Consider the following 57,671-nt stretch of genomic DNA (forward strand, 5'->3'; position numbering starts at 1 on the left):
TTTAAATTATTGTAATTTTACGCTCGTCGGGACGGGTGGTCCCGCCCCTTGGCGCGGGCCGTTCCCCGACCGATGAGTTTTCTAGAGATAAATAATGCGTGACACAGTTTATTTTACACTACCGACTTTTTGAGCTGTTTTAACTCCAAAAGTATCCCGGTAATAGTATATAATCTGATCAAAATCGTTTGATGCAAACGGATGCCATATAATTTCCATACTATTATATAATATCTTTCATTCGCTGTTCCATCTCTTCACCGCTGATACCTATTCCGGCAATAGCATCCTTACCAGTGATAGCCAATCGCTGACGAACCTCTTCGAGGGTATATTCACAAGGACTTGCCTCTTCTTTGTTACTCCGGAGCTTACTTAGATATTTGCGAAGTTTTCCGATGGTTTCACTATTTTCGATATTTAATATCTCACGAACCAATTCCGCTTTGCTGGCTTCAAGTTCTATTGTTGTCATAAGTGACTCCTTTCTATTAATTTACGTGCAAATATAAGTATTTAAACCGTTATCCCCATCTTCTTCATCAGGAAACATGCATTCATATTTTGTGCTACCCCTTCACGAAGCAGATAGGAGAAGGTTAGTTCTTCATTTGTAATATCGGCTTCAAAGCGGTAGTTCTTTATCTGGTTGGGAAATTCGTTTTCCAGTTCGCCCAGTGCCAGGTCGTGTGTGGCGATGATGCCGCAAGTCTGGTAAGCTACCAACTGTTTCATCAGGGCGATCGAACCTTTTTGCTTGTCGATCGAGTTAGTTCCTTTCAGGATTTCATCCAGTATGATAAATAGTTTTTCTCCCTGTTGCAGACGGTCGATAATCATTTTCAGCCGTTTCAATTCTGCGAAGAAATAAGATTCATTGCTGACCAGCGAATCGGAAGTACGCAGGCTAGTCACCATCTTTGCCGGATAGACAGTCAGGGAGTCAGCATAGACCGGAGCACCGATACAGGCCAACAAATAGTTGACTCCGACTGTGCGGAGGTAGGTGCTTTTCCCTGCCATATTTGCCCCAGTGATAATCAGGAACCACGGACTTTTCTCTATCGAAATATCATTCCGTACGCAAGCATCACGGCGGAGTAGGGGATGTCCTAGTGCTTTACCACTCATCTTGAAATAAGAGTCGGCTATTTCCGGATAGATATAGCCGGTATGGTTGAATGCAAATCCTCCCAACGAACTGTAGGCATCAAACTCGGCAAGGGCATCGAACCATCGGGGAATATCCTCGGCGTGTATCTGTATCCAACGTTCCAGGCGGATGGCTGTCCGGGTGTCGCGGAGAATAAATATGTTCATAATGAATCCCATCATACTGCCCCGCTGGTCTAGCGCACCGATGCTGCGGGATAACTTTTTCAGTGCCTTTGAGGCTGTTCCGTCTGTCCCGTTAAACTGGTTGCTGATCGCTGCCAGTTCGGTTGACTTGAAAAGGTCGCCTTCTATGCTTTTGATCAGTGAAGAATAAGTATACAGGATTTTCTCCATCTTGTTCACTGAGTTATGAAGTTCTGTGATTTGTTTTCCCCGTATGTAGGAAATCAGGAACGAGATGGCGAAGAATATGCTTATGCCGGTGAAACTGATTATTCCGCTTGATGCTCCTGCGATCAGTATCACCCATATGGCAGGAATGAGCCATATCAGTATTTTCCAGAGCAGGCTGTTAATGAAGGCCGGTTTATGATCTGTTAGTGCGCTTAAGGTATTTACATCTCCTTTATTTCCCGGACTTAATACACCGGTTACATAGAAGTGTTGCCTTAATTGCGTCATTTCGCTCAGTTCACGGATGGCTTCCTGGCGTTTGAGTATCTTTTCTTTATCGGTAAGCGGGTTGATGAACCAGTCGGCAAGCCTTTCTTTTCCCATCGAAGTAACTGTCCGGTTGATGGACTGGAAGATGGAGCGGTTTCCGAAAAGATCCAGATCCAGGCTGAATGAATGGTCGGCAGAACTTTTCTCTGGTGCCCCGTCGAAAGCGCTGAAATCGTAATCCAGCCCTTTCAGTTCGTTGTTGCATAGGGCGGATAGTGCATCGGCATATGACTTTTGCGATGACAAAAATGTATGATAAACCATTAACCCGATGAAAGGAATGATGAATAAGAGGATTGCCCCGCCCAACACCATCCAGTTTTCGGCTTTCAGAAACCATATCGCAGCAATAAGCCCGGCGACCAGCAGCAGGCGTATTGTTCCTATCAAATGCATTTTTTTTCTCAGACCGTCCGAGCGGCGTGTGTAAGCAGCTATTGTATCCCTGTAATATTGATATACTTTTTCCATGCGGGCAAAGATATAAAAAATGAACATACCAGTTAAGATTTGGTTATTAATAAAGAAGAGGTAACTGAATTGACCATAATTCATGAAATCGGGGAGAATTGTTAAACCTTGATGGATATTACCTTTGTTTTGTTTTTATAAGGTTTATATATTCATATTTTATGAAAAGGACAGCAGTATTTCTATACGTTTTATTCATTTCCTGTTTTGTTTCAGTATCTGCCCAGGTTCTGGTGCAGGATCCGAAGTTGGAATATAACGCGGACAGTGTGCGTGCGGTATTGGACAAAGCGCCTTATTTCACTTTATTCAAAGATAATTATTTCATCGGCGGGACGACGATCGGGCATAAACCGACCGCTGCCAATTCGGATGTGAAGTTCCAGTTGAGTATTGCCCAGCGCCTGACGAAAAGCAAGCTGCCTTTCGACACTTATCTTTTTATCCAGTACACCCAGAAAGCCTTTTGGAATGTTTTCCAGAAATCTCTGCCCATGCGCGACCTGAACTTCAATCCGGGGATCGGACTGGGGCATCTGATTATCCATCATAATAAATTCATCGGAAAAGGCTATCTGATGCTCGAACATGAATCGAACGGAAAAGACAGTACGGCTTCGCGCAGTTGGAACAAGGTGACATTTGCAACAGCCATTGTTTTAAACAAAAACTGGGAGGCTCAATTCAAGACCTGGATACCGATCGTTGATGGGAAGTACAACAAAGATTTGCTGAAATATAATGGAATCTTCCAGTTAGCTACTAATTTTCGTACTGACAACAGGCGCTTTAACTGTGGAGTGATCCTAACCAAACGCAAAACATGGCTGAGTTTTAATACGCAGGTCGAGTTGAGTTACAAATTCAATAATAATGAGAATCAGTATTTTTTCCTGCAATACTATAATGGTTACGGTGAGAACCTGCTGGAATACAATCAGTTTAAAAGCATGCTGAGGATCGGGTTTGTGATAAAGCCGCAGGATTTTAGCATCTATTGAGAGTCAGTTTCATATAATCCTTAATATTCTTCTTGTGAAGGTAACAGGTATTCTGTTGTGTCTTTTTCCCCACAATTTTTATCTATGTGGGGAATTATCCCCACTGCTATGGGGAATACTGCCCACTTGTGTGGGGAATATCACCCATTTAAGTGGGGATTATAAGTAATAAAGGCCTAAAAAGTATACAATTTCTTACCAATCGTATTGCTCTACATATTGGTCGAAAAGCGGATCGGCATGGATACCTTGTCGCATAAAGATCATACGAATGATCTTTTGTTCGTCAGGGGTAATCAATCGTTCTTTTTTCTGGATGCGGTAAAGGGTTCCTTTACTGAATTGGGTATTCATTGCCCGTTTGATGGCAACAGCTTTGTTATGAGGCAGATCATCTAATAATTGAGTGATCCCCAATGCGTACCTGTCCTTTTGATCTGCTTTGAAAAAGGGACAGCTATCTGCTTGAGGCGTTGTGCAATCGGGGTTTACGATCGAAAAAACAGTCCGTTCCGGTGTAAGTTGTTTCGAAACAAGATAACGCAGGCACTTCGTAGAGTTTTTGCATTGTTTATTCAGACAGTAAGCAAAACCTTGGGGGACGGATTCGTATTTAGATTCAGGTTCCATATGTTGATTTTTATGATTTGACAAAGTTACGATTAAAATTTTAATAACAATATGAGATTGGAGAATCTTCAGTAGTCTGTATTTGACTTTTACTAAAAAATCTTTTGAATGCAGGGTAAGGTGCAGGAACAATTCAGGGTATTGATTTTAATCTTTTATTATTCCTGCAAATTCCCCAATGATTCTAAACTCTTCGGCATCTTCTTCATTAATGATGATAGGATTGTAATCCGGATTTTTGGGGGTTAAAACAATTTCTTCATGTTCCCAATTTCCTAGCTCATCAAACTTTTTCTTGCTACTATATGTTTTAATAGAATAACCTCCTGCATAATCAGCGTCATAGAAATTATGATGTTGGATTAAAACGATCTTTCCTTGTCGGCTTCCTGCCGGGTTTGCTCTGAATACACAATAATCATTATGGTATATGGCTGGTTCCATCGATCGACCTACGGCTTGTACTACGTACATGTTTCTATTTAATTTTCCTAATCCTTCTACTTTTATCCAGCCAAGTTCATCAACTATATCCCCTTCTCCAAAGTATCCACAAGCAGCTTTGATAGAGTATAGTGGAAGAAAGTCAATGTATTTGACGTTGTCGTTGACTTCAGGTTCGATACGAATCTCTTTTTTCTCTTCTTGTTGAGGCTGTAATTGACTCATGAAATGTTGAGCTAAAGCTTGATCGCAGAAATAAACATAACAGCCTTTCATCCCTCTGGTCATTAAGGTCCTGTAAGTGTTTTTTATTATCTCATCAGCATCTTGTAAAGCTTGCTCTTTGTCTTTTTTTAATAATGATTTAAAACCTTTTACGGATTGATCGTGTTTGGAACGTTGAGTGACATCTGTGATTATTTTATTGTTTTCATATCTCATATCTTTTCCAACTATGATACCCACATAATCAAGTTCTAAACCTTGACAAGTATGGATGCATCCAATCTGATCGACAGACGTTTCTCCGATAATCCAAGGTGTTTTTTCTGAATTTAGATTCCATTTTTTTTCAAAATTGAATTCTGGTATAATAATATCAAAACTATCAGTATTTTTTTTACTATTCCAATCCCAGCAATAACCTGCCACAACCCGGGAACGATTGTTCCTTTTGTTTTTGGTTTTTATTGTTTCAAATAGTTCATTCGGATCTGAGAATATCTTGAAATCGTAATCTTCGGCAGAAAGGTGTATGTTGGCGGTATTCTTGATTTGTAATGTATTATCTAACCAACTGAGATAACCATCAGAACCGTTACAACGAAACTGAGAACTTAACTTGGTTGTGTGCACGATAGCTCCGAGTGATTCTGCGTACTTTTCAATAGATCTTTTAGAGCCTATATCTTTAATATGGATTCTTTGCCTGTCGTCGACAAAAAACACAGAAAACTTTGCTGCACGTATGATTTCGAGTATCTGGTTTTCTCCTTCGGTACCATAAAAACCGCTTTTTAAGTTTAGTCGATGTGCTTCATCGACTATTAAAGTATCGAATATGTCAGCTTGAATATCATAAAATCGGCCACTTCCAACAAAGAGGTCTTTGATACGTTCTTTATGACAATCACCGCTAAGTTTGATTGTATAAACTTCTCGCGGAGCTGCATTTTTTGAGACATATTGAGTTAAAAAATTTTCTTTTGTTAATTGTACCAAAAGGTTGACAGCTACGACACTTTTTCCAGTACCTGGACCTCCTTCCACTATCAAAACGTGTTTTTTGCCAGTTGATGTGGAGTTTCGGGCAAGTTCTAATGCAGTTTCGTATACAATCTTTTGATCATCCAGTAATACAAATTCCTGATTACCATGTAACATAGAAGATAAAGCTTCTGCTAATTGTTTAGATGGTCTTAGTTTTCCTTTGTCTATCATCCAGACAATATCATCTTTTGCACCATATCTGATATGTTTTTTGATAAAGTCTTGTAACTGTTGGGCATCAGACTTTAAGAAAACGGGAGCTTTTTGAACAAATTCCTTATAGCATGGGTTTGTTATGACATTATCTGGTTTATAGTTATGTAAAAAAGCACATGGGGAAAGAATAATATCTCGTTCCCTAACTAATTCATTATAGTTGATTAGCATATAAGCATATGACCATGCTTGGTATGATGGGTGTGCAGTTTCACTTTCTCCGTGCTGGAACCGTGTTTTTACAATTCCAGACTTGTTAGATAATTTTGCCTGTTCCCATTGCTTTAATTCAATAATGACAATATTCTCTTTTTTGTTTTCATCAAGTCCGGCTATGATGAAATCAATACGTTTTGAAGTCAATGGTATCTGATATTCGATAGCTATATTGGAGGTATCAGGTATGTTGGGGGTGTTGATCACTTTATACATATGCATCATGGAGTTTTTCCATGATTGTACCTCATTAGGAGATGTATGTCTGCCCAAGTGCGTAACAAATGCGTGATCTATATCATCCGCAATAGTTCCATTAAAAACATCTTTTAGGAATCCTTGTTTAGAAGCATGATAGACTATCATAATTCATTGTATTTTTTTGCGTTGCCTTTTGATTTATTTACCGGATATTTTTCTGCATTCTTTGCTAATTTAGTAAGAATGATATCCTTAATATCTAGGTTATATTTGTAAGCAATCAGAAATGCATAATTCATGATGTCTGCTAATTCTTCTTTTACCTTGTCGATATTAACACTATTGGCCTCTTTCCATAGAAAAACTTCATTAAGTTCTGAGGCTTCGATAGATAGGGCTAAAGCCAGATCTTTTCCATTGTGGAATTGATCCCAGTCTCTGTCCTGTGTGAACTTAACAATTTGTTCCATAATCTCTTGTATATCTGATTGATTATTTTTCATTTCTTTTGTTTTAACAAGATTGATTAAAAGACAAATATATAAAACTATCAGAAATAATAGAGAGAAAGTTAATAGGGAAATTGTATTGCGAGTTATTCTTTTTCTTTTATGTAAATCATTTCTAATGTCTTATTTATACTCTTTTGACCTCATTATTTGTGTGATTACATAATCTGGGATTTATTTAAAATTGTAACTTCTTGTTTAAGTAAGCAGCGAACACTTCCTCCTTAATACCCACCCTACGCCGAATTTTTGTATCTTTGTCCGGCATATTAAAGCATAAAAGGCAGTATGATCAGTTATTTACAGATAGACGGACTTACCAAGAGCTTCGGCGATTTGGTTCTTTTTGAAGATATTACGTTTGGAATTGTACAGGGGCAGAAAGTGGGCCTTATCGCAAAGAACGGTACAGGTAAAACAACATTACTGAATATCATTGCCGGGAAGGAGGATTATGATAGCGGGGCGGTTGTGTTCCGTAACGACCTGCGTGTCGGTTATCTGGAGCAGACACCGGTTTATCCCGAAGGATTAACCGTTCTTCAGGCCTGTTTTTATTCCCCGAATGAGACGGTTCGACTGATCGCTGAGTATGAAGAAGCTATGGCCAGTGACGATCATTCCAACTTGCAGGATATCCTGATGCGTATGGATAACCTGAAAGCTTGGGACTATGAACAACGGGCCAAGCAAATCCTTTCGCAGTTGAAGATTACGAATTTCGATCAGAAGGTGGAACATCTGTCCGGCGGACAGTTGAAACGTGTAGCGCTAGCCAATGTCCTGATCACTGATCCTGAACTGATCATCCTCGATGAGCCGACCAACCACCTCGACCTGGAAATGACCGAATGGCTGGAAGGATACCTGAGCCGTGCCAATATCAGTATTCTAATGGTGACGCACGATCGTTATTTCCTGGATCGGGTTTGTAGTGAGATTATCGAAATAGATCGTCAGCAAATCTATCAGTATAAAGGTAATTACAGCTACTATCTGGAAAAACGTCAGGAACGTATGGAGGCGATGAATACGGAAGTGGAACGAGCTAACAACCTGTTACGTAAGGAACTGGAATGGATGCGCCGGCAGCCGCAAGCCCGTGGAACGAAGGCTAAATATCGTATCGATGCTTTTTATGAACTGGAGAAGAAAGCTAAACAACAGCATGATAACGGAAACGTGAATCTGGATGTCAAGGCTTCCTATATCGGTTCGAAGATATTCGAGGCCGAACATGTGACGAAAAGTTTTGGCAGCCTCAAGATTGTAGAAGATTTCAACTATATATTTGCCCGTTACGAAAAGATGGGGATTGTCGGTAATAACGGTACCGGGAAATCTACTTTTATTAAAATGTTGATGGGAGAGGTGGAGCCCGACAGTGGCCGGTTCGATGTCGGTGAAACGGTTCGTTTCGGTTATTATAGCCAGGACGGATTGCAGTTTGACGAACAGATGAAAGTGATTGATGTCGTACAGGATATAGCCGAATATGTTGACTTGGGAGACGGAAAGAAAATGGGTGTTTCCCAATTTCTGAATTATTTCCTGTTCGCACCGGAAAAGCAACATAGTTATGTTTATAAACTGAGTGGAGGCGAGAAACGGCGTCTTTATCTATGTACGGTCCTGATGCGCAATCCGAACTTCCTGGTGTTGGATGAGCCGACAAACGATCTGGATATTGTGACTCTGAACGTACTGGAGGAATATCTGCGCAGTTTTAAAGGCTGTGCGATTGTGGTTTCTCACGACCGTTATTTTATGGATAAGGTAGTGGATCATTTGCTGGTATTTCGGGGAAATGCCGATATCAAGGATTTCCCGGGTAACTATACGCAATATCGCGATTGGAAAGAGGTACAGGATCAGTTGGAGAAGGAAGCCGAAGCTGCCCGCCAGCCCAAACAAGCTCCTGCTCCTGAAAAGAACAACCGCCCTCAGAATGAACAGAAAAAGAAACTATCTTTCAAGGAACGGAAGGAGTTTGAGGCGCTGGAAGAAGAAATACCTGCGCTTGAAGCTGAAAAAACTGAACTTGAAGCGGCTATGAGCAGCGGAACATTGAGCAACGATGAGTTGATGGCAAAGTCGGAACGCATTGCAAAAGTGATTGAAGAAATTGATGAAAAGACAATGCGCTGGCTGGAGTTAAGTGAGCTGGCTTAAAGATATGAACGAAACGAAACCTGTGCTTTGGAACCGGAATTTCATCCAGTGTTGTATCTCTTATTTCCTGATGAATTTCTCTTTTTACATGCTGATGCCGACTATGCCGGTTTATTTGGTGGAGGTATTGAAGATTAATCCGTCGGAGGTGGGGGTAGCATTATCCAGTTATTCGATAGGGTTGCTGTGTGTCCGTCCTTTTTCCGGATACTTGGTGGATTGCTTTTCACGCAAACCGTTATATCTCTTTGCCTTTACGGTTTTTGCCTGTATGTTTACCGGTTATTTGTTTGCAACTACGGTCCTGACGATTATGGCTGTCCGTTTCATTCAGGGTGGCTTTATGGGGATGACTTCCGTTTCCGGTAATACCATTGCGATAGATGTGATTCCTTCCAGGCGAAGAGGCGAAGGAATGGGGTTTTATGGCTTGACGATTAATCTGGCGATGTCGCTTGCTCCGTTGGTGGCGGTTGCTGTTTATGATAGGTATGGTTTTCATCCGCTGGTGCTGGTTGGTCTGGCGATAGCGTTGGTCGGTGTCGGCTCTGTCTGCCTGATTCGTTATCCGAAACGGGAGAAGGTGGAACGGCCTCCTTTTTCGCTGGATCGTTTTATTCTGGTGAAAGCGTTACCAACGGCATTGGCTTATTTGCTGAGTGCAATACCTTATGGGATGGTTGTTTCTTTCGTCGTGCTGTACGGAAAAGAAATTAATGTGTCGAATCCCGGTTATTTCTTTATTTTTATGGCGATAGGGGTTGGTACGGCAAGGCTTATATCCGGACGGTTGGTCGATCACGGGAAGATACATCTGGTATCGATTAGTGCGTTGGTGTTTCTGACACTTTCGTTTGCTGTATTTGCTTTGTTTCATAATGAAATTGTCTTTTTTGCTTCTGCGCTGGCGATTGGTATCGGATTCGGTGTTTGTGTCCCAGCTATCCAGTGTCTTTTCGTAAATGTCGCTCCGCATCATTTGCGTGGAACGGCAACTTCCACTTATCTGACTTCTTTTGATTTCGGAGTGGGAATCGGAATGCTGGCAGCCGGCTTTATCGCTTCGCATGCTGATCTGGCAACGGCCTATCTGGTAGGTTCCGGATGCTGTTTGGTGTCGCTCCTGGTTTATTTGCGGTGGGTGAGACCGTCGTATGAGAAATATAAATTGGTCGATTGAATTTAATACTTGCCTGATTAGATTTGTTTCTTTTGTTTATATTTGCGCTGTGGTCTTGTTTTTGGGGCTGCAATGATAATTAAAAATGTCGGGTACATGAAAAACATTCTGTTAACCATCTTTTTACTGACATATACCTGTTTGCCGTGTTTTTGCCAGCAAACAGTCGATGAAGCCTGGGTTGCTTCTATTAATAAAGAATATGCAGCCTTTCCTTCCGAACTTATCTATCTCCAAACCAGCAAGGGTATTTATGAGACTGGAGAAGACCTTTGGTTTAAAGCATATCAGTTGAATTCCCAATCTTTTGCATTCTCCAATCAAAGTCAGACATTGTATCTGCAAATGATAAATAATAAGGATAGTATCGTTTGGCAAGAGAAATATCCGGTAGAAAACGGTATGGTGTTCGGTCATGTTTATGTCAGTGAGAAGCTGGCGGATGGTGATTATTTTCTGGAAGCCTATACCCGTCACTCTTTTCATAACGACACAACAGGAATTATCTCTTCATGTAAAGTAAGGATTGTCAAAAATATAGCTCATGATAATCAACAATCGGAGGGTGTGGAAAAAGATTGTTTACGATTTAATGTTTTTCCGGAGGGAGGGAATCTGGTTTCGGGTTTGCCTTCACGTGTGGCGTTTAAGGCTACAAATGGCAAAGGATATCCGGTAGAGGTAAAAGGTACTTTATATCAAGATGATACTCCGGTTACCCTATTTGAAAGTAGTCATGACGGAATGGGATTTTTCTTTTTTACTCCTGATGCTGAAAAGAAATACCGGATAGAGTTAGAGGATGGTGCTTGTTATTCTTTACCAAAGATTTGCCCACAAGGAATGACTTTAAGCCTATCCAAACAAGACAAGAAAAATCTGGAGTTTTTTATCTCACAAACCGAAGGTTCTCCTGCTCAGGAAGTTTCTCTGGTAGGACAAATTCGTGGGATGATTTGCTGTGTGGCAAAGGGAGTGTTGAAGGACCGGCTTAAAATAAAAATGCCGCTTAGTGAGTTCTTTTATCAGGGAATCGCAGAGTTCACCTTGTTTAATGGCAATATGCAACCGGTTGCAGAAAGGCTGGTTTATGTGCATCCGGAAAAGAAGTTACAGATCAATATTGAACCGGATAAGAAAACATATGCTCTTCGTGAAAAAGCTACATTGAAAATAAAGGTGACGGATGGGAATGGAGTACCAGTGAAAACGAATCTGGGTCTCAGTGTATTTGATAAGGCATATATTAATCCGGCAGATCCTGTAAATATATTGACGCATTGTTATCTATCCTCTCAGATACGCGGAAAGATTTATAATCCGCTTTATTATTTTGATGAAAAGAATAAAGACCGTATGCAGGCAATGGATTTATTGTTGCTGACTCAGGGGTGGAGGCGGTATGTCTGGAATATAGAATATGCCCCCGATAATGAAAATCTGTTTTTGTCTGATGAAATAATAGGCATACAATCTATTAATAGTAAGAAAAAGAGGAAAGAGGCGCAGGGGACGGAACAACTTATTCAGATATCCGGTGCTGAGGGAAATTCATTGTATGTATGGGCTGACTCAACCGGCTCTTTTATTGTCGGTACGGATATATTGAAGGAACTTCGAGGTGGTTATGTGTATTTGAAACCGATGTTGTCGAATGAACATAAGCCTCAACTTGAAATAGAAGATTATTTTCCGCAAATCGATAGTCTAAGGAAAAAGAAACAGAGATATTACCCTACGATGGATATTTCTCAGTCTGTAAAAGAACAGATTCTCGATATGCCGGTCGTTAGTAATGATAGTACAATTTTACTGGATGAGGTAGTTGTTACCCGTAAAGCAAGTAGACCTTTCAGGGATAAGTTTATGGGACGTTTAGATAGTTTGGCACAGATGGATGTTGGTATGCCTTGGGTGTGTCCGGAAGGACATTTGGAAAATTATAAAGACGGATATACGGTACATCATGACCCCCGTTATTGTCCCAATGCAAATATTGTTCCGTTTGAAAAACGAAGTAAACCGGTAGAGGGTAAAACGTATCGAATTATTAAACCTAAATATTTCGATGGAGGAAAATGGTTTATTGTGGAAGACGAACAATATGTCGTTTATCACGGTCCTATTTATTCGGAAGAAGAGCTTCTCCGTCGTAACAACCTTTGGCGTGCCAAAGGCTACTACGTAGCCCGTGAATTTTACCAACCGGACGAAATAGATATACAATTGTCAACTCCCGATGCCCGTAATACTTTGTTATGGCAACCTTCCGTCATAACGGATGAAAAAGGGGAGGCGGAAGTTTCTTTCTATTGCTCCGATATCAATACTGGTTTTACCGGAGTGGTGGAAGGGGTTGACGGTGCTGGATTGTTAGGTTCCGGTACATGCGAATTCAGAGTGATAAGAAAATAGAATGAAGAGAACGCTACAATTATTCAAAATAGATATGGTAAATCGTTTGTTATTACTGGTAATGATAGTTTTGGGTAGTCCGGTTATGACTGAGTTGAATGCACAGTCGGATACAATTCCCCTGATAAAAATGAATAGTGGGCATTTATCGGCCCATGTGAGATTGCAAAATGTTATTGACGCAAAAGCTATGCTGGAGTCTGGAATACCCTTTCCTATATTAGACAGTATGTTTGTTGTACAGAATCAAAAGAAACTGAATGTTCAACTTGTACCGTCTGAAATATCCATGGACCTCAATGGAAGAAAAATGCGTTGCTACTACCAAACGCAGATACTATATCTGTAAACAGTCAGATTCATACGGGAATAACTTTAATTGGTAATTTGGCTTCAAGAGGCATTGATATGATGTATCCTATACAATCTTTTATCAATCCGGCTGATTCGGGTTCGTGTATTGTCGAGTTGGATATTCAGAATTTATTTATGCGGCATATCACAAACAAAGAACTTGCTGGAATTAAGAATAAATATCGTGAACTCGACATAAAAAAGGATGAATTAGGGAATATGTATAGCCTTGATACAGAATTGTCGGTGAGAGATATAACGGGAAGAAATACCATATTGAATGGTTCTTTTATTCCTGATTTAGGAAATGTGATGTTTTTGGCACTTTTTGAGAGCCATCCGGATGTGAAAAGTTTCATTCATAATACAAACATTCAACTGCAAAAGGGATATAACCCAAAAGGACAACCTTTACCAGTAAAGGTCATGTCTGTATATGAGTGTACATTTGAGAAGGAAGAGAAGTTCTCAAATGTGACTCTTATAACAACTCCTTTTTATACCCAATTGAAGAGTGACGGTTTTTTAGGATTAGATTTCTTGCGCCATTTCAATGTCATTTTTGATTTTCAGAATGATAAATTTTATTTGAAAAGGACTCATAAAGGGAACTGATGTTAAACTTTATATAGAAAAAGGAATGTTAAATCGTCTGTTATTATTACTAATGGTGATTTTGGGGAGTCTGGTTGCAACAGCTCAAAACAATATAGACAGCTTGTTTGCCTCGGTGAGCAGACAGTTGTCGGGGTATCCTTGTGAGTGTGTGTATCTGCAAACGAGTAAAGGAATTTATGAAACGGGAGAAGATATGTGGTTCAAAGCCTACCAGTTGGACGCACAGTCTTTCGGGCTTTCAGACCGGAGTAAGACGCTTTATCTTCAAATGGTAGATAGCAAGGATAGCGTGGTATGGCGTGAGAAATATCCTATCGGGAACGGAATAGCGGACGGGCATGTGTATGTGGATGAAAAATTACCGGAGGGGGATTATTCATTAGAAGGCTATACCCGGTATTCGTTCCATAATGATACGACCGGGATACTATCGGCCCATAAAATAAGAGTAGTAAAGAACATCGCACAGAATAACCAACGAACAGACAAGGGAGAGGAAAGTAATTTGCGTTTCGACCTTTTTCCCGAAGGCGGTAATCTGATTTCAGGTTTATCTTCCCGGTTGGCTTTCAAGGCTACAGGTGGCAAAGGCTATCCGGTAGATGTGGAAGGTACATTGTACGAGGATGACAACCCTGCAACAACGTTCAAGAGTTTTCATGACGGAATGGGATTTTTCTTTTTTACGCCTTCCGCCGGAAAGAAATACCATATTGAACTGAAAGACGGGAAGATTTATTCATTGCCGGAAATTTACCCGCAAGGAATGACATTGAGATTGTCCCGCCAGGATAAGGATGGGTTGGAGTTCGTGATATCGCAGACGGACGGATTACCTAAACAAGAAATCTATTTGTTGGGGCAAATGCGTGGAATGGTTTGTTGTGTAGCTAAAGGGAAATTGAAAGATAATCTGAAAATAAAGATTCTGTTCACGGAATTTGCTTATCAGGGAATAGTTGAATTTACCTTGTTTGACAAAACAATGCAACCTGTGGCAGAACGGCTGGTGTATGTTCACCCGGAAAAGAAACTGAATATCAGCATTGAACCGGAAAAGGATAACTATGCATTAAGAGAAAAGGCTACGCTGAATATAAAGGTGACGGATGGTAATGGAAAACCGGTACAGGCAAATCTGGGTATCAGCGTGTTCGATAAGGCGTATCTAAATCCGGCTGCCCCGATGAATATCCTTACTCATTGTTACCTGTCCTCTCAGATACGGGGTAAAATCCATAATCCTGTATATTATTTTGATGAAGGAAACAAAGACCGGATACAGGCAATGGATATTCTTCTATTGACGCAAGGCTGGCGACGATATATTCGGAGCGTATATAATCCGGTTTGCCAGGGTGACATATTTTTGTCAGATGAAATATCCGGTATTCAGACGATAGGAAGCAAGAAGAAAAGTAAGGAGACGCAAAGTACGGAACAACTGATTCAGGTATCAGGTGCGGAAGATAATTCAGCATTTGTGTGGGCGGATTCGGTGGGATATTTTACAATCGGCACGGATGTGATGAAAGAGCTTCGAGGCGGTTATGTGTATGTAAAACCAATGTTGTCGAAGGAGTTCAAGCCGAGACTGGAACTCATGGACTATTTTCCGCAGATAGACAGTATCAGGAAAAATAAGCCGTCCTGTTATCCGATAATGGATTTGTCGCAAACGATGAAAGAGCAGGTTCTCGATATGCCGATAGTGAGCAATGACAGTACGATACTTCTTGATGAAGTGGTTGTAACCCGCAAAGCTCGCAAACCGTTCCGGGATAAATTGATGGGGCGGTTGGATAGTTTGGCTCATAAAGATTTAGGCGGTCCTTGGGTTTGTGAATGTGCTACGGCAGAAGATTATTTGAATGATTATGATGGTTATTCACATCATCCGGCAGGTAGCCCGGGCGATAATTACAAAGGAAAAAGGTTGGCTCCTGTAAATGGAAAGCAATATACGCTTATTAAATATGAACCAAAGGGACGAAATGGTATCTGGATTGTCACGGATATAAAATATAAAATTTATCAGGGGCCTGAGTTTACAGAGGAGGAGCTTCTTAAAATGAATAATCTCTACCGTACCAAAGGCTACTATGCCTCCCGTGAGTTTTACCAGCCGGACGAAGTGGATATGTCATTATCCACACCGGATGCCCGAAATACCTTGCTGTGGCAACCTTCCGTCATTACGGACGAAAAAGGCGAAGCGACAGTTTCGTTTTATTGCTCGGATATTAATACCGGATTTGTGGGAATAGCGGAAGGTGTCGATGGAACGGGACTGCTAGGTACAGGGAAATGTGAGTTCAGGGTAGTTAGGAATTTGACTATCCAATGAATTGTGGCAATAAATCGTTCACCATTCACCTCTGTGTTTGTAATTGGCTCATATATTGATTGTTATTGCATTTTGATGGAGGTGGACGGTTGGTGAAAAAGGTGAACGGTTTATTTCAACCTTTCACCTGATTCGATTTGGCTGGTAGTATTTTAATTATCGCCCTACAGGATATTTGCTAACAAGTCATTTCTTTTTAATACAAAAGATACTGTCCGGTAATTGCTTATCAAGAGTCGTTAAGCTTGCTGACGTAGGTCGTTAAGCTTTTCGACGTATATCATCAAGCTTAACGACCTACGTCGAAAAGGCTATGACTATAAGCTTTGACCTTAGTATATAATTATTGGAAGATTAGTTTACAACCGGATACGCCTTACTTTGAAAAGGTGAACGATTGAGAGAAAGCATTCACCTTTAAGCCGAATCGTTCACCTGATTTTATTTGCATAACTGGTTAATTGATAGTCTGTTGCTTTTGTAAGGTGAACGGTGAAGGATAAAACAGCTTAATTGTCATATGATGATTAGAAAGTGTTTTGAATTTATTGTTTAGTTCGTTTCTTATCAGATGTGAACTATCCTGTCATCAACCTCACTTGACTATTACAGGTCTATTTGCCGTCTGCTTTAGCTGACGGACTAGTAAAGAATGTATCTCTTTGGACTTTAGTCCCATTTCTTAAAGCTTTCTATCTGAGAGAAATGTGGCTAAAGCCCAAAAAAGAACCAGCTTATAAACCGTCAGCTAAAGCAGACGGCAAATGAACCTGTAACAGATGAGTCACTTTGACAGTTGGATAACTCAATTATTTCTAAATTGGCACATTGGCATATTGCCACATTGGCTCATATTCTATAATGGAACCTAGGAATAAATTCATAACAATTTTTTAAAATCGGGCTGATAATGTTTAGACGGATTAAAATGAATAACAAGGAATGTTTTACAGACGTTTTTCTTTTTACTTTTGTGCCGAGGCCATAAAAAGCCTCTTTAGTAATAACGAATCATTTCATCCATGGAAATAAACCGCAAAGATTTAGTTGAGCATTATGGCACAATGGTCGCAACCATTGCCCACCGGATGATTCAGAACAGGGAGATTGCGAAGGAGGCGGCTCAGGAAGTCTGGTATGAGGTGTTTAAGAGTCTGCCTTCATTCAATGCAGATTCTGAATTATCGACCTGGATTTATACGATTGCGAAGCGGACTATTTCGCGGTATGCTCAAAATGAAAAGGTGGCGACATTGGTGAAGCTGGAACAATTCAGGGCCTTGCAGGAAATCGAATATTCCGGTTCTGATGAGGAACGGAAGGAGTGGGTCAAGGAAAGATGTGACTGGTGCTTGACGGCTTTGAATCATTGCCTGAATAATGATGCCCGGCTGATTTTTATTTTTAAGGAGAATATAGGGCTTTCTCATAAAGAGATCGGAGCGATTATGGAAATGTCGGTAGAGAATGTCCGTAAGATATACTCCCGTTCCATTGATAAGATCAGCCATTTCCTGACCGATACCTGCCCGCTCTATAATCCTGCGGGAACCTGTAAATGCAGGATTTGTAAACAGGTCTTTTTTATTGACCTGGATAAAGAATATACCACAGTCGCCAAAATGATACGGTTGGCCGACCTGTATCAGAAGTTTGAAAAAGATTTGCCCCGGAAGAATTATTGGGAAAAATTTCTGGACTGAGTTGTCACAATCTCTACGATGTTACTCACTAATTATAATGTATAACTTAAAAAGTAACATTATGATGAGTAAAATTGAATTTTTGAGAGAGCAAATCATTGAAGCACGGAATTTTGTAAATCGTCTGATTTCAGAAATGCCAGAAGAGCTCTGGTACACAATTCCGGAAGGTACGGATTCAAACTTTGCCTGGCAGATCGGGCATCTGTTGGTTTCACAGAATTTTCATGCTATTACAACGATAACCGGGGTAAATGAAGATGTTAAACGGCAGATACCTATCGCCCGTTATAATAAAATATTTAATGGCATGGGAACTTTGCACCGTTCTGTTGAAAGGAATTTTATCCCATCTTCGGAATTAAAGGAACAATTGGGTTTTGTGCACGATATTTGCCTTGCAAACCTACTGACTCTTAACGATGAAATCCTGAAAGAACCCCTTGAACCAATCCCGTTTAAGCATCCCGTTGCCAATATAAAGTACGAAGCCTTGTCCTGGTGTTTCAAGCATGAGATGTGGCATAGTGCCGAGATGGAGGCAATAAAAAGGGCTTTGGGATATCCGATCGTCTGGATGAAGTAATAAACCTGTTCGTGAACAATGTTATAAAACATCTTGTTATATATACAAAGGCAAAAAGAGAGATAGATTCGGAGGCAGCGGCCTCCATGTTTAGGTTTATTAATTTAATGTTTAGGTATTATGAGACGTTTAGGTATGGCTGTAGCAGCCATTTTATTATGTGCAACGGTAGGTTTTGCACGCGAGAACCGGAACAATGTGAGTAAAGAACCGTTTGCTATTAACTTTGAGAAACTGAGTTATTATTTACAATTAACCCCGTCTCAGACGGGTGAAGTAGCAAATATAAATGAATTTTTCCTGGATAAACAACGTGAAAGTCTACGTGCCAGCGAAAGCCAGCAACAAAAAAAGATGCATCAGGCTGTTTATGGAAATCTGAAGTTGATGAAAAAGGTTCTGACGCCCGATCAGTATCGCAAATATGTAACATTGTTGAATGTGACAAATAATAATAATCGTGCACTGAACCTTTAATATAAAAGGTGAGGGGGGATTTGTTCCCCGGATCGCGATTGTTGAAAACAGGTGGAAGAGATTACGCAATTTGTTTGTGTAGTCTCTTCTTTTTTTATCTATCTTTGTGGCACTGAAAACAAATAATGATTGAATCTAAATTATGAAACAACTTGGTTTTCCTTCTAATGCTACATTGAAGAGTAATGCAGTCGATTATTCTCTGATTGTGGTTGGGGCTTTTTTGCAGGCATTGAGTTATGTACTTTTCCTGGCTCCCTATAAAATTGTGCCGGGGGGCGTTTATGGTATTTCCATCGTTTTGCATTATGTGACGAAAGGTGTTTTCTCCATTTTTCCGGACGGTTTGCCGATGGGTGCTACTGCCTTATGCTTTAACGTTCCATTGTTGTTGCTGGCAATGAAAAAAATCGGTCTTTCTTCGGGACCGAAAACGATCGTGACGTTTGTGCTTATTTCCGTCTTTACGGATACGTTGTCTTATTTTTGCGGAACGGAACCGCTGGTGGAAAATGATACGTTTATCGCCTGTTTCTATGGAGGGGCGATATTGGGTATCGGGGTGACTTGTGTGTTTAAGGCGCAAAGTACCAGTGCGGGAACAGATGTGCTGGCCCGTGTTATTGCCAATAATTCCAATTTGAAAGTAAGTAATATGATTATAATACTGGATTCTGCGATCGTGATGTTAGGCTTGATCGTATTCCAGGACTGGGCGGTTCCATTGTATTCCTGGTTCGCTATTTTTGTGTATGGTAAGGTTGTTGAAATGTTCCAGACGGAAAATCCGAATCGTGCTGTCTTTATCGTATCGAAGAAGACACAGGAGATAAAAGACCTGATTGTCGGAAAGATGGGGATGCGGGGTACTTTCCTGCACGGACGGGGCATGTATGAAGGAAAGGAAAAAGAGATCATCTTTACCATTGCCGAACGTAAGGATATGCCGCGCCTGAAAGATGAAATTAAGGAGATCGATCCGAATGCTTTTATTTCTACTATGCATGCGAGCAAGGATTCGCCTCGTCCGGGAATCTGATAAATTGATAATTAATAATTTAAAATTGAAAATTAAATGGAGGGATTAACTGCAAACCGATATTAATTTTCGATTTTCAACTTTCAATTTTCAATTATTTCCTATCTTTGCCGAACTTTAAACTAACATATAGAAAAAGTAATGCCTAATATCTCACAGCGGGGTGTCAATATGCCGGCTTCCCCCATTAGAAAACTCGTTCCGCTAGCCAATAAGGCTAAAGCAAAGGGTACCAAGGTGTACCATCTGAATATCGGTCAACCGGATTTACCTACTCCCGAGGTCGCGATGGAGGCTATGCGCCGTATTGACCGTAAAGTATTGGAATATTCTCCGAGTGAGGGAATTCGTAGTTTCCGTGAGAAATTGGTTAAATACTATGCGAAATTCAATATCAATGTCGATGTTGAAGATATAATCATCACTACCGGAGGCTCGGAAGCTGTATTCTTTTCGTTTATGGCTTGTCTGGATCCGGGGGATGAAATTATTGTTCCCGAACCTGCGTATGCAAACTATATGGCGTTTGCCATTTCCTGTGGAGCTGTGATCAAAACAGTTCCGTCTACTATCGATGAAGGTTTTGCTCTTCCTTCGGTGGAACGGTTTGAGGAACTGATTACTCCGCGTACCAAAGCGATCCTGATCTGTAACCCGAATAATCCGACCGGTTATCTGTACACACAGAAGGAAATGGATCAGATTCGTGATATTGTCAAGAAATATGATCTGTTCCTGTTCTCGGATGAGGTATATCGTGAATTCTGTTATACGGGTGCTCCTTATATCTCGGCATTCCATTTGAAAGGTATCGAGAATAATGTGGTACTGGTGGATTCGGTTTCCAAACGTTACAGCGAATGCGGTATCCGTATCGGTGCGCTGATTACGAAGAACCAGATGGTGAAGGAAAATGTTATGAAATGGTGTCAGGCACGTTTGAGTCCTCCTTTGGTCGGACAGATCATTGCTGAGGCTTCACTGGATACGCCTGAAGATTATATGTTGGATGTCTACAACGAATATGTGGAACGCCGTAAATTCCTGATCGACGGGCTGAACCGTATTCCGGGTTGTTATTCTCCGATCCCTATGGGGGCCTTCTATACGGTTGCCAAATTGCCGGTGGATGATGCCGATAAGTTCTGTGCCTGGTGTTTGGACGAGTTCGAATATGAAGGACAGACGGTTATGATGGCTCCGGCATCCGGTTTCTATACAACACCCGGCTTAGGGAAAAATGAAGTGCGTATTGCCTATGTCCTGAAAAAGGAAGATTTGGCAAAAGCACTGGTGGTTCTGGCAAAGGCGTTGGAGGCTTATCCGGGAAGAGTCATTTAATCAACTGAATCGAATTGAACTTAGAACTATTTATAGCACGAAGAATTCATTTCAGTAAGGAGGGGAATCGTCAGGTTACTCCTCCTGCTGTTCGTATTGCCATAGTCGGTGTAGCGCTAGGGTTGGCGGTGATGATTCTTTCGGTCGCTATTGTGATTGGTTTTAAGAAAGAGGTTCGTAATAAGGTGATTGGTTTTGGTTCTCACATTCAGATCACCAATTTTGATAATAACAGTTCGTATGAAACGACGCCGATTGCGGTGAGCGATTCTTTGCTTCAGGCACTCCAGGAGTTTCCTGGTATCAAGCATATAGAAGGATATGCCACTAAAATGGGTATTTTGAAAACGGATAGTGATTTTCAAGGTGTCGTATTGAAAGGGATCGATACGGATTATGACTGGAGTTTTTTCCGGAACAACCTGAAAGAAGGTGAGTTGCTGACGATAGACCCCAAAAAGACTTCGACTGATGTAATCATTTCCAGATATTTATCCGACTTGCTGGGATTGAAGCTGGGCGACAGTATTCTGACTTATTTTGTCCAGGAAGATGTCCGTGCCCGTAAATTCAATATCGTCGGGATTTACGAGACCGGCTTTATGGATTATGACAAGCTATTTGTTTTGGCTGACATTAAGCAGATCCGCCGGTTGAACGGTTGGGAGAAGGATGAGGTCAGTGGGCTGGAATTGCTTGTAGATGATTACGATAAGCTGGACCAGATTGCAGAAGACCTGTATTTCAATCTGGTGGAGAAACAGGATCGTCATGGGAACACCTATTTTACCCGTTCGATAAAGGAGATGAATCCTATGATATTTAACTGGCTCGATGTGCTGGATGTGAATGTGGTAGTTATTCTTATCCTGATCTTTGCGGTTGCAGGGTTTACCATGATTTCCGGTTTGCTTATTATTATTCTGGAGCGGACGAATATGATCGGTATCCTGAAAGCGTTGGGTGAGAACAATGTCAGTATCCGCAAGATATTTCTTTATATCTCTTTCTTCCTGATCGGGAAGGGGATGCTTTGGGGGAATGTGGTTGGTATCGCTATTTGTTTGATCCAGTCTCATTTTCGTATAATAAAACTGGATCCTTCCATCTATTATCTGGATGCGGTGCCTATTGATTTAAGTATAGTCTCCTTGATTCTCCTGAATATCGGGACCTTATGTGCATCGATGCTAATGATGCTCGGTCCGTCTTACCTTATCACAAAGATCGATCCAGCCAAGAGCATACGATTTGAGTAATTTTCAATTCATTTATTTCCCAGGCGGAATGTATAATCGTTTTTTCCTCTGAATATCCTGTAAATTCTTACGTATAGATTGAACAGGGGCAGCAGCAGTTCCAGGAGGAACAGCCAGCCGGTTACAGGTTTCTGTTGCAGGAGTTTGGCTGATTTGTGCAGGATTGCCGCTTTGGTTGAAAAACGTATGATGTATAATAATCCTGCCAGTATGGATATCAGCCAGTTGCCTAAAATGCCCATGACGATACTGGCGATTACCGCGATAAAGAAAAGGAAATAACTCAGGCTTTCTATTCTGAAAAAGGTCAGGTTCCAGCCTTTGTAATAACGTTGGGTGGCGGCACGTGATACTTTCATCTCTTTCCACATGCTGAAACGGTCTATCTTTGCCATTTCCGTGATGCTTTCCGGAGAATATTCCACCCAGGTATTCTGAGCGTTTGCAGATTCGTTGATAAATAAATCGTCATCGCCGGCATGCAGGCTGAGCGATTTGTAATATCCTTTGTGTGCAAAGAATAAATCTTTCCGGTATGAGAGGTTACGGCCGTTGCCGGTATAGGGATTTCCGGTGAGGGCGGACGAGATATATTGCAATCCGGTTATCAGGTTATCATAAGCGACCAGCTTATGGAAAAATCCTTTGTGATGCCCATATGCACAAAAGCCTAAAATGATGTTTGTCCTGGAAGCATAGTTGCGTGCCATGGCTGATATCCAGTTTTTACCCATAGGTTCGCAATTGGCTTCCGTAAAAAGGAGGATGTCGTGTTTGGCGGCTTTGATACCGACAGTGAGTGCCAGTTTTTTACGGCTCAGATATTTTACGTCTTCCGGGATATAGGTGTGATAAAGATGGTCGTATTCGTTCTTGAATGTTTTTAAAACTTCGTCACTCTCATCGGTGGAACCGTCGTTGACAACAACGATTTCGTATTCCGGATAGTCTTGGTTCAACAAAGCCGGAAGGTGTTTCTTTAGGTTCTCTGATTCGTTCTTGGCATAGACAATCACGGAAACGGCAGGCTTTGCCTGTCCCTGTTGCATTTGTCTTCTTTTAGCCTGTCTCAACGGGCGGGCATAGGTGACAAGATAATATAAGAGCTGGATGACGAATAGACCGGCAGTCGTGCCTGCCAGTATCATTTCTATATGATTGAAAATAAGTAAGTCGTTCATTCTTGAAGATGTAAATTAAAAAACGTACAAATGTACATGTTTCCTTCCTAATTACCACATTCAAAAAGAAATATCCTGAAGTTCCTGTTTATACCAGTAAATGTGCAATTAATGTAAAAGGCGGGCGGAAAGAAGGAAGTACTTTTGCTGCGGTAATTTTAATAGGAATAATGTGATGAATAGAAAAATGGGAATCGTGGTTCTGGTCCTTTCTTTATTAGCGGCTCTGGAACCTTTAAGCATAGATCTTTATCTCCCTGCTTTTACAGATATTGCTGAAAGCCTGCAAGTTTCTTTGAGTGAAGTACAAATATCCTTATCCATCTTCCTGGCAGGTTTTGCTATCGGACAACTGTTTTGGGGGACGCTTTCCGATTATTACGGACGGAAGAATCCGATCCTGGCAGCTACGGCTTTGTATACGGTCAGTTCGTTTGCTTCCATCTATGTGACTTCGATCGAACAGTTGTGGGTAATCCGCTTTCTGCAAGCCTTTGGCGGTTGTGCCGGGGTGGTGGTAGGACGTGCTGCTGTGAATGATTTGTTTGTAAATGAACAGCGGACGAAGGTATTCTCCCTGTTGGTGATCATCTCCGGAATTGCACCGGTTATTGCGCCGACTATCGGGAATTTGTTATTGAAACAGTGGCATTGGCACGGGGTGTTTAATACAATGGCTCTGTTAGGAGCCTTTACTATTCTGCTGACCTGGTTGTTTCTTCCGAAAAGTAAACCGGTGGTATTATCCGGAGAGATGAATGCGAAGAAGCCTTCGGTGAAAGAGATGGTAAAAGGATATGTCAGGGTGATGAAAGTATGGCCGTTCATGGTTTACACTATTATTGGCTGTATGGCTTATGGAGGTTTGATGGTCTATGTGTCTAATGCACCTTTTCTGATTATGGAGAAGGGGGACATGTCGGGTGATACGTTTGCAATTATTTTTGCGATCAATTCGTTGGGATTGATGTTCGGGACTTATATTATTAATTTTATGCTGAAATATATGACGTTGAAGAAGCTGGTACGATATACGCTTGCTGTGCAGCTGTTGATCGGGACATTACTGATTATTACCGCTTTTGCTTCGACCTCTGTTATTCCTTTGTTGGTACTGGTATTTCTGAATCTGATCCCAATCGGATTATTGTTACCGGCTACGACATCGCTCGGTTTGGCTTATTTTAAAGAAGACAGCGGATCTGCTTCGGCATTGATGGGATTTTTGCAATTGTTCTTTACCGGTGTCCTTTCGGCAGTAGTCAGTTTCTTACAAAATGATTCGGTTGTACCGATGATGTGCGGATTATTTGTTTGCGGGTTGACTTCTTTTGTGCTGCTGTTTGTCGATACGCGTCGTCGCCTGGCGGTGATCAAGGTCCGTTCATGACAGGTCTTTCTTTAGCAGCGACCGGAATTGCTCGGGCGTGTATCCGCTTTGTTCCTTGAAAAAACGGGTGAAATAAGACGCTTCGCTGAATCCGAGATCGAACGCTATTTCTTTGAAACTCGAAGCACCATGGCTTATCATGCGTTTGGCTTCCAATAGCAGCCGTTGGTCGATCAGTTGTTTAACTGTGTGACCGACGGCTTTTTTTGTCAGTTCGTTCATCCGTTTGTTGCTGAGGTTTACTTCGCGGGCATAAAAATCGGTTGTGCGTTCACTGATAAAATGGGTGTCGATCAGGGAAAGCACTCTGTTGACGCGGATGTCCTGGTTGCCTGGGGTGTCGGTATGTAGCAGTAATAAGTGGGTGATAAAGGCATGCATATAAGAATTTAGCAGGCTTTTGCGGTGCAACCCTTCGTGTTCGGCATAGATCAGGTTGGCTATCCGGCGGATGGCAGGAGCCTCGCTGCCGGGAAGGGTGAGAATGTCCGGGAATGAATAATCGGCATAGCTCTCGATATGCAGGCAGAGCCGTTCGAAATAATCGCGGTTGATGGCAAACAGAAAACCTTTTTGTTCTTTCAGTTTCATGGTGTGTACCTGTCCCGGGCGGATCAGGAAAATCTGGTTGGATTGTAGCGGATGCTCGGTGAAGTCGATGCTGTGACTTTCTTCCGGCCCGGTTTCCATGAAAAATAAAAGTTCGTAAAAGTTGTGACAGTGTGATCCCCGGAAATTCAATGGTGCGCAGTTTTCGATGCGTTCGGCGACGAAGAAATCACTTTCATCCAGATTATGTACGGGAATATTATCTAAGAACATTTCACTCTATTTTATCGCAAAGATAGTTTTTAATTCCTTATTTTTGTGTTGTATATCCCCGTGAAATATGAATGAAAATGTACTCGAAAAACTGAAAGTATTAGCAGAATCAGCTAAATATGATGTATCCTGCGCGTCAAGCGGCACATCCCGTTCCGGAAAGAAAGGAATGATAGGCAGTGCGGCTGGCTGGGGTATTTGCCATAGTTTTGCGGAGGACGGGCGGTGTATTTCCTTGTTGAAGATTATGCTGACCAACAATTGCATGTACGACTGTGCTTATTGCATTAACCGCCGGAGCAATGATTTGCCGCGGGCAACGCTTTCGGTGACGGAGCTGGTCAATCTGACGATCGAGTTTTACCGGCGTAATTATATAGAAGGGCTTTTCCTCAGTTCGGGCGTGGTACGCAGTCCGGATTATACGATGGAACGGTTGGTACGCGTGATAAAAGATTTGCGCCTGGTTCATCGTTTCAACGGGTATATCCATATGAAAAGCATTCCGGGTGCCAGTCAGGAGCTGGTGAACGAAGCCGGTTTGTATGCCGACCGTCTGAGTGTGAATATCGAGATTCCCAACGAAAAAAGTTTGCAGGTGCTTGCACCGGAAAAAGACTTTAAAAGCGTCTTTGCCCCGATGCGTTATATCCAGCAGGGGGTATTACAGAGTGCGGAGGAACGGAAGCGTTTCCGTCATGCTCCGAGGTTTGCTCCTGCCGGACAAAGTACGCAGATGATTGTCGGGGCGACTGCCGATACGGACAAGGATATTCTCCGCCTGTCGTCGGCCCTGTATCAACGTCCGACGATGAAACGTGTTTATTATTCCGGTTTCATTCCTGTGAACGATTATGATAACCGGCTGCCGGCATTGAAACAGCCGCCTCTGGTGCGGGAGAATCGTTTGTATCAGGCCGATTGGTTGTTGCGCTTTTATGAATTTAAAGTGGACGAGATCGTGAACGATGCTTATCCGGAACTCGATCTGGAGGTCGATCCGAAATTATCGTGGGCGTTGCGAAATCCGCATATGTTCCCGGTTGATATCAATAAAGCGGATTACGAGTTGCTTCTGCGCGTTCCCGGCATCGGGGTGAAATCGGCGAAGATGATCATCGTTTCCCGCCGTTACTCCCGCCTCGGCTCGGAGCAATTGAAGAAGATCGGTGTCGTCATGAAGAAGGCTCAGTATTTCATTACTTGTTACGAACTGGCGATGCGGACGGTTAACGAGCTGACACCGGAAAATGTGCGCCATATACTGATTCAAAAGAAGGGTAAACGGTTTGACGACCGGCAACTGACAATTCAATTTCAAGACGTACCGTAAACATGATTGCTTTTATATATGACAAAACTTTCGAGGGATTACTGACAGCCGTCTTCGACGCTTACGTCCGGAAGTCGTTTCCTGATGTGTTGCTGGCCGAAGGGGAACCGTTGCCTTTGTTCTGTGAGGAGACGGTGACAATCTGTTCCGACAAGCAAAAAGCCGACCGTGTCTGGAAAGGCCTTGAAAAGAAAATATCCAAACTGTCCCTTTCCGGACTGACGGTCTCCTGGCTGTCGGAGCTGCCGGAGATTGACATGCTTTTATTCCGCTATATCCGTAAGGCGATCGACCATTCCAAGTCTATAGAAATGAATTTTGGCGACTCCGATGTGTTGCAGATTTCTAAAATATGGAAGAAGGTGAGCAATGAGCGTCTCCGTATCATGCAGTTCCTCCGTTTTCAGAAGGCGGTGGATGGCACCTATTTCTCGGCTGTCGAACCTATATATAATGTATTGCCGCTCGTCCTTCCTTATCTGAACGATCGTTTCGGTGACCAGAAATGGCTGATTTACGACATGCGCCGTGAATACGGATATTATTATGATCTGAAGGAAACAATCGAAGTTCGCTTTGAACAGAAGGAGGCACATCTGCTTTCCGGTTTTCTGAGTGAGAGCCTGATGGATAAGGATGAAATGCTTTTTCAGCAAATGTGGAAAGAGTATTTTAAGACGATTGCGATAAAGGAACGTCTGAACCCGAAACTGCACCGGCAACATTTACCGGTTCGTTTCTGGAAATATATGACGGAAAAGCAGTAGAAGACAAGAACGTTACATCCGGGAGAAAATAAAATTCCTTTCGAAAGAAATTCAAATTTCATCCGAAAGGAATATCTTTTTCCTCAGTTTTTATTTCTGCCAGATCTCCCAGGCCGCAAAAGCCTGAAGCAGCAACATTTCGAGTCCGTTCTTAACGACAGCCCCTTTTTCTTTTCCTTTTTTCATGAAGAGTGTTTCATCCGGATTATACAACAGATCGTATAACAGATGATTTGGAGTGAGCAAATCGTATGGAATATCCGGGCAACTGTTGACATTGGGGAACATTCCCAATGGGGTCGTATTGACTATGACGGTGTATTGCTCCATTGTTTTCGGGGTGATTTCGTCATAGGTAATACAAAATTCTTTCGGTTTGCGTGAAACCAGGGTTGCTCCGACACCTAGTTGCTTTAGTCCCTGGAACACGGCTTTGGAGGCGCCGCCTGTCCCCAGGATCAATGCTTTCCGATGTGTTTCATTTAATAAAGGATCGATAGACTGTTTGAAGCCGATGATATCGGAATTGTATCCTTTCAGTTTTTTACCGAAAAGGCCTTTTGTGAATTTGATAACGTTCACGGCTCCGATCAGGCGGGCGTCTTCATCCAGTTCGTCCAGATAAGGAATGACCTGTTCTTTGTAAGGAATCGTTACATTCAGACCATTCAATTCGGGATTCTCTTTCAGTACATTTTTAATTTCCTTGATATTCGGAATCTCGAAATTCACATATTGGGCATCTATTTTTTCCGCTTCAAACTTCTGGTTGAAATAAGTTTTGGAAAACGAATGTCCGAGTGGGTATCCCAATAAACCATATTTCTGCATAACCTTTTCTAGTATTTGTTTATTTCGTAGGGATGGTTCGCGAACCATCCTTACAACCTGTGTATAATGAACAAATTCCAAAGGTGAAGGTGCGTGCTTTCGCCTGGGTAAATCCCTGGCGGGCAAGCAATTCTTCCATGACCTTACCTTGAGGAACGACTTTGATGGATTCCGGAAGATAGCTGTAAGCGGCTTTCTCTTTTGAAAATAACCGGCCAATAAATGGAATGATCGTTTTTGAATAAATAGGGTAGAGCTGTTTCATCGGGAAATGTTCCGGTGTGGAAAGTTCCAGAATCATGAGATGGCCGCCGGGTTTGAGTACCCGGAACATCTCGGCAATACCTTGTTCGATATTTTCAAAGTTACGTACTCCGAATGCGGCGGTAACGGCATCGAATGAATTGTCCGGATAAGTGAGTGCCGTACAGTCCTGTTGTTCGAACGATATATACTCCGACAAACCGGCTTTCGCTACCTTTTCGCGTCCGACCTGCATCATGCCTTCTGAAATATCAGCCCCGATGATCCGGTTGGCTTTTAGTTTCCGGTGCATGGAAATGGCCAGGTCGCCCGTTCCGGTGGCAATATCCAGTATGGATTGCGGAGAAAAAGGACGCAGGAAAGCAATGCCTTTCCTGCGCCATATTTTATCGATACCGAACGAGAGCGTATGGTTCAGTAGATCGTAAGTGCCCGCAATGGAGTCGAACATGCGTTTGACTTGCGTGCCCTTCTGTTCCTCCCGGTTGTAAGGTAAAATCTGTTCCGAACCGTACTTCATATATACTTATTTATTGTTCAGATAATCGGTTACATTCTTTTCGATGCGGGCCAACAGATTGTCTGTGTCGCCTTTTTTGAATTTCTCGCCGGTGATATGTTCGAACAGTTCGATATAACGTTCGCTGATACCTTCAACGATAGCCGGAGTCATTTCCGGAACCTGCTGTCCGGCTTTGCCCTGGAAACCGTTGTCCATCAACCATTCGCGAACGAATTCTTTAGACAGCTGTTTCTGCGGTTCACCTTTGGCGAAACGGTCTTCATAACCTTCCGAGTAGAAGTAACGTGAAGAGTCGGGTGTATGGATTTCATCAATCAGGTAGATCTTTCCGTCGCGGTGACCGAATTCATATTTTGTATCTACCAGAATCAGGCCGCGTTGTGTGGCGATTTCCGTACCACGTTTGAACAACTCCATGGTATATTTTTCAAGAACGGCGTAGTCTGCTTCAGAAACAAGTCCCTGTTTCAGGATTTCTTCTTTGGAGATGTCTTCGTCGTGAGCTCCGATAGCAGCTTTAGTTGTCGGAGTGATGATCGGTTCGGGGAAACGTTGGTTTTCGCGCATTCCTTCCGGCAGTTTCACGCCACAGATTTCACGTACACCGCTTTTGTAAGCACGCCATGCACTACCGCAAAGGTAACCGCGTACGATCATTTCAACAGGGAAACCTTCGCACTGTACACCAACGGTAACCATTGGGTCGGGTGAAGCTAATTTCCAGTTCGGGCAAATGTCGGTGGTCGCGTCAAGGAATTTGGCAGCAATCTGGTTCAACATCTGGCCTTTGTAAGGAATACCTTCCGGCAATACTACGTCGAAAGCTGAAATACGGTCGGTTGCGACCATCACCAATACTTCGTCATTGATATTGTACACGTCGCGTACTTTACCATGATAGACACTTTTTTGTCCCGGGAAATTGTAATCTGTTCTAACTAACGCCTTCTTCATGACCAATTTATTTTTGATTATTTATCTGATAGTTTGTTGTTCTTTTCTAGTTTCTTTGCAGCGGTTTCCGCTTTCTTTTTCTCATCGAATTTATCGTATGCTTCAACGATTCGCTGTACCAGTTTGTGGCGGACGATGTCTTTCTTGTCGAATTCCACTTTGCCTATTCCTTTGACACCTTTCAGTATCTGCATCGCCTGCACGAGGCCGGAGGTCGCAGTAGGGGGAAGGTCGATCTGTGTCACGTCGCCGGTAATGATCATTTTAGCGTTCATCCCCAAACGGGTGAGGAACATTTTGATCTGGTGCGTCGTTGTGTTTTGTGCTTCATCGAGGATAATAACGGCATCGTTCAGCGTACGTCCACGCATAAAAGCCAGCGGAGCGATCTGGATCACGTTATTTTCCATATATTCTTTGAGTTTTGCACCCGGAATCATGTCCTGCAATGCATCGTACAGAGGTTGCAGGTACGGATCGAGCTTATCTTTCATTTCTCCCGGAAGGAATCCCAGCTTTTCGCCGGCCTCGACTGCGGGACGGCTCAGGATAATCTTCCTTATTTCCTTATTCTTTAACGCTTTCACTGCAAGAGCTATTGCAACGAATGTCTTACCTGTTCCGGCGGGGCCGGTAGCAAAGACCAGGTCGTTCTCTTCAAAAGCTTTTACGAGTATTTGCTGATTTTCGGTGCGGGCAACGATTGCTTTCCCATTCATTCCGTGGATAATCAGGTTCTCCTGTTTGACGACTGTCGGAGTTTTTCCTTTGATAATGTCGAGGATGACATCTTCGCTCAGGGAGTTAAATTCCTCGCAGTATTTTTCTACTTCACGGATCTTCTTAAGGAACAGTTCGGATTCGTCTTCGTCTCCGATTACTTTCATCACATTTCCGCGGGCAACGATGCGAAGCTTAGGAAACAGTGTTTTAATCAGCTGCATGTTCGCATTATTCACTCCGTAAAAAATAACCGGGTCTACACTTTCAAGAATATAAATACGTTCTATCATCCGTTCTTTTCCTTGTCTTATTTTTTTATGTTTTTATTCCCTTTGATTTAGGTACGCAAAATTAGCAATATTCTTTATCTCATGAATATATTCCTGTCTTTTTTTGATATTACCGATGGAACATTTCTTTTAGCCGCCAGTTATCCTGCCTGCAATCCCATATGGCGTGTATCTCGATCAGGGGCGGACTGATGGTGTAAATTAATTTATAATGCTTTTCGACTACCAGAGAACGATAATTCTCAGGATGTTCTTCTAACAGAGGCTCAATAGGACCGACCTGTGGAAATGTTTTTAAAGGTTCGGCCGAATCAAGAAGTTTGTTGTATAAACGGATTGCTGTCTTTATACTTTTCTTTGAATAGTAATTGTAAATGTCATCAAGTAAGGTTATGGCATTATCAGACCAGGCTATTTCTCTTCGCATAATGGATGTCTTTTACGTAAATCTTCTGTAGTCATATATCTTCCATTTCGAAAATCTTCCTGCGATTTTTTCAGCACCTCTTTCAGTTCCTCAACCGTCATTTGTGCCGGATATCTCTCCGTCTTCTTTTCTGCATGCTGGTTAATCAGCTTTTTGATCTTGTTCAGCAACTGCTCATCGTCGATTTTGGTGAGTTGTTCGATCAGTGAAAGTTTTAGTTCTAAAGTACTCATATTCTTATTAATTAATTGTGTTGACCACAAAAATAGGTAATTCTTTTTGATCTTCATACAACAAAGTATTGTAATTTTCTTATTTTTGTCCTCCGTAAAATTAAAAAGGATGAAAATAGCTGTTAATGTAATCATATTGTTTTTTGTTCTGGTGTCAACCAGTGTGTTCCCTTCTTGTAAAGAAAAACGTGGCGAGTTGAAAACCATCTGGTATAACGGAAGTTATAATCGTGATTTTAACGATTTGAATGACGTCCAGCTGGCTGTTGCCCAAAAGATCGGGATAGAGCCGATCAGCAACCGTGAAGATGCCGAACATGCTTCCAAAAAGATGAAAGAGATCCAAACCGGCGATTATTACGAAGTGGAAGAACTGAAACACTCTATCCCTTATCTGATTCCGGAAGCGGCAACCTTACTGGAAGATATCGGCCGTAATTTTCAGGACTCCCTTTATAATCTGAATGCATCTCTCTATAAAATAAAAGTAACCAGCGTCACCCGTACGGTAGATGATGTGAAGAAACTGGGCAAACGCAATTACAATGCTTCCATGAACTCAGCCCATCGCTACGGTACAACCTTTGACGTTTCCTGGGTGCGTTATACCAAGATCAATGAGAAAGATACCCTGAATATCGACAACGACCGCCTTAAAATGGTACTTGCGTCAGTACTTCGTGACCTGAAAAGAGCAGACCGTTGTTATATAAAGCACGAACGCAAGCAAGGATGTTTCCATATCACAGTTCGTAAATAAACTGTTATAAGGGGCTTTTTACAGAATTTTCTCTTCGATGATCTTCTTCAACTCGTGTTTGGGCATAGTTCCCAGCATGAGTTCTTTGGTCCCGTCCGTTTTACAGATAAGAAGGGTAGGGATGGTGCGGATATTAAAGAGCGTTTCGAGATCTTCTTCTTTGTCTACATTCACTTTATAAATATCCAATCGTCCTTCATATGTTTGAGCGAACTCTTCCAGTATCGGATCAAGACGTTTACAGTAACCGCACCAGGGAGCCTGGAAATCTACGATACAAGGTTTGTCACCTACATATTTCCAGTCTTTCGGGTCAGCTTCAACGTTACCTATTTTTTGAATGAATTCAGTCTTTGTTAGTTCTATCGGTTTCATATATTTATTGTTTTAATTGACAATGCAAAATTATATCAGATCGGTGACTAACGGAATGGCAATATAACTTATATTCTTGTCAATTTTTCCCATGGGCATATCTTTACCGTTTCTCCGGCATATTACCGGCAGCCTCGGAGAGGAAAGATAAAACAACGTCTCTATGAGGACTATTCAGTAACAGATAGATAAGCTCGGTAAACTTGACCGGGAGCATTTCCTCTTTCAGCTTTTTTTCCAGGTTATGGTATAGCTGGACGGCGTTGAAAAAGTTCCGGAAGACCTTTTGTCGGGGGATGATATATACTTTTTGCCTGGTAACAGGCGGTTGGTGCAGGCTCAAGGCACTGATCACTTTCGGGAGTTTGAGAATGCACTGTGCTGTCCATTGGTTGAAGAAGAAGGTAAATCCGGAATGATTCTGATCATGGACAGATTCGGAAAAAGCGTATGCTCCCGGTGGGATAAGGGCTAATTCCCCTTCTTCAATGATTTGTTCGGAATCGCTGTTTTTCAAACATGACGTACCGGATACTGCATACACAATAGAATAATCTGTCAGGAAATTCCGGGTGTTTTCCTGAGAAGAAGATGTTGAAATGCGCATACTTTCTAAAAGATCCGGCAAGATAAAGTTTTCCACTACCATCATATACCTCTGAGTCTTTGACTCTTTTTTCGTGTATTACAGCTTAATCAATAATATAAAATCCTTACTAAAATAATAACAGGTCTACCATTTCATATACACCTGTTTTCTATAAATTCGAGATAAAGATAAGCCTTTTCTTTAAAAAAACGATAAGAATGAGGTAGTTAGAATCTCTTTTTTTCAGACGGGAAGCCTGGCGGCCACCCTTAAAACAGTTGGATAAGAAGTAAACCAAGCAATACAGAAACACCGGTTGCTATCAGTCCGGGAACCATAAAAGAATGATTTAAGATATATTTACCAATATGCGTAGTTCCCGTACGGTCAAAATTGATTGCAGCCACCACTGTGGGATAATTCGGAATAAAAAAGTATCCGTTTACGGCAGGGAAGAGTGCGATCAGCATATACGGAGAGATCCCCAGCGCTAATCCTAAAGGAAGCAAAGCACGAACGGTAGCTGCTTGGCTGAATAATAAGATAGACATCAGGAACAGGGCAATACCGAACAGCCAGGGCATAGCTGTAACGATCTGCTCGATAGAACCTTTCAGTTCCGCCATATTACCACCGATAAATGTGTCACCCATCCAGGCAATACCGAAGATAGCGACAACCGCCTGCATGCCGGCAGAGAAAACCGATCCCTGTACCGCCTTGATCCCGTCTGTCCGAGTCGCCAGTAAAATGATGGCCGCCGCCGATAACATCAGTATTTCGATAATATAAGCCATCGACAATGACTGCCCGTTGAATACCGGACGAATACTTTCGATAGAACCGAACAGGATAATCCCGATTGTCGCCAGGATAAAGATAATGACCGACCAGCCGGCCGCTTTCTGGTTTTTGACATCTTTCAGTTCATATTTCTGGGTAGTGAATTCTCCTTCTGCAATACGTCTTTTGAATTCAGGATCATCTTCCAGCTCTTTGCCGACACGCAGGGAATAGAATGCTCCCGCCAGGACACCCGCCAACGTACAGGGCACTGAGATCATCAGAATATCGAACAGGCTGACATTGAACCCCTGTCCGGTCAGCATACTTAACAGGGCAACGGTCGCCGCAGAGATCGGACTGGCTGTAATCGCTTGCTGTGAGGCGATTACGGCAATACCCAGCGGACGTTCCGGGCGTATCTTCGTTTCGGTCGCCACCTCGGCAATAACCGGTAAAACAGAGTAAGCCACATGTCCGGTTCCTGCAATAAAGGTAAAGAGATAGGTAACCAGCGGACTTAATATTGTAATCTTGGAAGGATTTTTACGAAGCAGCTTTTCCGCCCATTTCACCATCAGGTCTAACCCTCCGGCAGCCTGCATACAACTGGCTGCTGCAATGACTGCTACGATCATTAACATCACGTCGATAGGGGGTGACGTTGGTTCGAGGCCGAAGACAAAAGTCAGTACTGCCAGCCCCAGGCCACCCAATACACCTAAACCAATACCACCTAAACGGGCTCCGATAATTATTGCAACTAAAACGAAGGCTAATTGAATCAACATATTCTGTAACTTGTTATTGTAGATTTAGTTTGATAAAGTCGCAAATTTAGTTATTTTTGTTGCGCTAAGAACTACAAACACATTTAAAATGCGCATGAAAAGATTCAATTTTGTTATTTTAGTCGCGTTATTCGGTTGGCTGACTAACCTTTCGGCACAACAAGTACGCAGTGAATTCCTGCTGGAGAAAAACTGGAAGTTCACCCGTGAGGATAACCCCGACTTTATCAAACCCGCTTTCGACGACAGTAAATGGCAATCGGTGACGGTTCCGCACGATTGGGCGATATACGGTCCGTTCAGTTCCCAGAACGATAAGCAGGAAGTGGCTATTTCGCAAGACGGCCAGAAGGAGGCCTTGGAACATGCCGGCCGTACGGGCGGTCTGCCTTTCGTGGGTGTGGGTTGGTACCGCACCGAGTTTGAAGTACCCCAGTTCGCTGAAGGGAAAAAAGCTTCAATCCTGTTTGACGGGGCGATGAGCCACGCCAAAGTCTATATCAATGGCGAAGAGGTAGGTTACTGGCCTTATGGCTATAACTCATTCCATTTTGACATTACGAAGTACTTGAAACCGGGACAGAAGAACACGCTGGCTGTCCGTCTGGAAAACCTGCCGGAGTCCTCCCGCTGGTATCCCGGAGCCGGGCTGTACCGAAATGTACATGTAATCGTTACGGAAGATGCCCATATTCCGATATGGGGGACTTTTGTTACAACACCTATCGTTAAGAAAGAGTTTGCCAAAGTGAATGTCAACACAAAGGTAAACCTTCCGGAAGGTGCCGATCCGAAACAATATGCCGTGAAAACCAGCCTGCGTAACCCGAACGGACAAATGCTGGTTGAAACAATGCTCCCGCTGAACGATATCATATATAATAATGGTACGGTCGACCAGGAATTCATTGTTCACACCCCGACCCTCTGGTCGCCGGATATGCCCGCTCTGTATGTGGCTGAAAGCCGCCTGTACAAGAACGGAACAGAGTTGAAAGATGAATATACGACATCTTTCGGTATCCGTTCCATCGAAATCATTCCAGGAAAAGGATTCTTCCTGAACGGCGAAAAGACTGTCTTCAAAGGCGTATGTAACCATCATGACCTGGGCCCGTTGGGTGCAGCCGTCAATGATGCGGCTATCCGCCGCCAGATCCGTATCCTGAAAGATATGGGTTGTAATGCGATCCGTACTTCCCATAATATGCCGGCTCCCGATTTGGTGAAGGCCTGCGACGAAATGGGTATGATGCTGATGGCAGAAAGTTTCGACGAATGGAACGTAGCCAAATGTAAGAACGGCTACAACCTCTTCTTCGACGAATGGGCGGAAAAAGATATGGTGAACCTGCTTCATAACTTCCGTAACAACCCGAGTATCGTTATGTGGTGTATCGGTAACGAAGTGCCCAACCAGTGGATCGAAGGCGACGCCAAGATTGCCCGCTTCCTTCAGGACATCTGTCACCGCGAAGACCCGACACGTCCCGTTACCCAGGGAATGGATGCCCCGGATGCTGTCGTGAACAATAACTTTGCTGCTGTCATGGAAGTAGCCGGTTTCAACTACCGTCCGTTTAAATATCAGATTAATTATAAGAAACTGCCTCAGGAAATCATCCTGGGAAGCGAGACTGCTTCCACGGTAAGTTCACGCGGTGTTTATAAATTTCCGGTTGAACGTAAGGCGATGGCTGTCTACGACGATCATCAGAGCTCTTCTTACGATGTAGAACATTGCGGCTGGTCGAACCTGCCGGAAGACGACTTTATCCAGCATGAAGACCTGCCTTACTGTATCGGTGAGTTCGTATGGACCGGTTTCGACTATCTGGGCGAACCGACGCCGTATTATACCAACTGGCCGAGCCACAGTTCCTTGTTCGGTATCATCGACCTGGCCGGTATTCCAAAGGATCGTTACTATCTGTACCGCAGCCATTGGAACAAAGCGGAAAAGACATTACATATCCTGCCTCACTGGACATGGCCGGGTCGCGAAGGCGAAGTGACTCCGGTATTCGTGTATACCAATTATCCTTCTGCCGAACTGTTCATCAACGGAAAGAGCCAGGGTAAACGTACGAAAGACCTGAGTATCGGTATCGACAGCAGCTATACCGAAGCCGCTCAGAAGAGTTTCGAACGTCAGAAACGTTACCGTCTGATGTGGATGGATACTAAATACGAGCCGGGAACATTGAAAGTGGTAGCCTACGATAAGGATGGCAACGCCGTAGCCGAAGAGGAAGTACACACAGCCGGCAAGCCTCACCATATCGAACTGTCTGCCGACCGTACTAACCTGACAGCCGATGGCAAAGACCTCTCTTTCATCAACGTAAGAGTGGTTGACAAGAACGGAAACCTTTGCCCGGATGCCACCAACCAGATCAAGTTCAACGTACGTGGCAACGGAACCTACAAGGCGGCAGCCAACGGTAACCCCGCCAGCCTCGAATCCTTCCAGGCCCCGCAGATGAAACTGTTCAGCGGCCAGCTGACAGCCATCGTACAAACGGAAGAAACACCGGGAACGATTTACTTTGAAGCATCCTCCCCGGGTGTCAAGAGTGCACGGATCGAGTTGATAAGCCGGTAAGTGTTGATCAGTCAGTATATATTTATTGATATAATAGAAACAAGAATCCCTTTGGCATGTTTGAAGTGCCAAGGGGATTTTTTTTAGGGAGATTCGTTTCTTATCAGATGTGAACTATCCTGTCATCAACCTCACTTGACTATTACAGGTCTATTTGCCGTCTGCTTTAGCTGACGGACTAGTAAAGAATCTATCTCTTTGGACTTTAGTCCCATTTCTTAAAGCTTTCTATCTGAGAGAAATGTGGCTAAAGCCAAAAAAAGAACCTGCTTATAAACCGTCAGCTAAAGCAGACGGCAAATGAACCTGTAACAGATGAGTCACTTTGACAGTTGGATAGCTCAATTATTTCTAGCAATGTTTCATCCAACAACATTCCCCATCGCATCGAATGTGACATCTGTGCTTTGTCCGTTATGATCGACGGTGAAGGTGTAGAATGTTCCCGCAATCTCGATCTTTACTGTGATTGCTTCGATTGTATCTTCGGCATAGCCTGTGGACTGGAAGGCAGCCATGATAACCTCCGGTACCTCCTGTTCGGCTATCTGGTATGTGGTACTCTGCCACCGGTAATCCTTATTCAGTTGGGCGATCTTATAAACTTTTCCGTCCAGCATATTCAGGATGTATCCTTCGCTGTTGCTCTGTATATCCAGCAGGTCGCAGGTTGCGAAAGTAAGGTTCATCAACGTATGCACTTCTGCCGGGATCACGATCGGGGCATCTTCGTTCCCTTCGTCGTTCACCGCCTTGATCAGGTTGCCGTATTGCGAATAATACAGGTCCATGTCGCTGTTCCCCTTTTCGGCATTAATCTTATAGACGACAGCCATGCTATCCCGGTTGATCGTATAAGAATCATCCACTTTCCAACCTGCATAAAGGCCATTATTGAACGCACCGGTCACCGCCTCCGGGAGTTGGTTGAAAGGTGTATCTGCCTTATCCATCATCCACTTGCCCTGTTCGGTGAGCCATGCCTCGGTCGAAATACCATTGTTCGTGAACTCGGCTACATAATAATTCCCTTCAATTGTAAAGAGCGGGTTGGAGGCGTCGGGATATTTCTTATTGAAAGCCTGCATTACCGGCTCAGTCGGTTCGATGGCATTTTTGTGATTGTCATCATTATTGTCGCAACCGGTGAGGACGAACCCCAGGGCGACGAAAAGCGATAAAATAATAGATCTGGTACTCATATCTTTCTTGTTTTAGCGATTAATAAGTGTTTTACCTTCTTTGTCGATAAAGAACAACGCGGAGAGCCGGAATGTTTTCTGTAAAACCGAACACACTGTCCGATATTGAACACTGTTTGTTTTATAGTAGGCTCACAATATCAGTGGTTTAGCTTTTTGGCACGGAGTTTGCCTCTACTGTGGTGGAAAATAAAAACAATACTAAATATGGACAGAGAGATATCAAAAGAAGTTCGAAGAAAAGAACAACGCAAACAAATCATAAAGATCGGGGGAGGCGTGGGAGCGGCCGTGCTCGTCATTGCCGTGATCATTTCTTTCCTGCAAACCAGCCTGAACCGTAAAGACCTGACTATATCCACCGTCGACCAGGGCGTCATCGAAGTATCGGTCAGTGCCTCCGGCAAGGTGATACCCGCTTTCGAAGAGATCATCAATTCCCCTATCAACACCCGTATCGTCGAGATATATAAAAAAGGCGGCGACTCTGTCGATGTAGGAACACCGATCCTCAAACTCGACCTGCAAAGCGCCGAAACGGAATATAAGAAGAAACTGGACGAGCAACAGATGAAACAACTCGAACTGGAAAAACTCCGTGTCACCGGCCATAGCAAACTCTCCGAAATGGAGATGAATCTGAAAGTCTCCCGCATGGAACTTGACCGCAAAGCCGTCGAACTGCGTAACGAACGCTACCTCGACAGCCTCGGCGCCGGCACCACCGACAAAGTACGCCAGGTAGAACTCGACTACAACGTCAGCCAGCTAAAACTCAAGGAAGACGAACAAAAATACATCAACGAACAGGCCCTTGCCGAAGCCGACCTGAAAGTAAAGGAACTCGAACTCAACATTTTCCGCAAAAGCCTTGCCGAAACCAAGCGCACGCTCGACGATGCCCAGGTCCGCTCCCCCCGCAAGGCGATCCTGACCTACGTGAACAACGAGATCGGTGCCCAGGTAAGCGAAGGCACCAAGATCGCCATCGTCTCCGACCTCTCACATTTCAAGATCGAAGGTGAGATAGCCGACACTTATGGCGACCGCATCGCCGCCGGCAGCAAAGCCGTTGTCAAGATCGGCAGCGACAAACTGGAGGGCACCGTCAGCGACGTCACCCCGCTGTCGAAGAACGGCGTCATCTCCTTCACTGTCCAACTGGAAGAAGACAACCACCGCCGCCTCCGCTCCGGCCTTAAGACCGACGTGTATGTCATGAACGCTGTCAAGGATGACGTCATGCGCATCGCCAACGCCTCTTATTATGTCGGCAAAGGTGAATACGACGTCTTTGTGGTCAACGGCGATCAACTCTTGAAGCGCAAGGTGCAGCTGGGCGACAGCAACTACGAATACGTGGAAGTGATCAGCGGCCTGCAACCCGGCGACCAGGTAGTAGTCTCCGACATGGCAAGCTATAAGGATAAGAACAAACTTAAAATAAAATAACGTCCCGTACGGGCGGTTCGCGAACCGCCCTAACATAAACAACAACAATATGTTCAAACAATACCTCAAACAAGCCCTGAACATGCTGCGTGAGAACCGCCTCATCAGCCTGATCTCCATACTCGGCACGGCTCTTTCGATAGCCATGATCATGGTTGTTTGTCTGGTCTTCCAGATACAATCCGCCAGTTTCTCACCCGAAACAAACCGTAATCGTATGCTCTACATCGAGGACGGGACTCAGGTGGAGTGTTCCGCTAACAGACGCTACAACGGCTTTATGTCTCAGGAAGCTGTCCGTGAATGCTTTTACACGTTGAAGAAACCCGAAGCAGTTTCCGCCTGGTTCAGTTTCCCGGCTCCACTGTCGCTTCCTGGTAAGCGCATGTATAATTCCTATGATATCATGTATTCCGACCCTGCATTCTGGAAGATATACGACTTTCGTTTCCTGGAAGGTAAACCATTTACCGATGCCGATTTCACCTCGGCCATTCCCCGGGTAGTTGTTAGTGAAAGCGTGGCCCGCACCCTGTACGGAAGCACTGATGTGGTAGGTAAGCCAATCATTCTCGAGCAGATGCCCTGCACGATCTGCGGTGTAGTAAAAGACGTTAGTCGTGCCGCCGACACCTCTTTTGGCGATGTATGGGCACCCTATACGCTCAATCAAATGATGCTTGGCCTGACCCAGATGGAAGGTATGGGCGGCGCTTTTAAAATAACCCTGCTGGCTCATGACAAAGGAGACTTCGACGCCATCCGCCGGGAAATAGAACAGCAACGCGACCGCTACAATACGGCAAAGCAAGATTGTAAGATCAGCTTCCTGGAGAATCCGATAACCCGCTTCGACAAGGCAATGGGTTCGTCAGGCTGGAGGAAGATAGCCCTGAAAGATTACCTGCTTGAGACGGGTGGCCTGCTTCTTTTGCTTCTTCTTGTTCCCGCATTGAACCTGACCGGTGTGACACAATCGGCCGTGCAGAAACGCCGTAGCGAGATGGGGCTCCGTAAAGCATTCGGTGCCACCCGGGGCATTTTGTTCAGCCAGTTGCTCTGTGAGAACGGACTTATCACCCTTTTGGGAGGAGTAATAGGACTGGTCTTATCGCTTCTCTTGTTGCCGGTTTGCAAAGACTTCCTTTTGAAGGATGCAGAGACAGTGCTCCATACGGATATGTTGTTTCAGCCGGGAATCTTCCTTGTCGCCCTGCTGTTTTGCCTGTTGCTCAACCTGCTATCTGTCGGCATACCGGCCCTGCGCATTTCGCAGCAACCCATAACCAGGGCCTTGAAAGGGGATGAATAATAAACATGTAATATAATGTATAATGATTAAGCATATACTAAAGATAATATGGAACCAGCGCCGCAGTAACGGCTGGATATTTGCCGAACTGTTGGTCGTGGTAGCAATCCTCTGGGTGATGATGGATTCGATGCTGGTAGACCAGTACACCTACCATTCTCCACTTGGTTTCGATATAAGGAACACCTACAAGATACAACTGGGAGTACTTCAGCCGGGTATGCCGGGTTACGTGGACGAACAGGAGCAAGCAACCCGCCTCGGAGAGGACATGTTCCGCCTGGTAGACAACCTGCGCCAGGCTCCCGAAGTGGACGAAGTTTGTCTGGCTGGTGCCGGTAGCCCTTATTCCCTGAGTAGAATGTCGACGTTGCTGGTACCCGTCGGTGCCGACACGACGGTTCAGGCTCGCAACTATACGTATTGCACTGTCACCCCGGAGTATTTCGATGTGTTGCGTATAACCGATAAGGCCGGTGCTCCGCTCCGTTCCGTCGTCGGGACACGTACAGGCATCGCAATCAGTGCCGACCTGGAGGAGCAATTCCTTGAAGGCGGTGGTATGGGAGATTCTTTCCAGTTTGACGGAGAAGATGGCGAGCGTCTTCCTCTGGTCGGAATAAGTAATCCCCGTCGTTCTACAGAGTATGAAAAGAGTGCCCCGTACTTCTATGAGATCGTATCGCCTTCCGCGATGATCGACGTAGCGGAAATGTGGCAAGTGACCATAGATGTCCTTATCCGCATGAGTCCCGGCTTCCCGCCCGAAAAGATGGAGGCGTTCCTGCAAGGGATGGGTGACCGGTTGCTGGTGAACAATGTCTACGTTTCCAGTCTGGAGCCGCTATCCGATATGCGTGCCGACAGGCTGAAAGACCGCGAAGACAATATGAAGAAGAAGATCGCCCTGGTGGGCTTCATGCTGATCAACGTCTTCTTCGGCATCATCGGAACCTTCTGGTTGCGTACGCAGGCACGGCAGGGGGAGATGGGATTGCGCATCGCCCTGGGATCGAACCGCCGTCAGCTCAGCCGGCTGATGAACCTCGAAGGGCTTGTACTGCTGGCTCTCACGATTCCCTTTGTGTTGGTATTCATACTAAATATGCTTTACTTCGATATGCCCGACACCTATCGTCTCCCCTATACCTGGTGGCGTTTCGCGGTCACCTTCGGAGGGGCCTATCTGCTGATGGCGGGTATGATCAGCCTCGGCATCTGGTTCCCGATGCACAAGGCGGTACAGATGAAACCGGCGGAGGCGTTGCATTATGAATAAATAAGTACAGTATGGTGAGTATAGAAATAATTGGACTATCTGTTTATAGTGCCGGGAGTAACCAATTCCCCTCTCGAGAGGGGATAAGGGGTGTGTTAAAGCTAGTTATAGGGCGAAACTATAACACACCCCCTTCCCCCTCTCGAGAGGGGAGCCAGGTACAACCGGTCGATAATCTGAATAGTTCACATTTGATAAAATACGATACATCAATAACAATTATATAATAAATGAATTAATAGTAACAATTAAATATCAAACATCATGATCAAATTAACAAACCTCGAAAAGATCTACCGTACGAAGGAGATCGAAACAGTAGCTTTGGAGAATGTGAACCTGGATATCCAGAAAGGCGAATTTCTGAGTATCATGGGCCCCTCCGGTTGCGGAAAGTCCACCTTGCTGAACATCATCGGACTGTTGGACGCCCCGACAGCCGGTACGGTCGAGATCGCCGGAACCAATACGGTCAGTATGAACGACAAACAACTGGCCGCCTTCCGTAACAAGACACTCGGTTTCGTCTTCCAGTCCTTCCACCTGATCAATTCGCTGAACGTACTGGATAACGTAGAACTCCCGCTGCTCTACCGTAACGTCTCTTCTTCCGAACGCCGCAAGGCTGCCGAAGCCGTTCTCGAAAAGGTAGGCCTGAGCCACCGCATGCGCCACTTCCCGACACAGTTGTCCGGTGGTCAGTGCCAGCGTGTAGCCATCGCCCGTGCCATCGTTGGGAACCCCGAGATTATCCTGGCGGATGAGCCGACCGGTAACCTGGATTCAAAGATGGGTATCGAGGTCATGGACATCCTCCACCGCCTGAATAAGGAAGACGGTCGCACCATCGTGATGGTAACCCACAACGAAGCGCAGGCACAGCAGACGAGTCGCACGGTGCGCTTCTTCGACGGCAGACAAGTTCAATAGGATTGTTACTTTTCTCTTGATAGAAAAGTAACCAAAAGATCAAGGCTGCACCGGCTTCGCTACTCCGGTGAAAGACTACGCTGTCGTCTGTGAACTCGCTTCGCTCAAACAGCACAGCCTCCGGGCGCTCCGTCTTCCACCTTCGCTTTACGCTCACCCGCTGAGGCCTTTCCAAGAACGCAAAGCGTTCTCTTAGGATGGCCGATACCGGTAGTTAAGCAGGCTCTCTCAAGTGTTCTTTCTGATGCTGATGGTAACTTTTCCCCTCTCGAGAGGGGGCAGGGGGTGTGTTATAGCCCGGGCAAATGCCTTCCCTCCCTTCACTGGGACCGTCCCTCTTCCCGTTAGCGAGGGTAACGGATAGCCTAAGGTAGGATGCTACCGCACCCCGATGCTGTTGAGTGCCGCACCCTGATGCGGATGATAGCCGCACCCCGGTGCAGTTAGTCACCGCATCCCGATGCGGTAGTAGCGGAGACGGTAAGGGTAACCATCCCCATCCGAGGCACCTTATAGAGGCGATAACTGGCATTGTACTGGCTCCACACCTCCACCACCCACCTGCCCGGTGTCAACGGCTCGGGAGGCAGAAAGGCAAGGCTGGGAGATTCGTTGATGAAGACCATGCGAGGTTCGATAAAATACTTTTTTTCGCCTTCTTCCTGGCGGATGACGATCCCGACATCGGGATGGTCGCCCATCACTTTCAGCCGCTTGCCGTGGATAAAGAGCGGAAGGGTATAGCCGGCAGGGATGACGCAAAACTCCCGGCCTTCCTGGTTGAGGTAACGGTCGTTGTGGATGCTGACTTCGTTGGGAAGGGGGGCGTTCGGGAAGAACTGGATAACCTCTGCGGGGAACCAGTCGGCCAGCTGGTTGAGGCGTGGTGAAGGACGCAGGTTGATACGGATGGCATGCCGTTCGCGGTCGAACTTTTCAAATTCGGTCTTGAAGCGGCCGCCGACGGTCAGTTCCGTCCGCCCCAGGCCGAAGTCGACGTTGAAGCCGTCTTCAATCGCCCCGTATATCTCTTCCAGCATGGTGTTGAAAGAGGCGATGAGCGTTCCGTGCGAATAGGAACTGCGGTTTCTGACGGCCCGTTCGGCGATATCGTCGAGTGTCAGGCTCGGATGGTTGGGAAGTGTCCCTCTAAAGAACGGTTCCTGGCCGGGAAGTTGGCTTTTACTCAGTTTAACGAATAGTTTGCCGGGTTTAACGGTCATTTTTGATTTAGGTAGCTCTTTATCCATAACACACATAGATTAATGTTAAACGACAAAGATAAGTAATATGTTCAGACAATATCTCATACAGGCTTTGAATCTGATGAAACAGAATCGTTTCTTCAGTTTCGTGTATATTCTGGGGACGGCTTTGGCAATCTCGATGGTCATGATGATGGCTATCGTGTATTATATCCGTACCGCCGACATTGCTCCGGAGGTGAACCGCGGGCGCCTCTGCCTCCTCGATGCGGCGACATCGGTCTCCAAAGACGGGCAGAGCAACTGGACAGGCAACCTGTCGTTCAAGACCGTCCGCGAGGTCTACTATCCCCTCCGGACTCCGGAGCTGGTCAGCGCCTATATCAGGCCGGGAATATTCACTTACAATGTCGGTGAGATGCAACTGCGCATTCCCGGCGGAAAAGACAAGTTTGAAATCAACCTGTCGGGAACCGATGCCGCCTACTGGCAGATGTTTCGTTTTACCTTTATCGACGGGAGACCTTATACGCCGATTGATTTTGAAAGCGGGCTGCGCCGTATCGTCCTGAGCGAGACGAGGGCACGGCAGCTATTTGGCAAGGCGGACGTAGCGGGGCAGGGCGTCCTGTTGAACGATGTCGAGTATACCGTTGCAGGCGTGGTCCGCGATATCTCCGCCGTCAATACAATCACCTGTGCCGATGCTTGGGTTCCTTTCACTTTATATCCCGAACTGATGATCTCCGATGGGGCGGAAGGCGTACTCGGAAGGCTTGAACTCTGCATCCGTTGCCGGAGCATCGACGATCTGCCTGCGCTCCGGAAAGAGATAGACCAGAACCGCAAACGCTATAACACGACGCTGAAAGACTGGGAATATATTGCCAATGAAAGGGGCGATGTGCGGACATGGCGCACTTTCATCCTCTCGGAGCTCGACTGGCGCACATCGCCTTCGAAGCAACTGATGCAATACGGATTGCTACTGTGCATCTTCCTCCTTGTCCCTGCCGTCAACCTCTCGGGGCTTTCTTCCTCCGACATGGTGAAGCGGATTCCCGAACTGGGATTGCGCAAGGCCTTCGGGGCAAGCCGCGCGACGCTGATCGTGCAGGTGCTGACCGAAAATTTCCTTTACACGTTCCTGGGGGGAATAGTAGGCTTGCTGTTCTCTTTCCTGCTGGTGTTTCTGCTGCGCAACCTGTTGTTTGGCGTCGAACAGATGACTGGCGAGGTGAGTCTTTCGCCCGGCATGTTGCTGAATCTTCCGGTGTTCTTTATCACCTTCGGGTTCTGTTTGTTGTTGAACCTGCTGTCCGCCTTGTTGCCGGCATGGCTTTCTACGCGTGTTTCTATTGTAAAGGCTATTAATGATAAATAAATAAGTTATGACAAGTCATTTATTTAAACTGATATATAACCAGCGGCGCAGTAACGGCTGGATCGTTCTCGAACTGTTCCTCATCTTCATCCTGATATGGGTGCTGGTCGATTTCTTTTCCGTACTTTATCTGACAGCGCGTACCCCTGTTGGTGCCGACATTACCGATACCTATCTGGTCAAACTCTCCATGACCCCTACCAGTAGTCCCTCGTTTATCGCTTACGAAGAGGGCAGTGAAGAACCTTCACGTAACTTCCAGCGTATCGTCGACCGCATCCGCAACCATCCGGACATTGAATGTCTTTGCCTTGGTCAGTATTATTATCCGTATTACGGCGGAAGTTCCTCTACGACTTTGTGGAACGATACCCTGAAGACTGCTGTAAATGTCTATCACGTAACCAAAGACTATTTCCGTGTTTTCCGCCTCTACGGGCTCAATGGGGAGACGCCGCAGGAACTGGGCGAAAGGCTGGGGGAGAAAGTGATTCTTACCCGGCTTGGCGCCCGTCGGTTGTTCCCCGGCGATATTTCGCCTGCCGGAAAGAGAGTATATTGGGATGAGAAAGATTCGATCGGATCAGTCGTCATGGCCGTATTGCCTGATATGAAGCAGCATGAGTATACGCGTCCTTTCCCTGTAATAATCAGCCTGATGCCGGAAAATAGCTGGGGTCGGATGTCTGAAAACCGGCTTTTCAGCCGTATAGGTATTTGTTTCCGCCTCCGTTCGAACGCGGACAGGCAGGCCTTCGAAGCCTCCTTTAAGGATTGGATGCAGATGGATGCGGGGAATTATTCTTTCTCCTCGATCGTGCCGTTCAGCCAGGTGCGGCAGAATCTGCTCGACATGCATAAGATTTCGGAAACGATACAATACCGTGTCCTGCTGACTGTCTTTTTCCTGCTGAACCTGTTTTTAGGGGTAATCGGCACGTTCTGGTTCCGCATCGAATACCGCCGGGAGGAGCTTGGCCTGCGGATGGCTTTGGGAGCTTCGCGGAGGAAAATACAACAGTGGCTGCTGTGGGAAAGCGTCTGCCTGTTTGCCGTCGCATTCGTGCCTGCCCTGCTGGTTTGCCTGAATATCTACCGGATGGATTTGCTCGCTACGGAGAACATGGACCTGACAGCGGGGCGTTTCCTGTTGGACGTTGCGCTGTCGCTGTTATTATTGCTGCCGGTCATCCTGCTCGCTACCTGGTATCCGGCACGCCGCTCGGCAAAGATCGAGCCGGCTGAGGCACTGCATTATGAATAGGGGATAGGAATCCCGGCCGTTTGTTTGCCGGATATATATGTAGTGTTCGATACTGTGATGACTGTTCAGTATCGAACACTATCTGTTTTATACTTTCTGCTTATTATCAACGGGTTATATTTGTGGCACGGCATTTGCTTTTAGTCCGGCATAACAAATAAAACCGTATCATGTACAAACAATACTTCAAACAAGCCTGGAACCTGATGAGGCAAAACTGCTTCTACAGCGGGGTGTATATCATCGGGACGGGACTTGCCATTTCGATGGTGATGGTGATAGCGATCGTGTATCATATCCGTACCGCCGACATCATGCCTGAAGTGCACCGCAGCAAATACCTTTATATCGACCAGGTGAAATATGAACGGGGGAAAGGGAACAGCAATTTCTTTTGGGGCATCCGTTCCGCCAAAGAATGCCTGATGCCGCTGAAGTCGGCGAAGGAGGTGGCGATTATGACCAATACTGCCATTACCAGCCTGCTTTATGGCGATACCTATGTGCAGATTCCCGGGGGAGACGACCCGCAGAAAGTGCAGATGATGGGGACGAACAATAGCTTCTGGCGCCTCTTCTCTTTTTCCTTTGTCGAAGGGAAACTGTTCAGCGAGGAGGAGTTCCAGTCGGGTTTCCCCCGCGTGGTCGTTTCCGAATCGCTGGCACGCCGTATCTTTTCGACAACGACCGGCGTGACGGGGAAAAGCATCCTGCTGGATGATACGGAATATTCCGTCAGCGGCGTGGTGAAAGATGTTTCTGCCGTGACACCGTCTGTTTATGCCGATATGTGGGTGCCTTATACTTCCATGCCGCTGGTTATGGAGGCTACCGACGAACGCGATGTGTCGGTGGGTCTGCTGACGGTCTGTATTCTGCCTGCCGACGGAATGGGGATCGACAAGGTGAGCCGGGAACTGGAAGAGTTGATCGACCGCTATAATACGACCCTGGCCGACGGCAAGATCAGTATGATGAACGGGGTGGAGACGCATCTGACACATGTGATCCGTCAGTTCGTAATGGGCGGCTCCGTGACGGCGGTTTACCTGATGCTTCTGTTTCTGATCCTTCTTTTCCTGCTGATTCCGGCACTGAACCTGTCCGGCCTGAACGCTTCACGGATGCAGGACCGCATCTCCGAGCTGGGGGTGCGGAAGGCTTTCGGGGCGCGTAAGAACCGGCTGCTGACACAGATACTGATAGAAAACCTGTTGCTGATGTTGCCGGGCGGATTGGTCGGGTTGCTGGTCTCGTATGGGATGGTGGCACTTTTCCAGCAGTTGCTGCTTGCACCGGGTATCATTGCGATGGTACAAGGCAGTGTGCAGACGGAACTGACCTTCGGGATGCTGCTGAGTCCGGCGGTGTTCGGCTATGCGTTTCTGGTCTGCTTCCTGCTGAACCTGATGTCGTCGATGATCCCTGCCTGGCGTGCGATCCGTGTGAATATAACTGAGTCATTAAACCACAATTAAAGAGATAAGCTATGCTGTTACATATACTGAAACTGATCAAGACGCAACGCCGCAGCAATACCTGGGTGTTTATAGAACTGCTTGTTGTCTTCGTACTGCTCTGGTACGCCGTCGACCGGATGACGATGAGCCGGATCACACAGACGCAACCGATGGGATACTCGTTTGAGAATGTATATAAGGTGACGCTGGCCGTGCGCCCTTCCACCAGTGCCTCCTATATTGCCTACGAACAGGGAAGCCAGGGGGCGGGAGAGGATTTCATGCGTATCATCCGCCAGCTGGAGACGCATCCCGATGTACAGATGGTAGGCCTGGCGAACGAGGCTTCGATGCCTTATACCTATATGTCCAACTCGGATACTTATTTTCAGGAGAAAGACTCTCTTTTCCGTACTGCTCTCGACTTCAGTGTTACGCCCGGTTATTTCTGTGTGTTCGATATACATACGGCTGATGGCGGTTCGCCGGACGAACTGGCTTCCGCTATTCAGGAAGGTATCCTGCTCAGTGAGCCGATGGCAATGAAATGTTTCAGTTCGACCCAGGTGGACGGCCGGGAGTTGCTTATTATTCAGGATGACACCCTGCGTTACCGTGTGAAGGGGGTGACGGAAGCCATTAAACGGGAAGAGTTTAGCCAGCCGTCTTCGATTGTCTTTAAAGAGATGAAGGAACGGAGTATCCTGCGGATGAGTGAACAGGAGCTGGGGAAGATGCAGATCTGTTTCCGTGTCCGTCCGAATGCGGCGTCGGAGAGTGCTTCCGAATATGCCGTTCGTTTTAAGAAAGAGATGAAACACCGGCTGGCGGCAGGCAATTTCTGGCTGGCTAACGTACAATATTACCCCGATGTACGCACCCATTATCTGGAGACTTCGATGAATACGAACGGGGGAAAGCTGGACATTGCGATCAACATTTTCTTACTGATCAATGTCTTCCTGGCTGTGATCGGAACGTTCTGGTTCCGTGTGAACCGCCGCCGTAACGAGTTGGGGCTTCGCATGGCCGTCGGTTCCAGTCGCCGCCGCTTGCAACAGTTGCTTATCGGCGAAGGATTGATGATACTAACCATAACCGCCGTACCCGCCTTGCTGATTTGTGTGAACGTGGCTTTTGCCGGCCTGCTGAGTACGGAGGTGATGGAGGTGACTGTCGGCCGCCTGTTGCTTGTCAGCCTGCTGACGTGGCTGTTACTGGCCGTAATCATCACACTGGCTATCTGGTATCCGTCCCGTAAGGCGTCCCGTCTTGAACCGGCGGAAGCCTTGCATTACGAATAAACAAATACTGACATTATGTATAAGATCTATTTAAAACAAGCACTTGCCATGCTGAAGGAGAACAAACTCCTGGCCTTGATCTCTATCCTGGGAACGGCATTGGCTATCTGCCTGATCATGGTGATGGTGATCACGTATCAGGTACGTGTCAAAAACTATTCTCCCGAGGATAACCGCGACCGGACGATGTATGTGCGGTGGGGCGGACGGACCTATAAAGGGGAGCAGTACGGGAACGGTTATCTTTCCCTGCGTACGATCAAGGAGTGTTTCCTGCCGTTGAAGACACCCGAGGCAGTGTCGTTTATCTCTCCCTGCCGTAGCCTGCTGGCATCTTTGCCGGGTGGGAAGGAGAAGAAAGATTGCCTGATGATGTTTACCGACGATGTATTCTGGAAAGTCTTCAACTTCGAATTCATATCCGGCAGTCCTTATACGAAAGAGGAAGTGGCTTCGGGTATAAAGAAGGTAGTCATCAGCGAGTCGACCGCCCGACGGTTATATGGCACGGCCGATGCTGCCGGCAAAACGATTATGATCGCTTATAAGCCTTACACGGTCGGCGGGGTGGTAAAGGATATTTCGACGATTGCCAAAGCTGCATATGCGGAGGCGTGGATTCCTTATACGGCTTCGGCTGCCGATTTGAGCGATGATTCCTGGGCGGAGAATATAACGGGATGGTTCCAGGTGATTATCCTGGCCCGTTCGGCATCCGATTTCGATCCGATCAGGAAAGAAATAAGCAACCTGCAAGCACAATATAACAGTTCGTTGAAGGATTATAAGCTCGTATTATACGATCAACCGGATACGCAACTAGAATTGGAGATTAAAGGAGTGAGGGCTATCGGACCTGACAAGACAAGAACGATCGTGCAGTATCTGCTGATTATTGTGATTCTGCTGTTGGTGCCGGCAATCAATCTTTCCGGCATGACCTTGTCGCGGATGCGCAGCCGCCTGCCGGAGATAGGTATACGCAAGGCGTTCGGAGCGACCAAAGGCAGGTTGCTGGTGCAGATACTGTCGGAGAATCTGTTTCTGACCCTGCTGGGAGGGGTGGTCGGACTGCTCTTCTCTTACATTGGCATCTTCTTGTTGAGAACCTGGTTGCTGAGTAATAGCTTCGGTTCCATCTCTTCCGTGTTTGGAGGGACACCGATGTTGTCTGTCTCTGAGTTGCTTAATCCGGTGATATTCCTCTATGCTTTTCTGTTTTGCCTGATACTGAACCTGCTGTCTGCCGGAATACCTGCTTACCGGATGTCGCGCAAAGAGGTGATAGAGGCTTTGAATGAAAACTAAACCGTTAAAATAGTACGAAGATGATCAAACATATCATTAAATTAATATGGAACCAGCGGAAAAGTAATAGCTGGTTGTTGGGGGAATTGTTGCTTGTGACGGTTTGCCTGTGGTATATTGTGGATTATTTGCTGGTTGTATTATGTACGTTCAGTGCGCCGGTCGGTTTCGACCTCGATCATACCTATAAGTTTGAGTTTAACGCCCGGGAAGAGGGGGCCGAAGGGTATCTGACACCTGGAGAACATCCCGCCAAAGCCGGTGAAGATTTGTGGGAGGCGATGGAGCGCATACGCAGGATGCCGGGCGTTGAAGAAGTGGCTTTATCCAGGTTTGGCGTTCCTTATAATAGCATGGATAATTACCAGCCTCTTCGCCGGGATACGCTTTCGGATGCTGTTTCCTGCCGTATCCAGTTTGTTACTCCGGAGTATTTCGATGTGTATCGTATCGGTTCTGCTATTTCCGGAAATCCTGAAGAACTGAAAGATGGGATAGGCGGTATGAAGGTTATTATAACCCGGGATGTGGCAGAGAGGCTTTTTCCGGAGAAAAGTGTAAAGGACGCAGTAAAACAGACTGTTTATACAAATAATAATTCCGGAACGATGACCATTGGTGGAATTAGCCAGGAGGTCCGCCGGTCGGAATTTGGCAAGGTGGGAGCAAGAATCTATATTAATCAGAGTGAGGCGGAGGTAAAGACCGTCTCGGCAGAGATGTTACCCTGGATGGAAGTCTCCGTGCGGGTTAAACCGGAAGCCGACAGGAACTTTGCCGATACATTTATGCAGGAGAAGAGTGACCAGGTAGAGATCGGTAACCTCTACCTTCAGAATATTATCCCGCTTTCCAATATAAGGGAAGATGCCTTGCGGGATGGAAAAGGGGAGATGAAAACGCGCTTGTCTATCCTGCTTTTCCTGCTGGTGAATATCTTTTTGGGGATTGTCGGTACTTTCTGGTTCCGTACCCGTCAGCGGCAGGGGGAAATGGGACTTCGGATGGCATTAGGGGCTACCCGGGGGCAGTTGAGGATGACGGTGTTGGGCGAAGGGCTTGTGTTGCTGACGCTTGCGTTTATTCCGGCCGTTGTCATCTGTCTGAATATTGCTTTTGCCAATCTGATTGATTCGAACCTGATGGATAACGGCTTCCTGCGTTTTACGGGAGGGATGCTGGTTACTTTCCTGCTGGTCGCAGGGATGATTATTGCCGGTATCTGGTATCCGGCGAACGAGGCGGCACAGCTGCAACCGGCAGATGCTTTACATTACGAATGATTAAACTTCATGGAATATTGAGTTAGTCACATATAGACTTGTAATTAAGCCCGGATTTGTAGCGAGTACACGTCCGGGCTGCTTTTTTCTTTTCCGTTATGTCTGTTATGCTTAGAAGGTCATGGAAGCATAAATGCCGAAATGTTTGTCACCGGCCAGCGGACTGAGGGTCAGGTTGTGCTTTTGGGCAAACGGACGGGTGAAGATATAGGCACTGCCGATACCCATGGCGGCTCCGGCGGCCACATCCCACCAGTCGTGCTTCTTGGCATACGTACGGCTCCATCCCACATAGGTCGCTACGGCATACGCCGGGATACCCCATTTCCAACCGTAACGGCGCTGGATAAAAGCAGCGCCCGTAAACGATACGGAGGTGTGCATGGAAGGAAACGAATGGTTGTCGCTGCCGTCGGGACGTTCTTTCTTTACCAGGTACTTCAGCGCATAGGTCATGCCGACCGTACTTACACCGGCCAGTGCACCCTGTTTCAATCCCTGCCAGTCCTGAAGGATCAGCACAGTTGCCAGGCTCGCAGCAGGAGTAAGGCAGGCCAGCACGTCGCCCGATTTACGGACGGCATTACGGCTACTGCTTAGTTTGACCTCTTGTGCATGGCTGTTGAAACAGACCATGAATGCCAGAAGAAAGGTAAAAAGATAGGTTGTTCGTTTCATATTTTCTTTGTTGATGCAAAGTAGAAACGGAAGTTACCAGAACTTATTGTTTTCAGCACTGTATTCAAAGCCGGCAACGGCAAGTTTATGGACAAGCATGTCTTTGTCTACGTCCATCTTACGGCATAATTCATCAAGGGATGCATATTTGTCGCGCAGTTTCATGTTAACTACGCTGAAAAGCATCGTCGGGTCTTCGGGAAGTTTCATTGTTATGTGTAATTAAAATTAATAGTGAATATTTGAAATAACTGTTGTTTGTTCTGTTTTGTTTAAAATGTTCGGATTTGTTTAAAACGTACGGATTCAACATAAAGCAATCAGCTTGGGAAAAAAGATGATTCCGCCTACTATTGCGGCGGCAATAGCCATTAACAATACGGCTCCGGCTGCCAGGTCTTTGGTCCGTTTGATTGCTTCGCTATATTCGGGCGATACAAAGTCGGCAATAGCTTCCAGCGCTGAGTTGACGGCTTCGGCTGCCAGCACGGCGCCGATCACGATTACGACAGCTACCCATTCCATGCGCGACAACCCAAGAAGAACACCGGCAATCACCACGCATACAGCTGCAAAACAATGTATCCAGGCATTATGTTCTTTCGTGATCAACAAACGTATCCCGTTGAACGCATACCGGAAACTCCGTAGCCGCTTGCGGAAAGTAAAGCCATCATTCTTCATATATCCATTCTGTTGAGGTAGCAAAGATAGGTATTTTTTATGATTCTTCCTCTTCTTCCGTCAATGGTCCCAATTCCGGTATGATTGCACGGGCTTCGCGGCCGCTCAGGGTGTCTACGTCTTTCAGCTTGCGTTGGATGGCGCGGGTACGGGTTCCGAGCACTTCTTCTATCTGGCCGCTGGCCGTTTGCAGGTTCTTCTGCGCTTTTTCCAGCATGCCGCCTACTTTTTCGAACTCTTTCTTTACCGCACCGAGTATGGTCCATACTTCACCGGAATGTTTTTGGATGGCCAGTGTGCGGAAACCCATTTGCAGGCTGTTCAGGATAGCGGCAAGGGTGGTAGGTCCGGTTACGACAACCTTATAGGTCCGTTGCAATTCATCCAGCAGGGCGGAGCGGCGCACTACTTCTGCATAAATGCCTTCGAAGGGAAGGAACATAATACCGAAATCGGTCGTCGCGGGGGGAGCCAGGTATTTGTCGGAAATGTCTTTAGCCATCTTTTTGATGGTTGTTTCGAGCAGCTTGCCTGCCGTTTCGATAGCCTGCGGGTCGGCATTGTCGTAAGCGTCCAACAATTGTTCATAAATATCTTTGGGAAATTTGGCGTCGATGGGGAGGTAAACGTATTCGCGGATATCGTCGCGCCCCGGGAGCTTGACGGCAAATTCCACGACCGCGTCCGAACCTTTGCGGGTGTGTACGTTCGCTTCGTATTGTTCCGGTGCCAGTATTTGTTCCAGCAACATGCTCAGTTGTATTTCTCCGATGTTTCCTCGTGTTTTCACATTGCTCAGTACCCGTTTCAGGCCGCCTACGTCCTGCGCCAGCGTCTGCATTTCCCCTAAACCTTTCTGCACGCTTTCCAGTTGTTCGGTAACGAGGCGGAAAGACTGGCCGATGCGGTCGTTCAGTGTCTTCTGTAATTTCTCGTCTACCGTGACGCGGATTTCATCCAGGCGCTTTTCGGTGTTGGCAACCAGCAGGCGCTGCTGTTCGTCGAGATTGGCGAACTTTTCCCGTTGGAGGTTGTTGAAAGAAGCGATGCCCCGGTCGAAAGCCTCCCTGAATTCGTTCATGGAGCGGGTCAGTTCTTCCCGGTTGTCGCGGGCAACGATACGGCCCTCTTCGCGGTTCAGCCGGAAGTCTTCCCGGAAGTTCTTTTCAATGCGTTCGAAGGAACGTTGCATTTCATCGAGCAAGCGTTTCAGTTCGTTTTGTGTATCGGATTTATCCTCTTTCGGGCGGAATAAGATTTGTAAAACAATGATAATAATAAGTCCGCAAATAATTAACCAGTTCATGTCGTTCTATTTTGCGGCAAAGATAGAAAAACAGTTCTTAGGGCAAGTGATTAAAAAGAGTTAAAAGGAAAAACATTCTTCATTAACGTTTGTTTTAGTCATACAAAGCGGCCTATATTTGTACGTCGCTTTTTAGTAACAAAACATAAAATACTACAAAGATGGCAAAGATAACATTTAAAGGTAATCTGGAAGTAAATACGAACGGAACATTACCGGCAGTCGGAGCAGAGGCTCCCGATTTCAAAGGAGTAAAAAGTGACTTATCTGAATTATCACTGAAAGAACTGAAAGGAAAGAACGTTGTAATCAATGTTTTTCCGAGTTTGGATACAGCCGTGTGTGCTGCTTCGGTGAGACGTTTCAACAAAGAAGCTGCTTCTTTGCCAAATACTGTGGTGCTGGCTGTATCGAAAGATTTGCCTTTTGCGCACGGACGCTTCTGTACTACGGAAGGTATTGATAAAGTGATTACACTTTCTGCATTCCGCTGTTCGTGCTTTGAAGATAAGTACGGGATGCTGATGGTTGATGGTCCGCTGAAAGGGTTACTGGCCCGCGGCGTGATAGTAGTCGACGAAGCAGGCAAGGTGGTATATGAGGAACTGGTTCCTGAAATTACCAACGAACCGAATTACGAAGCCGCAATCGCTTCGCTAAAAAACTAATTAAGTAGATTATTGTTTTTCATTGGTTAAAGTTAAGGGTTAGTGTAGAAGGCTGTCGGATGTGAATCCCGCAGCCTTCGTTTTGTTGTACCGAAAACTTTCGTATGCCGATGATACCCGCCGGAAATTCCCCAATTATCAGGTACGCCAGTATATCGTATATATCTGTGCCAACCGCTGGTGGAAATGCTGGGAGGTATAGCGAAAAAACAGCATTGTTATTAATCATCGTTTGGTAATTCATATTTTATTCGTATACTTGCAGAAAATAAAATAATCTTTATGTGTTCAATAACTTCTAAATCAGGCATCATTTATTTGGTGTGATAAACGGATAAGATCCTTTTTGTCTTCTGAGTTTATATTGTCGATTTCCCGGAACCGTGGGGGAATCCCGTATCTATTATTGTTCTATTATAAAAGAAGTTATGAATAACTGGAAAAAAGTATTCGCCATTATATGGACCGGTCAGTTCTTCTCTATCCTGACCAGTTCAATCGTTAATTTTGCAATCATCCTATGGCTTAGTTTTGAAACGAAATCGGCAGAAGTGCTGGCTTTTGCTGCCATAGCAGCCATGCTTCCGCAATCGGTATTGGGACTGTTTACCGGTATCTTTGTAGACCGTTGGAAAAGGAAGCGGGTGATGATACTGGCAGATAGCTTTATCGCTTTCTGTACATTGATCCTGGCTGTCCTGTTCTATCTGGATATAGCGAAGATCGAACATATTTATATTTTATTGGCTTTGCGTTCGGTAGGTTCGGCTTTTCACATGCCGGCCATGCAGGCGTCGGTCCCTTTGCTGGCTCCGAAGTCGGAACTGATTCGTATTGCCGGCATCAACCAGATTATTCAGTCTGCCTGTAATATTGCCGGGCCGGCCCTGGCTGCGCTTTTCATCTCTTTTATGAAGATGACGAATATCCTGCTGCTGGATGTGATTGGTGCGGCTCTGGCATGTACTTCACTCTTGTTTGTGAAAATCCCTGATCCGGATAATACGGAAAAAACGCAGAAAGT

53 protein-coding genes (1 of these 53 running past the window's edge) are annotated in these 57,671 nt (G+C 45.2%); 31 read left to right on the forward strand and 22 right to left on the reverse strand.

The window, feature by feature from the left end; translation table 11 throughout:
• Nucleotides 1-223: 223 nt before the first annotated feature.
• Together NBH14_RS21025 and NBH14_RS21030 are read right to left on the reverse strand one after the other, a co-directional pair.
• Nucleotides 224-475 (reverse strand): hypothetical protein, encoded by a 252-nt coding sequence (locus NBH14_RS21025; protein WP_010800294.1) that lies wholly within the window; start codon nt 473-475, stop codon nt 224-226.
• Between the two features lie 41 nt (nt 476-516).
• On the reverse strand, nt 517-2,310 hold the full coding sequence (locus NBH14_RS21030) for a MutS family DNA mismatch repair protein (RefSeq protein WP_186961012.1): 1,794 nt from the start codon (nt 2,308-2,310) through the stop codon (nt 517-519).
• Between the two features lie 161 nt (nt 2,311-2,471).
• Here NBH14_RS21030 and NBH14_RS21035 point away from each other — a divergent pair, with 161 nt between their 5' ends.
• The gene (locus tag NBH14_RS21035) at nt 2,472-3,311 is read left to right on the forward strand and encodes a phospholipase A (RefSeq protein ID WP_186961013.1); all 840 of its coding nucleotides are present in this window, start codon (nt 2,472-2,474) and stop codon (nt 3,309-3,311) included.
• Nucleotides 3,312-3,506: 195 nt separating this feature from the next.
• Here the strand turns inward: NBH14_RS21035 and NBH14_RS21040 are convergent, their stop codons facing one another.
• From NBH14_RS21040 to NBH14_RS21050, 3 genes are all read right to left on the reverse strand, one after another.
• A complete protein-coding gene (locus tag NBH14_RS21040) occupies nt 3,507-3,941 on the reverse strand; it encodes a DUF6078 family protein (protein WP_186961014.1) in 435 nt (144 codons plus the stop codon).
• Nucleotides 3,942-4,088: 147 nt separating this feature from the next.
• A complete protein-coding gene (locus NBH14_RS21045) occupies nt 4,089-6,452 on the reverse strand; it encodes a DNA/RNA helicase domain-containing protein (protein WP_128135674.1) in 2,364 nt (787 codons plus the stop codon).
• On the reverse strand, nt 6,449-6,790 hold the full coding sequence (locus tag NBH14_RS21050; protein ID WP_128135673.1) for a nucleotide pyrophosphohydrolase: 342 nt from the start codon (nt 6,788-6,790) through the stop codon (nt 6,449-6,451). The genes NBH14_RS21045 and NBH14_RS21050 overlap by 4 nt, the downstream gene beginning before the upstream one ends.
• Nucleotides 6,791-7,084: 294 nt before the next feature.
• On the opposite strand from NBH14_RS21050, the gene abc-f reads away from it, so the two are divergent.
• The 12 genes from abc-f to NBH14_RS21110 all read left to right on the forward strand — a co-directional run bounded on the left by abc-f (nt 7,085) and on the right by NBH14_RS21110 (nt 22,287).
• Nucleotides 7,085-8,968 (forward strand): ribosomal protection-like ABC-F family protein, encoded by a 1,884-nt coding sequence (abc-f, locus tag NBH14_RS21055; RefSeq protein ID WP_186961015.1) that lies wholly within the window; start codon nt 7,085-7,087, stop codon nt 8,966-8,968.
• Nucleotides 8,969-8,972: 4 nt separating this feature from the next.
• Nucleotides 8,973-10,148, forward strand: a complete 1,176-nt coding sequence (locus NBH14_RS21060; protein ID WP_186961016.1) for an MFS transporter — start codon at nt 8,973-8,975, stop codon at nt 10,146-10,148.
• A gap of 96 nt (nt 10,149-10,244) precedes the next feature.
• Nucleotides 10,245-12,563, forward strand: coding sequence for a hypothetical protein (locus NBH14_RS21065; RefSeq protein ID WP_250817737.1), 2,319 nt, complete (start codon nt 10,245-10,247; stop codon nt 12,561-12,563).
• A gap of 1 nt (nt 12,564) precedes the next feature.
• The gene (locus NBH14_RS21070) at nt 12,565-12,912 is read left to right on the forward strand and encodes a hypothetical protein (RefSeq protein ID WP_186961018.1); all 348 of its coding nucleotides are present in this window, start codon (nt 12,565-12,567) and stop codon (nt 12,910-12,912) included.
• 59 nt (nt 12,913-12,971) lie between these two features.
• Nucleotides 12,972-13,532, forward strand: a complete 561-nt coding sequence (locus tag NBH14_RS21075) for a globin family protein (protein WP_186961019.1) — start codon at nt 12,972-12,974, stop codon at nt 13,530-13,532.
• Nucleotides 13,533-13,557: 25 nt separating this feature from the next.
• Entirely contained in the window at nt 13,558-15,882 is a 2,325-nt protein-coding gene (locus tag NBH14_RS21080; RefSeq protein WP_250817738.1) for a hypothetical protein, read from the forward strand.
• Nucleotides 15,883-16,904: 1,022 nt separating this feature from the next.
• Nucleotides 16,905-17,585, forward strand: coding sequence for an RNA polymerase sigma factor (locus tag NBH14_RS21085; protein WP_199676374.1), 681 nt, complete (start codon nt 16,905-16,907; stop codon nt 17,583-17,585).
• A 64-nt stretch (nt 17,586-17,649) separates the two neighbouring features.
• Nucleotides 17,650-18,171 (forward strand): DinB family protein, encoded by a 522-nt coding sequence (locus NBH14_RS21090; RefSeq protein WP_250817749.1) that lies wholly within the window; start codon nt 17,650-17,652, stop codon nt 18,169-18,171.
• 120 nt (nt 18,172-18,291) lie between these two features.
• Nucleotides 18,292-18,648: a hypothetical protein gene (locus NBH14_RS21095; RefSeq protein ID WP_007653677.1), complete on the forward strand. Its 357-nt coding sequence runs from the start codon at nt 18,292-18,294 to the stop codon at nt 18,646-18,648.
• A gap of 142 nt (nt 18,649-18,790) precedes the next feature.
• Nucleotides 18,791-19,687: a YitT family protein gene (locus tag NBH14_RS21100; protein ID WP_128135114.1), complete on the forward strand. Its 897-nt coding sequence runs from the start codon at nt 18,791-18,793 to the stop codon at nt 19,685-19,687.
• Nucleotides 19,688-19,828: 141 nt separating this feature from the next.
• Nucleotides 19,829-21,028: a pyridoxal phosphate-dependent aminotransferase gene (locus NBH14_RS21105; protein WP_186961022.1), complete on the forward strand. Its 1,200-nt coding sequence runs from the start codon at nt 19,829-19,831 to the stop codon at nt 21,026-21,028.
• Nucleotides 21,029-21,042: 14 nt separating this feature from the next.
• Nucleotides 21,043-22,287: an ABC transporter permease gene (locus NBH14_RS21110; protein WP_250817739.1), complete on the forward strand. Its 1,245-nt coding sequence runs from the start codon at nt 21,043-21,045 to the stop codon at nt 22,285-22,287.
• An 8-nt stretch (nt 22,288-22,295) separates the two neighbouring features.
• On the opposite strand, the gene NBH14_RS21115 is transcribed toward NBH14_RS21110, so the two are convergent.
• Nucleotides 22,296-23,468 carry a glycosyltransferase gene (locus NBH14_RS21115; RefSeq protein WP_250817740.1) on the reverse strand — a complete coding sequence of 391 codons (1,173 nt, stop codon included), beginning with the start codon at nt 23,466-23,468 and terminating at the stop codon, nt 22,296-22,298.
• A gap of 175 nt (nt 23,469-23,643) precedes the next feature.
• On the opposite strand from NBH14_RS21115, the gene NBH14_RS21120 reads away from it, so the two are divergent.
• Nucleotides 23,644-24,858 carry a multidrug effflux MFS transporter gene (locus tag NBH14_RS21120; RefSeq protein WP_250817741.1) on the forward strand — a complete coding sequence of 405 codons (1,215 nt, stop codon included), beginning with the start codon at nt 23,644-23,646 and terminating at the stop codon, nt 24,856-24,858.
• Here NBH14_RS21120 and NBH14_RS21125 read toward each other — a convergent pair.
• The gene (locus NBH14_RS21125; RefSeq protein ID WP_250817742.1) at nt 24,853-25,680 is read right to left on the reverse strand and encodes a helix-turn-helix domain-containing protein; all 828 of its coding nucleotides are present in this window, start codon (nt 25,678-25,680) and stop codon (nt 24,853-24,855) included. The genes NBH14_RS21120 and NBH14_RS21125 overlap by 6 nt on opposite strands.
• 67 nt (nt 25,681-25,747) lie before the next feature.
• Between NBH14_RS21125 and NBH14_RS21130 the strand changes: the two genes are divergently transcribed.
• Together NBH14_RS21130 and NBH14_RS21135 are read left to right on the forward strand one after the other, a co-directional pair.
• Nucleotides 25,748-27,013, forward strand: a complete 1,266-nt coding sequence (locus NBH14_RS21130) for a putative DNA modification/repair radical SAM protein (protein ID WP_250817743.1) — start codon at nt 25,748-25,750, stop codon at nt 27,011-27,013.
• A 2-nt stretch (nt 27,014-27,015) separates the two neighbouring features.
• Nucleotides 27,016-27,780, forward strand: a complete 765-nt coding sequence (locus NBH14_RS21135) for a TIGR03915 family putative DNA repair protein (RefSeq protein ID WP_250817744.1) — start codon at nt 27,016-27,018, stop codon at nt 27,778-27,780.
• 90 nt (nt 27,781-27,870) lie between these two features.
• On the opposite strand, the gene NBH14_RS21140 is transcribed toward NBH14_RS21135, so the two are convergent.
• The 6 genes from NBH14_RS21140 to NBH14_RS21165 form a co-directional block, all read right to left on the reverse strand.
• Entirely contained in the window at nt 27,871-28,611 is a 741-nt protein-coding gene (locus tag NBH14_RS21140) for a shikimate dehydrogenase family protein (RefSeq protein WP_007653662.1), read from the reverse strand.
• A 19-nt stretch (nt 28,612-28,630) separates the two neighbouring features.
• On the reverse strand, nt 28,631-29,395 hold the full coding sequence (gene ubiE / locus NBH14_RS21145; RefSeq protein ID WP_186961028.1) for a bifunctional demethylmenaquinone methyltransferase/2-methoxy-6-polyprenyl-1,4-benzoquinol methylase UbiE: 765 nt from the start codon (nt 29,393-29,395) through the stop codon (nt 28,631-28,633).
• Nucleotides 29,396-29,401: 6 nt separating this feature from the next.
• Nucleotides 29,402-30,352, reverse strand: coding sequence for a phosphoribosylaminoimidazolesuccinocarboxamide synthase (locus NBH14_RS21150; RefSeq protein WP_186961029.1), 951 nt, complete (start codon nt 30,350-30,352; stop codon nt 29,402-29,404).
• Between the two features lie 17 nt (nt 30,353-30,369).
• On the reverse strand, nt 30,370-31,365 hold the full coding sequence (locus NBH14_RS21155; protein ID WP_128135120.1) for a PhoH family protein: 996 nt from the start codon (nt 31,363-31,365) through the stop codon (nt 30,370-30,372).
• A gap of 109 nt (nt 31,366-31,474) precedes the next feature.
• Nucleotides 31,475-31,792: a type II toxin-antitoxin system RelE/ParE family toxin gene (locus NBH14_RS21160; RefSeq protein ID WP_186961030.1), complete on the reverse strand. Its 318-nt coding sequence runs from the start codon at nt 31,790-31,792 to the stop codon at nt 31,475-31,477.
• The gene (locus tag NBH14_RS21165; RefSeq protein ID WP_186961031.1) at nt 31,777-32,025 is read right to left on the reverse strand and encodes a hypothetical protein; all 249 of its coding nucleotides are present in this window, start codon (nt 32,023-32,025) and stop codon (nt 31,777-31,779) included. Before NBH14_RS21165 ends, NBH14_RS21160 begins: the two co-directional genes overlap by 16 nt.
• 109 nt (nt 32,026-32,134) lie before the next feature.
• On the opposite strand from NBH14_RS21165, the gene NBH14_RS21170 reads away from it, so the two are divergent.
• A complete protein-coding gene (locus NBH14_RS21170) occupies nt 32,135-32,785 on the forward strand; it encodes a DUF5715 family protein (protein ID WP_222622134.1) in 651 nt (216 codons plus the stop codon).
• 18 nt (nt 32,786-32,803) lie between these two features.
• On the opposite strand, the gene NBH14_RS21175 is transcribed toward NBH14_RS21170, so the two are convergent.
• The 3 genes from NBH14_RS21175 to NBH14_RS21185 all read right to left on the reverse strand — a co-directional run bounded on the left by NBH14_RS21175 (nt 32,804) and on the right by NBH14_RS21185 (nt 35,323).
• Entirely contained in the window at nt 32,804-33,160 is a 357-nt protein-coding gene (locus NBH14_RS21175) for a thioredoxin family protein (protein ID WP_186961032.1), read from the reverse strand.
• 103 nt (nt 33,161-33,263) lie between these two features.
• Nucleotides 33,264-33,812: a hypothetical protein gene (locus tag NBH14_RS21180; RefSeq protein WP_186961033.1), complete on the reverse strand. Its 549-nt coding sequence runs from the start codon at nt 33,810-33,812 to the stop codon at nt 33,264-33,266.
• A 206-nt stretch (nt 33,813-34,018) separates the two neighbouring features.
• Nucleotides 34,019-35,323 carry an anaerobic C4-dicarboxylate transporter family protein gene (locus NBH14_RS21185; RefSeq protein ID WP_186961034.1) on the reverse strand — a complete coding sequence of 435 codons (1,305 nt, stop codon included), beginning with the start codon at nt 35,321-35,323 and terminating at the stop codon, nt 34,019-34,021.
• A gap of 94 nt (nt 35,324-35,417) precedes the next feature.
• Between NBH14_RS21185 and galB the strand changes: the two genes are divergently transcribed.
• Nucleotides 35,418-37,928, forward strand: a complete 2,511-nt coding sequence (gene galB, locus NBH14_RS21190; protein WP_186961035.1) for a beta-galactosidase GalB — start codon at nt 35,418-35,420, stop codon at nt 37,926-37,928.
• A gap of 362 nt (nt 37,929-38,290) precedes the next feature.
• Here the strand turns inward: galB and NBH14_RS21195 are convergent, their stop codons facing one another.
• Complete coding sequence (locus NBH14_RS21195; protein ID WP_186961036.1) at nt 38,291-39,130, reverse strand: PepSY-like domain-containing protein; 840 nt, start codon at nt 39,128-39,130, stop codon at nt 38,291-38,293.
• 207 nt (nt 39,131-39,337) lie between these two features.
• On the opposite strand from NBH14_RS21195, the gene NBH14_RS21200 reads away from it, so the two are divergent.
• From NBH14_RS21200 to NBH14_RS21215, 4 genes are all read left to right on the forward strand, one after another.
• Nucleotides 39,338-40,582, forward strand: coding sequence for an efflux RND transporter periplasmic adaptor subunit (locus tag NBH14_RS21200; RefSeq protein ID WP_186961037.1), 1,245 nt, complete (start codon nt 39,338-39,340; stop codon nt 40,580-40,582).
• 49 nt (nt 40,583-40,631) lie between these two features.
• Nucleotides 40,632-41,894 carry an ABC transporter permease gene (locus NBH14_RS21205; protein WP_186961038.1) on the forward strand — a complete coding sequence of 421 codons (1,263 nt, stop codon included), beginning with the start codon at nt 40,632-40,634 and terminating at the stop codon, nt 41,892-41,894.
• 22 nt (nt 41,895-41,916) lie between these two features.
• Nucleotides 41,917-43,173 carry an ABC transporter permease gene (locus NBH14_RS21210; protein ID WP_186961039.1) on the forward strand — a complete coding sequence of 419 codons (1,257 nt, stop codon included), beginning with the start codon at nt 41,917-41,919 and terminating at the stop codon, nt 43,171-43,173.
• Nucleotides 43,174-43,437: 264 nt separating this feature from the next.
• Nucleotides 43,438-44,103, forward strand: a complete 666-nt coding sequence (locus tag NBH14_RS21215; protein ID WP_007653641.1) for an ABC transporter ATP-binding protein — start codon at nt 43,438-43,440, stop codon at nt 44,101-44,103.
• A gap of 443 nt (nt 44,104-44,546) precedes the next feature.
• Here NBH14_RS21215 and NBH14_RS21220 read toward each other — a convergent pair whose 3' ends face one another.
• Nucleotides 44,547-45,353 (reverse strand): DNA-binding domain-containing protein, encoded by an 807-nt coding sequence (locus NBH14_RS21220; protein WP_128135443.1) that lies wholly within the window; start codon nt 45,351-45,353, stop codon nt 44,547-44,549.
• Nucleotides 45,354-45,429: 76 nt separating this feature from the next.
• Here NBH14_RS21220 and NBH14_RS21225 point away from each other — a divergent pair, with 76 nt between their 5' ends.
• The 6 genes from NBH14_RS21225 (at nt 45,430) to NBH14_RS21250 (ending at nt 53,311) form a co-directional block, all read left to right on the forward strand.
• Nucleotides 45,430-46,692 (forward strand): ABC transporter permease, encoded by a 1,263-nt coding sequence (locus NBH14_RS21225; protein ID WP_250817745.1) that lies wholly within the window; start codon nt 45,430-45,432, stop codon nt 46,690-46,692.
• 7 nt (nt 46,693-46,699) lie between these two features.
• A complete protein-coding gene (locus NBH14_RS21230; protein WP_186961041.1) occupies nt 46,700-47,956 on the forward strand; it encodes an ABC transporter permease in 1,257 nt (418 codons plus the stop codon).
• A 170-nt stretch (nt 47,957-48,126) separates the two neighbouring features.
• Complete coding sequence (locus tag NBH14_RS21235; protein WP_186961042.1) at nt 48,127-49,434, forward strand: ABC transporter permease; 1,308 nt, start codon at nt 48,127-48,129, stop codon at nt 49,432-49,434.
• 11 nt (nt 49,435-49,445) lie between these two features.
• Nucleotides 49,446-50,720, forward strand: a complete 1,275-nt coding sequence (locus tag NBH14_RS21240; protein ID WP_186961043.1) for an ABC transporter permease — start codon at nt 49,446-49,448, stop codon at nt 50,718-50,720.
• 15 nt (nt 50,721-50,735) lie between these two features.
• Nucleotides 50,736-52,028, forward strand: coding sequence for an ABC transporter permease (locus NBH14_RS21245; RefSeq protein WP_186961044.1), 1,293 nt, complete (start codon nt 50,736-50,738; stop codon nt 52,026-52,028).
• Between the two features lie 20 nt (nt 52,029-52,048).
• Nucleotides 52,049-53,311: an ABC transporter permease gene (locus NBH14_RS21250; RefSeq protein ID WP_186961045.1), complete on the forward strand. Its 1,263-nt coding sequence runs from the start codon at nt 52,049-52,051 to the stop codon at nt 53,309-53,311.
• 111 nt (nt 53,312-53,422) lie between these two features.
• Here NBH14_RS21250 and NBH14_RS21255 read toward each other — a convergent pair whose 3' ends face one another.
• The 4 genes from NBH14_RS21255 to NBH14_RS21270 form a co-directional block, all read right to left on the reverse strand.
• On the reverse strand, nt 53,423-53,947 hold the full coding sequence (locus NBH14_RS21255) for a phosphatase PAP2 family protein (protein ID WP_369980740.1): 525 nt from the start codon (nt 53,945-53,947) through the stop codon (nt 53,423-53,425).
• Between the two features lie 75 nt (nt 53,948-54,022).
• Complete coding sequence (locus NBH14_RS21260) at nt 54,023-54,199, reverse strand: DUF4250 domain-containing protein (protein ID WP_010800257.1); 177 nt, start codon at nt 54,197-54,199, stop codon at nt 54,023-54,025.
• 96 nt (nt 54,200-54,295) lie between these two features.
• Nucleotides 54,296-54,673: a diacylglycerol kinase family protein gene (locus NBH14_RS21265; RefSeq protein ID WP_044215250.1), complete on the reverse strand. Its 378-nt coding sequence runs from the start codon at nt 54,671-54,673 to the stop codon at nt 54,296-54,298.
• 37 nt (nt 54,674-54,710) lie between these two features.
• Complete coding sequence (locus NBH14_RS21270; RefSeq protein ID WP_186961047.1) at nt 54,711-55,979, reverse strand: DNA recombination protein RmuC; 1,269 nt, start codon at nt 55,977-55,979, stop codon at nt 54,711-54,713.
• 161 nt (nt 55,980-56,140) lie between these two features.
• On the opposite strand from NBH14_RS21270, the gene tpx reads away from it, so the two are divergent.
• The 3 genes from tpx to NBH14_RS21285 form a co-directional block, all read left to right on the forward strand.
• Complete coding sequence (gene tpx / locus NBH14_RS21275; protein ID WP_007653626.1) at nt 56,141-56,647, forward strand: thiol peroxidase; 507 nt, start codon at nt 56,141-56,143, stop codon at nt 56,645-56,647.
• Nucleotides 56,648-56,708: 61 nt separating this feature from the next.
• Complete coding sequence (locus NBH14_RS21280) at nt 56,709-56,849, forward strand: hypothetical protein (RefSeq protein ID WP_158579697.1); 141 nt, start codon at nt 56,709-56,711, stop codon at nt 56,847-56,849.
• 226 nt (nt 56,850-57,075) lie between these two features.
• Nucleotides 57,076-57,671: the 5' end (the start) of an MFS transporter gene (locus NBH14_RS21285; protein WP_186961048.1), read on the forward strand. 622 nt of this gene lie beyond the right edge of the window; only the first 596 of its 1,218 coding nucleotides appear in the window; its start codon is at nt 57,076-57,078; its stop codon lies off the right edge, out of view.

Source organism: Parabacteroides caecihominis (assembly GCF_023656785.1).
Classification (GTDB): domain Bacteria; phylum Bacteroidota; class Bacteroidia; order Bacteroidales; family Tannerellaceae; genus Parabacteroides; species Parabacteroides segnis.

What these genes read in the sequence shown, in the direction of transcription:
- NBH14_RS21265 (WP_044215250.1), bottom strand. Translation starts at nt 54,673, where the DNA reads ATGAAGAATGATGGCTTTACTTTCCGCAAGCGGCTACGGAGTTTCCGG.
- NBH14_RS21085 (WP_199676374.1), top strand. Translation starts at nt 16,905, where the DNA reads ATGGAAATAAACCGCAAAGATTTAGTTGAGCATTATGGCACAATGGTC.
- NBH14_RS21215 (WP_007653641.1), top strand. Translation starts at nt 43,438, where the DNA reads ATGATCAAATTAACAAACCTCGAAAAGATCTACCGTACGAAGGAGATC.
- NBH14_RS21225 (WP_250817745.1), top strand. Translation starts at nt 45,430, where the DNA reads ATGAAACAGAATCGTTTCTTCAGTTTCGTGTATATTCTGGGGACGGCT.
- NBH14_RS21245 (WP_186961044.1), top strand. Translation starts at nt 50,736, where the DNA reads ATGTATAAGATCTATTTAAAACAAGCACTTGCCATGCTGAAGGAGAAC.
- NBH14_RS21050 (WP_128135673.1), bottom strand. Translation starts at nt 6,790, where the DNA reads ATGAAAAATAATCAATCAGATATACAAGAGATTATGGAACAAATTGTT.
- tpx (WP_007653626.1), top strand. Translation starts at nt 56,141, where the DNA reads ATGGCAAAGATAACATTTAAAGGTAATCTGGAAGTAAATACGAACGGA.
- NBH14_RS21160 (WP_186961030.1), bottom strand. Translation starts at nt 31,792, where the DNA reads ATGCGAAGAGAAATAGCCTGGTCTGATAATGCCATAACCTTACTTGAT.
- NBH14_RS21035 (WP_186961013.1), top strand. Translation starts at nt 2,472, where the DNA reads ATGAAAAGGACAGCAGTATTTCTATACGTTTTATTCATTTCCTGTTTT.
- NBH14_RS21080 (WP_250817738.1), top strand. Translation starts at nt 13,558, where the DNA reads ATGTTAAATCGTCTGTTATTATTACTAATGGTGATTTTGGGGAGTCTG.
- NBH14_RS21195 (WP_186961036.1), bottom strand. Translation starts at nt 39,130, where the DNA reads ATGAGTACCAGATCTATTATTTTATCGCTTTTCGTCGCCCTGGGGTTC.
- NBH14_RS21175 (WP_186961032.1), bottom strand. Translation starts at nt 33,160, where the DNA reads ATGAAACCGATAGAACTAACAAAGACTGAATTCATTCAAAAAATAGGT.
- NBH14_RS21270 (WP_186961047.1), bottom strand. Translation starts at nt 55,979, where the DNA reads ATGAACTGGTTAATTATTTGCGGACTTATTATTATCATTGTTTTACAA.
- NBH14_RS21230 (WP_186961041.1), top strand. Translation starts at nt 46,700, where the DNA reads ATGACAAGTCATTTATTTAAACTGATATATAACCAGCGGCGCAGTAAC.
- NBH14_RS21060 (WP_186961016.1), top strand. Translation starts at nt 8,973, where the DNA reads ATGAACGAAACGAAACCTGTGCTTTGGAACCGGAATTTCATCCAGTGT.
- NBH14_RS21170 (WP_222622134.1), top strand. Translation starts at nt 32,135, where the DNA reads ATGAAAATAGCTGTTAATGTAATCATATTGTTTTTTGTTCTGGTGTCA.
- NBH14_RS21095 (WP_007653677.1), top strand. Translation starts at nt 18,292, where the DNA reads ATGAGACGTTTAGGTATGGCTGTAGCAGCCATTTTATTATGTGCAACG.
- NBH14_RS21100 (WP_128135114.1), top strand. Translation starts at nt 18,791, where the DNA reads ATGAAACAACTTGGTTTTCCTTCTAATGCTACATTGAAGAGTAATGCA.
- NBH14_RS21040 (WP_186961014.1), bottom strand. Translation starts at nt 3,941, where the DNA reads ATGGAACCTGAATCTAAATACGAATCCGTCCCCCAAGGTTTTGCTTAC.
- NBH14_RS21260 (WP_010800257.1), bottom strand. Translation starts at nt 54,199, where the DNA reads ATGAAACTTCCCGAAGACCCGACGATGCTTTTCAGCGTAGTTAACATG.
- NBH14_RS21155 (WP_128135120.1), bottom strand. Translation starts at nt 31,365, where the DNA reads ATGATAGAACGTATTTATATTCTTGAAAGTGTAGACCCGGTTATTTTT.
- NBH14_RS21140 (WP_007653662.1), bottom strand. Translation starts at nt 28,611, where the DNA reads ATGCAGAAATATGGTTTATTGGGATACCCACTCGGACATTCGTTTTCC.
- NBH14_RS21115 (WP_250817740.1), bottom strand. Translation starts at nt 23,468, where the DNA reads ATGAACGACTTACTTATTTTCAATCATATAGAAATGATACTGGCAGGC.
- NBH14_RS21105 (WP_186961022.1), top strand. Translation starts at nt 19,829, where the DNA reads ATGCCTAATATCTCACAGCGGGGTGTCAATATGCCGGCTTCCCCCATT.
- NBH14_RS21150 (WP_186961029.1), bottom strand. Translation starts at nt 30,352, where the DNA reads ATGAAGAAGGCGTTAGTTAGAACAGATTACAATTTCCCGGGACAAAAA.
- NBH14_RS21200 (WP_186961037.1), top strand. Translation starts at nt 39,338, where the DNA reads ATGGACAGAGAGATATCAAAAGAAGTTCGAAGAAAAGAACAACGCAAA.
- NBH14_RS21135 (WP_250817744.1), top strand. Translation starts at nt 27,016, where the DNA reads ATGATTGCTTTTATATATGACAAAACTTTCGAGGGATTACTGACAGCC.
- NBH14_RS21090 (WP_250817749.1), top strand. Translation starts at nt 17,650, where the DNA reads ATGAGTAAAATTGAATTTTTGAGAGAGCAAATCATTGAAGCACGGAAT.
- NBH14_RS21045 (WP_128135674.1), bottom strand. Translation starts at nt 6,452, where the DNA reads ATGATAGTCTATCATGCTTCTAAACAAGGATTCCTAAAAGATGTTTTT.
- NBH14_RS21240 (WP_186961043.1), top strand. Translation starts at nt 49,446, where the DNA reads ATGCTGTTACATATACTGAAACTGATCAAGACGCAACGCCGCAGCAAT.
- NBH14_RS21030 (WP_186961012.1), bottom strand. Translation starts at nt 2,310, where the DNA reads ATGGAAAAAGTATATCAATATTACAGGGATACAATAGCTGCTTACACA.
- galB (WP_186961035.1), top strand. Translation starts at nt 35,418, where the DNA reads ATGAAAAGATTCAATTTTGTTATTTTAGTCGCGTTATTCGGTTGGCTG.
- NBH14_RS21180 (WP_186961033.1), bottom strand. Translation starts at nt 33,812, where the DNA reads ATGATGGTAGTGGAAAACTTTATCTTGCCGGATCTTTTAGAAAGTATG.
- NBH14_RS21130 (WP_250817743.1), top strand. Translation starts at nt 25,748, where the DNA reads ATGAATGAAAATGTACTCGAAAAACTGAAAGTATTAGCAGAATCAGCT.
- NBH14_RS21210 (WP_186961039.1), top strand. Translation starts at nt 41,917, where the DNA reads ATGATTAAGCATATACTAAAGATAATATGGAACCAGCGCCGCAGTAAC.
- NBH14_RS21070 (WP_186961018.1), top strand. Translation starts at nt 12,565, where the DNA reads ATGAAGAGAACGCTACAATTATTCAAAATAGATATGGTAAATCGTTTG.
- NBH14_RS21205 (WP_186961038.1), top strand. Translation starts at nt 40,632, where the DNA reads ATGTTCAAACAATACCTCAAACAAGCCCTGAACATGCTGCGTGAGAAC.
- NBH14_RS21125 (WP_250817742.1), bottom strand. Translation starts at nt 25,680, where the DNA reads ATGTTCTTAGATAATATTCCCGTACATAATCTGGATGAAAGTGATTTC.
- ubiE (WP_186961028.1), bottom strand. Translation starts at nt 29,395, where the DNA reads ATGAAGTACGGTTCGGAACAGATTTTACCTTACAACCGGGAGGAACAG.
- NBH14_RS21165 (WP_186961031.1), bottom strand. Translation starts at nt 32,025, where the DNA reads ATGAGTACTTTAGAACTAAAACTTTCACTGATCGAACAACTCACCAAA.
- NBH14_RS21235 (WP_186961042.1), top strand. Translation starts at nt 48,127, where the DNA reads ATGTACAAACAATACTTCAAACAAGCCTGGAACCTGATGAGGCAAAAC.
- NBH14_RS21075 (WP_186961019.1), top strand. Translation starts at nt 12,972, where the DNA reads ATGATGTATCCTATACAATCTTTTATCAATCCGGCTGATTCGGGTTCG.
- NBH14_RS21185 (WP_186961034.1), bottom strand. Translation starts at nt 35,323, where the DNA reads ATGTTGATTCAATTAGCCTTCGTTTTAGTTGCAATAATTATCGGAGCC.
- NBH14_RS21250 (WP_186961045.1), top strand. Translation starts at nt 52,049, where the DNA reads ATGATCAAACATATCATTAAATTAATATGGAACCAGCGGAAAAGTAAT.
- abc-f (WP_186961015.1), top strand. Translation starts at nt 7,085, where the DNA reads ATGATCAGTTATTTACAGATAGACGGACTTACCAAGAGCTTCGGCGAT.
- NBH14_RS21220 (WP_128135443.1), bottom strand. Translation starts at nt 45,353, where the DNA reads ATGGATAAAGAGCTACCTAAATCAAAAATGACCGTTAAACCCGGCAAA.
- NBH14_RS21025 (WP_010800294.1), bottom strand. Translation starts at nt 475, where the DNA reads ATGACAACAATAGAACTTGAAGCCAGCAAAGCGGAATTGGTTCGTGAG.
- NBH14_RS21065 (WP_250817737.1), top strand. Translation starts at nt 10,245, where the DNA reads ATGAAAAACATTCTGTTAACCATCTTTTTACTGACATATACCTGTTTG.
- NBH14_RS21255 (WP_369980740.1), bottom strand. Translation starts at nt 53,947, where the DNA reads ATGGTCTGTTTCAACAGCCATGCACAAGAGGTCAAACTAAGCAGTAGC.
- NBH14_RS21120 (WP_250817741.1), top strand. Translation starts at nt 23,644, where the DNA reads ATGAATAGAAAAATGGGAATCGTGGTTCTGGTCCTTTCTTTATTAGCG.